Consider the following 57671-nt stretch of genomic DNA (forward strand, 5'->3'; position numbering starts at 1 on the left):
TTGTCTATTCTCTCCACAGTGCCACTTGCTGTTTTAGTTCTCTTATATCTAAATAATCGCTAGCAAAAGCTTTTCGTAAAAGTGGATGAGGAATAAATCGATCGTACTTTTGAATTTCTGGTGCTTCTGAAGTACTGAGTAAATCTTCTGGGGTAATTCTTTGTTCACACAATGAAGCAATTGCATGATAAAGAGATTTAGATTTACCTATACCTAATTTAATTGTGAAATAATAGGGATTTAATCCGCCAATACTGATAATTTCTAACGATTCTCGACAGTAGGAGTTGAGTAATCTTTCTAAAGTGCGATAAGCAACCGTACCCATCCAGGGAAAAATATAACATTTACCTTTTTCAAACTCTAAGATATTTTGTTTATCTAATCCAACTTTTTGCACTAATTGGCGAACTTGACGTAAACGTTGCAAAGCATTTTTTTGCAAATAACTATACTCGATATTTTCAAATAGAACCTGTTGCATTCGTTGTAAAACTTTGGTATGAATAGTGCCACCACTTCCACGCCAATAAATACTAGCTTTCCCCTCGGCTTGTTTAACAAAAATAGCCTTCTTTTTAAAGTCAACTTCTACAACTTCCCAACTTCTGCCAGCTAAAGCAAATTGATTGCCAACAGCAGGCGGCGTAACTATACTGCCAATTTCTGTTGTACCTTGCTTAACAATATATTCTTGCTGTTCAGCAAAGACAGCATAAAACTGAAACTTCCTCACAATCCTTTCTCCTGCCAAACCCAGGATTAATTTACCTTGTTCAGTATGCTGAATATGACCAATATCAATTAAATAACGGAGCAATAATTGGAAATCTTCTTTGGAAATAGCAGCAAAAGGCGGTAAGCTAAAAATTTGTTTAGCTAAGGCATTAGGCGAAAGTTCTCCTGTTGCTGTTAAAATACTCATTGTTTGGTGATAAAGCAAACTCAAAGGATATTTAATCGGTCTGATTGGTTCAATCCATTTCTCCTCTAAATAAAGTTGAATAATAGCGATGGACTGCAATAGTTGCCAGGGTATTTGTTCTGGTAGATAAGCTTCTGATAATGGTTTCTCTTCAGCACAGACAAAGCGCATATCGGCAGCTTCACCCCTTCTACCACTACGTCCTAAACGCTGTAAAAAGCTAGCTACAGACAAGGGTGATTCTAACTGAATAACTCGCTCTAGATGACCAATATCTATACCTAATTCTAAAGTTAGAGTGGCAGCAGTAACTGCTGGATTGTTGGGTTCACGCATGGCATTTTCAGCAGCTTGCCGCAAGCTAGCAGATATACTTCCATGATGCACATGATATATATCTGGTAGTCCTTGTTCTGTGGCAATTTGTCGCAAAGATGCTATTACAGATTCAGTCTGCGTGCGATTATTAGCAAATATTAAACATTTCCGAGATTTGCTGAGGTTGAAAATATGTTGTTCATAATCTGTCGCCTCTGATTCATCTATTTCGTCAGTAATATAAAAATGTTCTACAGCTAATTTTATTTGGCGTTTTATCCCATCGGTTTGTGGTGTAATCACTGGCTTATCTGTTCCTGAACGCAACCAGTCTTCAGCTATTGAGTAATCACCAAGAGTTGCCGATAAACCAATCCGGCGTGGTTGTTTTTGTGTCAACCTTGCTAAACGTTGTAATTGGCAAATAATTTGACAACCGCGTTCGGAACCCATAAAGGCGTGAATTTCATCAATAATGACAAATTTTAAGTCACCAAATAAGCGGAGGAGGTCGTTATTTTTGTTGATTAATAAACTTTCCAGAGATTCTGGTGTAATTTGGAGAATTCCTTGAGGATTCTTTAAAAGTTTGTTTTTTCGACTTTGAGAAACATCACCGTGCCAGTGCCATACTGGAATATCTGCTTCTTTGAGTAAGTCGTTGAGGCGCTCAAATTGATCGTTAATTAAAGCTTTGATTGGACTAATATATAATACGCCTATAGTTGTCGCAGGGTTGGCATGTAATAAAGTCAAAATTGGTAGGAAGGCTGCTTCTGTTTTACCCGCAGCAGTTGCAGCAGTAATTAATAAATGAGCATCGGTGTCAAATATAACTTCACAGGCGGCAATTTGGACTGGTCGTAATTCAGTCCACTGATGATGATAAATATATTCTTGGATAAAGGGTGCAAGTCGGCTAAAAGCATCGCTCATATTTTTTATGAATAATTCGTAACAGGTAATAAATTAATTACTGATAAAGTTGAAATAATATCATACTAAGTGAAGCGAACATTAAAGAACTGCTCATATAGCTGTAAAACGTGATTGGTAAAGAAATAAATCTCTTAGTATTTTGGAGAATTTTGTTGATTTTTACTCCTATTGACTCAAGGCAGATTAAAATCCGTCAGTCAAACTGAAGTAATAGGGGCAAGTATATAATGAGGCAACAATCATGAACAAGTATAAGGAAATATTACGTGTAGTTCTTGCTATATCCATCATTGTCGTTGGAGTGACACACTTTGTTATTCCAGAACCGTATGTCAAAATTATGCCACCGCAACTTCCTTATCCTTTAGGATTAGTTTATCTCAGTGGCTTTTATGAAATTTTAGGTGGTATCGGCTTATTAGTCCCGCCTGTAAGTCAAGCTGCGGCTTGGGGACTTATTGCTCTTTTTATTGCTGTTTACCCAGCCAATATCAATATGGCGGTTAATCATATTCAACTAGAACATATACCAAATTCACCTTGGGTACACGTAATCAGGCTTCCCTTTCAAGGAGTTTTAATTGCTTGGGCTTGGTGGTACACTAAATCTTCTGATTGGAAAAAACAAGCTTCTATCATTCCTAAGTCACTTATTCCCAAAGAATTAAAATTGAAATGAGTGCGTTTTTTATATTTGAATTATGCGTGTTGCAACTTTATTTGGAATAACACTCTCGTTAGCAATGGGTGTTGGGGGATTAACGCTTCCGGTGACTCAAGCGGTGCAGCTTAGAGATGGTACAGTCTACTTTGTCCAACCGCCGAAACTTGTGAATGCAACGACTACTTATAAAGATGTGAATATTTGGGGTGGAACTTACTATTTCACGATCAACCTGCCGGATAATGCTGGAGAATCTCTCCAGAAAGTGACGATCGCACAAAGGGAAGGAACAGAAAACATCCGCTACAATCTCAATGATACCCGCGCCTTTGTCGGAACACGCGATCGCAAAGAATCTCGCCTAACACTAGGCGCAGTCACAGACGAACGCGACACACGAACAGTTACTGTGAACTTTGATCCGCCTGTCACTCCGGGACAGACAGTGACAATCGCCTTGCGTCCTGTGAGTAATCCCAGCTTTTCTGGTGTCTACTTACTAGGTGTGACAGCGTTCCCGGTGGGTGAAAAATCTCACGGACAATTTCTTGGTTTTGGACGGTTTCAGTTTTATAGCAATAGAAGTAACTGGTGGTTTCCATAAGCACCAGCATGTCAATGCTAGGAACAACATAAATGGTAATGACAGCTTAATCTCATTGACAATCCGGTAAGTGAGCGATCGCTTGGTAATATTAACTCTAAAACAAAATCTGGAGCCTATTTAAGGGCAAAGCTGCAATGACTACCGATTACTTCAGATAAATTAGCAAATTTAATCCTGGAATTGTGCGAGAAAGTGTCCATAAAACTAATGTGATGTAAATTACGCCTAAACTCCATTGATACCAAGCAAGTGCAGAGATGATACCTGGTAAATGTTCGTCTCGCAGGCGAATGTCATTAAATCCTAATTTAACCAGGTTGTTGAGACTAAAATCATAATAGTTGAGCCAGTTCCAACGGCGATCGCTCAGTAGAGGCATATATCGTTCCCGAAATGTCTGATTTCTTGGTATAACTGGTAAACGCCCAATCAACAATCGTAACTGGCGAAATGTACCATCTTCGGTAAAGTAAGAAACGTCCATTAAGTCGTGATAACGACCTTGTTGATAAAGTCGCATCAATAAAGCTAGTGGTACGGGGACAAGAATTATGAAAAGACACCCCAATGTCAGCCAAGGTTGTTGAGTATTGCGAAATATGGCTAGTAAACTCAAGAATTCTAAAAGGCTAAAACTGACTAATATCGAAATGGTTTCGTAAGAGGTGGGAATAATTGGTATAGGATGCAGGCGGCGATAGCGATCTACTAGCCAAAATAGTAAGCCGAAATAAGCGATCGCAACTCCTCCCACGCCAAACACTAACCAAAAATTTGTCCCATAGCCACTCAACAGCAGTAGTACACTCAACCCCAACCAACTCCAAGCTTGCAATAACCACCCACCGATAGAAAGGGGTTCGCCAACAATTAAGCGATCGCTAAGTTGAGTATATTTTTCTAAATCGATGTCAGCTAAAGTTAGTAACTCATTACTATTACGAAAAGATTTTATCAGACGACGCTGGGCGATCGCTGCGGCTTGAGTTGCAGAAAAACCTAATTTAATCAAACTTGCAACACTTGCACTATTAATATTTGTAGCCGTCAAACGGCGACTCATTTCTACTAATCGCAGTTCTTGCTTTGTGTATTCCAGTTCATTAGCATCGGTAACTTGTTGTTGCTGACGGAAATTTTGCCCTAAATTCCGTAAGATGTTTTGATTACCTTGCAATGCCGGGGTACAGAACATCTTACCAATCTGACCGGGATTACCTAACATTTTTGCTTGGTTAGAGTTAAAAGTTAAACCAGGTACGCTTAAACAAGCTTCTGGAGAAAATCTAGCATCGCTAAAATCTGCTTGGTTGAGAATACTTGCACCTTGCAAATTCACCGATTGATTAAACTCCACTTCTCGAAATATGGCAGCTTGCTCAAAAATCGCTTCTATTAAAATAAATAACTGATTAAAATTTGCTTTAGTAAACTGTACTTGATTGGCAAAGCGGACATCAGAGAAATCAGCATTTTCTCGCCACTGCACACTATTAAATTTAGCCAACTCCTTAAAAGTTGCTTGGTTAAAATTGGCAGTATTTTCAAAGATACTACCTTGGAAATCAGCGAATTCCTGAAATTGGCTTTGTTTGAAATTAGCTTTTTCAAAAAAAATACTGCCTTGAAAATTGCTTGGTTGCTTGAATTTACCACCGCTAAAGCTGACAGGACGACCAAATCGGGTTTCAGTCCAATTAGTGGATTGAAGAAAAGTTGCACCTTGGGCATCCACAGACTGAAGAAAGAATGTATTAGAGAACTTTATTTCGCCATTGAAGCGAGTTTGCACAAGTTTCAAGACACCACGAAAAACAGCAATTTCACTGGATGGAGTTGATTTTGTTCCCAAAAGCGATCGACAATCTTTAGAATTCACTAATGATTCCAGACAAACAAAGCGCAAACGTTCTAGTTCTTGTTGTTCGGTAGGGGTGAAAATCGGAGCAATAGCTTTAGCATACAACGGTGTTCTTAAAACCAAATCGCTGCCCACAAAATCCCCTAAAATCAGGGCATAGCTGAGGTCTAAACCCAGAGGTTTTGCACCTAATTCTTTTCGCAGTAGTTGGTAAAAAGCATCGCGAAAGCTAGCGTTTTCTGGGCGCAAATCAATCACCATCTTCTGCAAATCTACCGTCAAATTGCCTTCGCGCAGTGTCGGTGTGCGTAGACGTTCTTGTAATAATTCTAGAGTTAAGGGTATACGTTCTGGTTGCGTTTGTGCTGCTGAACTAGGGAGGGGGAGGAAGAGGAGAATTGATAAAACACAAATGAACACCAAGGAAAACGCAGAGTAGCGCAGAGAAACGCCTTTGCGTACCTTTGCGTTTAATCTTTGCGTACCTTGGCGTTTAAAAAATAAATTATGCAAATTGTTCGATTATTCGTCGCTAATCAGTAGAACAATTTTACCCGTCACAGAACCGCTTTCAATTAGTTGGTGAGCCTTAGCCGCTTTTTTCAAAGGAAATTTGTGGCTAACATGGATTTTTAACTTGCCTTCATCGATCCAAGTGGCACATTGTTCAAGAATTTCTGCTTGGTGCTGGAGGCTTTCTTCCAATCCTAGCAACGCTGGTGCGAGCATTAATTCTAAACCAATGCGGAGATTGCGTAATCTAGCAGTTTTCCAAACAGTATTGGCATCTGGTTCGAGAATCGTCACAATATCACCATAAACTCGCACTGCGGGGAAGGTTTTGTGAAAGGTTTCGCCGCCTATGGTATCAAAAGCCAAGTCTACACCTTCGCCGCCAGTCCAATCTAATACCGCTTGCACAAAGTCTGTTTGTTTGTAAAAAATTACATGGTCTGCACCGAGTTCTTTGACGAAATTAGCCTTTTCTTCAGAACTGACTGTGGTAGCAACAGTAGCACCTTTGAGTTTCGCCAATTGAATTGCTACATGACCCACACCACCAGCACCCGCATGAATGAAAACTCGTTCCCCAGGTGACAATCGTCCCCGTTCGTATAAAGCTTCCCAGGCGGTAATTAATACTAAAGGTGCTGCGGCTGCTTCTGTAAAGGAGATAGACGCGGGTTTGCGTACCACAAACCGCTCATCCACAACGGTATATTCAGCATAATTACCTTGGTGTGCGCCCAATCCGCCGTAGCAAAAGTATACTTCATCGCCTGCGCTAAAACGCTGAACGCTAGCACCTACCGCTTCGACTATACCAGCACCATCACATCCTAAAATTGTCGGCGTGCGATCGGGGTAGAAAGTGCCTCGGCTACGAAGTTTAGTATCAATGGGGTTAATGCCAGCTGCCACCAAACGGACTAAAAGTTCAGTATTCCCTACAGGAACCGCAGGGTTTGCCACTTCTTGTACTTGCAGAACTTCGGGACTGCCAGCTGCTGTCATCAAGACTGCTTTCACGACTCTTTCCTCCTGGCTTTAGATGCACGTTTATTTGCAACTTTAGCGCAAGAGGGTGGATACAAAGTTATGTCTGAGGGGAAACTGCGTAGGCGTAGCCCGTCGTAGACATCACGTTGAGGTTATAATAAGTGTACACTTAAATGTACACTTATTTGTATGCCAAAGTACTTAACCATTACGAAAGCTCGACGACAACTATTAGATTTGCCGGATGAGTTGAAAGACGAACCAGTAATCATCACCAAGCATGGTAAGCCAGTAATGGCAGCACTTAGCTTTGAACAATTTGAATCTTTGTTAGAAACCCTGGCAATCTTATCTGATCGGCAATTTTCCCATCAGCTACAGGAAAGTATAAGCCAAGGGGAACGGGAAGAAACCATTAGCTGGAAGGAAGCAAAAGCCCAACTTGGACTCTGATATACCACAACCCATTAACACAGAGTATGAAATTGAACTTACACCGCTAGCTTTAGAAATGTTGACTAGTGTTAAGGATCAGCGTCATCAGAAATCTTTGAGCGACAGAATCGACAAACTCAAAACAGATCCAGGAAAGCAGGGAAAACCTCTAATTGACAAGCTGAAGGGATATCGTAGTGTCAGGGCTGTAGGTCAACGCTACAGAATTATTTATAAAGTAGAACTAGAGAAAGTTGTGGTTTTAGTGGTTGGGGTAGGACTACGGAAAGAGGATGACAAAGGAGACATTTATAAACTGTTGCAGAGATTATTACAGGAATGAGTAATGCTTGATCAAGGATCGGCTACATCTAATTTTTGAAAAGGAAAAAACCGCGAAACATAATGTTTCACGGCTTTCAGTGTGGTGTGAGGGGTTTAATTAAGTATCATCATAAAGTAACAGCCCAATAACAACGCACTGGTAACAATTTTGGTAACAGACTTTTTTTAACAACCTTAAAGCAAAGCACCACCACAACTAGAACCACATCCAGCAGTACAACCATAGCAATAAGCAGCCGTTTGGATCTCACTAATTAGGTCTAAACTGCCAGCTTCTAACAATTTGCTAACTGTTAAGGTTTCACCATTGCGAGTTTTTGCAGGCAAATTCATCATCTGGTTAAAGTCACAATCATACACATTTCCTAGATAATCAATTGAAAGTTCATCGCGGCACATTAAATGTTCAACTGTGTCAGGATTAAAATACAACTCTAAAAACTGCAAATAGCTGGTGTACAGTTTTCTGCGTTCTAAATACATTTTGGTTCTCCCAACTGGAAGGTTGGTAATGGTGAAGAGGTTGTTAAATACAATATTAAAATGTTCTTGTAAGAACATTTTATAATCTCGTTCTAGGTTAGCCTGTTCGGGAGCTAATGAAAATTTTTCACTAGTGGGTAACTGGGGATTAAATACCAAGTCCAAAATTAAATTTTGTTTTTTACCATAGCCAAGTTGGTTAAGCCATTGCAAAGCTTTGACTGAACTATCAAAAACACCAGATCCACGCATTTTATCAACATTATCTGCTAAATAGCAGGGTAGAGAAGCTACAACTCTTATTTGGTGTTGAGCAAAATATTCTGGTAAATCAGTAAATCCATCTTCAAAATAAATAGTCAAATTAGACCGGACAATTACCTGCTTTCCAGATGCTCTTGCTGCTTCTACTAATGGCTTAAATCCATAATTCATTTCTGGTGCGCCACCAGTTAAATCTACAATTTTAATTTCGGGAGATTTATGAATTAGCGAAATCAATTGTTCGCAAACTTCAGGAGAAAGTTCTTCTGTACGTTTTGGCCCAGCTTCAACATGACAGTGGGTACAGGCAAGATTACAGCGCTTACCTAGATTGATTTGTAAAACAGTGATTCCCTTTTTTTTTAAAGGAGACTTGAGGTTATTTTTAAATGATGTGACTGTTGAATCTAGCTTATTTTTTGATTGAGTTTGCATTAGTTACTACTATTTAAATAGGGTAAAATATATTCAAGTTTTCTAACCTTGCAATAATCTGTAGGTTATTGCACTAATAATTGTAGCAGTAGGTAAAGTTAAAATCCACGATAATAATATCTGATAAGAAACACGTAGGTTAACTTTTTTACCAGTTAATCCTACTCCAAAAATAGAACCAACTGAAATATAAGTGGTAGAAATAGGAAGACCAAATCGGCTAGCTAGAATGACCAGAATTGCAGTTACTATATTTGCTGATAAGCCTTGAATATGATTCAATGAAGTAATCTTTTCACTCATAGTAATAGCAACTTTTTGGGAGTTTAATAAACCACCAAGTGCCATTGCGATCGCAATCGTGATCATTCCCCCCTGAATCGAAAAATACTCAATAATTAGAACGATTGAGAAAATCTTAGGAGTATCATTTAATCCTCTCACAAAACTGACAATTCCAGCGCTGATAAAATGGCAAGCATCAATCCTTTTCTGATTGACTGGTAGGTTCCACTTGGAATTGATATAGCCAGACAAGCTGTAAATTCCTGCTCCCAAGAAAATAGCAATGATGGGACTGAGTAATAGAGGTAAAATAAAGGAATTTACCAAAACTGCAAAATTGACTTGGAGTCCAAAGGCTACTAATCCAGCACCAACAATAGCACCTGTTAAACTGTGAGTTGTGGAAACAGGAAACCCGATGAGGGTTGCGATCAGTACAGTTAAACCAGCAGCGATCGCAACTGCGATATGAAACTCTGGTGTATTAGCGATCGCATCAGGTACTAGTCCTTTCCCAGAGAAGTTTTTAATTAGCGTACCTGCCAAAAAAGTTGCAGTTACTGCACCACCTAAAGTCGTAAAAGTTGCCCACAAAATTGCTGTTTGATAGCTGGTAGTTCGGCTACCAAACAACGTTGCTACCCCTTTACAGTTGTCATTTGCACCATTGCAATAGGCTAAAAAAAGCGTAGCGATAAATAGACTAATTAACAACATTTTGGGGTTTATAAAGAAGAAGTCAGAATCTATAATTCAGAATGCAACTAGTGAAATGTTAAAATTGTGCATTCATTCCCTAGTAGCACAGAGTTAATCTGTTTGCGGAGCGTGCCAGAGGCATTATTCCGACTACTGACACCTGAATTCTTTCCTAAGAAATTAACAGCAACCACCACCGCTATAATGCCATGTTGAATTAGTAACAATTATTTCTGTTGGCTTAATAGCTGCAAGTTTAGCAGCAGTTTTATCACACACTGCTGCGGGAATACCTCGCTGGAGTATATGTCCTGCTGAGTCGTCAAAAAAGGGTTCCGAGCCAGCATAAATTGCAGTTTTTCCCGTAAAAATACAAGCGCCATCGTCGGGAATAGCAACTTTGAAGGAGACAGAATCTAGACTTTCTAAAAGTAGATGTTCGTCTAAATTATAAGTCTGGGAATCTAGTAAACGATAAGGACGACGGGCGCGAATTTCAACTTGACCAAAGCCAGCATTTGTAATCCGTTCAGTATACTCTTGATATGTGAGTGCGCCTGATAAACACATGGCTCTTAGTCGTTCATCTTCTTGAAGATGTGCCGGAATTTGAGTAATAGCAATGGGATCGCTCATCTGCAAACGTCCGCCTGATTTTAATACCCGATAGGCTTCTTTTAAAGCACGGGTTAAATCTTCTGGCTCAAAAATATTGAAAAGGCAATTCTGCGCCACAATATCAACGCGAAGATCCGCAACGGGTAGGTTAAAAGCATCGCCTTCGCGGATTTCCACAAAACTGGTGTCAAACCACGGGTTTTCTTGAGCAGCAATTTCCAGATTGCGTGTGGCTGCTTCCCGCATGGCTTCAACCGGTTCAACGGCAATTACAGCACCTGCATAACGGGAAAAATAAGCGAATTGCAAAGCTTCTAAGCCGCCACCAACGCCGACATAAAGCACAGTAGGTTGCTTTCCTAGTTCGGTAGGGTGAACAGTAGTGCCACAGCCATAGTTCATTTCCTGCATTGCCAACGGAATTTTTAATCCTGGTAGTTGCAGGGGTGTACTTTGCACACAACAAAGTCCAACTTGCGGGGTTTCGGCAACTTCGCGGTAGAATTGCGCTGCTGTTTCTAGATAGGTCATGCCACTTTAGATTATTAGATGATGACAGCTTTGTGCATCCTAGTATAATTAACCCTAAGTTAGATGAGTTTTTGCTGATATTGCCAAAAACCCCAAATCTTCATAAGATAAAAGCTTTTGGGCTTCTACGTTCATCGAAATTTAACATTGGGAAATGGAGAGAGAAAAGAAACAAGGGGGAATTTTTCCAATTTCCAATCCTCAATTCAATCATGCAATGTGTAGCCAATACCACTCACTGTTTGAATGAGCGACTTTTCGTTATTGGCTTCAAGTTTCAGACGCAGGTAGCGCATGTGAAGCTCGATGATGTTGGCATCGCCCATGAAGTCGTAAGCCCAGACTTCTTGTAAAATGCGATCGCAACTAATTACCTGTCGCGGATGGGCCAGAAAATATTCTAATAAATCAAATTCCTTAGCAGTTAACTCAATTAACCTCTGCTCTCGGTACACTTGGCGAGTGCGACGATTTAAACTCACACCTTCAAATTCCAAAACATCTGCAATGTCTACTTGCCGATTTCTTCGCAGATGAGCGCTAACTCTGGCTAATAATTCATCAACGCTGAAGGGTTTAACGAGGTAATCATCAGCACCAGCGTCTAAGCCTGCAATGCGATCGCTCTCTTCATCTTTGACGGTTAATAAGATTATCGGCACTTTATCGCCCATACTTCGCAGGCGGCGGCAAATTTCTAACCCTGACAAACCTGGCAACATCCAGTCTAAAATTACTAAATCTAGATGTAACTCACGCGCTGCGGTGAGTGCAGTTAATCCATCGTAGGCAATACTGACTTGATAGCCTTCATAATTCAATTCCAATTCGACAAATCGCGCCAGTTTGACTTCATCTTCAACCAGTAAGATGTGCGTCATGATGATGTTAATGATTTCAGCAGGGTACGGTAAGCAGAAATACTGTCTGGAAACACTTTAGTGAGGTGCTAGCTACTTACATAGCCAAACATCTAAAATTAGGTGTAAGTTAGCTTAGTATAAACCTGAGTAAGTAACAACCGTAAGTTTTCAAATACCGATGGCTGCTCGAGCGAAGAACGACTTGACTGGCTATTAGCAATAGATTGCAATATCTTCACCGCACTCATCGGCAAGATAACAGAGCGCTTTAAAACGCAAACCAACCACTTCTTCGTATAGGGGATTTAATTTACACATCGGAGGAATGTGAAATAGCTTCCGGCCAAGGAACGTAATATCTCGCTCAAAGGGACACTGAGCAGGGATCGCTTTGCACAGGAAATGAGCCAATTTGGAGTTATGAATTTCTATCGTTTCCAACCACTGGCGGACTGGATGCAGTAGGTCATTTTTTGACTGAATTTGGATAAAGCTTGTCATAATTTTTCACCTTAATAATTTCAAATTAGATTGAGTTTGTTGTATCTGAACCTATATAGATACATTCGGTTATGTTCTATAGTTTTATGCACTGATTCTTTCTTCTTTGGTTTTCTACAAAGATAAAATCAGTTTCCATCTACACTGTTGACTACACATTCAAGTGCGATAGTTCCCGATAATTTGTTAAGGCGAACATATCTTTTACACAAAATTGCATTTCCAATAGGAGAGCCAGTGCGTTGGCGTTGTTTTACGCCGTAGGCTAACGCACCGATCGTCTTAACTAACCCTATAAAAGTCTGGTATTACGACAAATTCCAAAAGGCTATAGTTAAGTGGACTTGATATTGTTTGCGGTAGCCTGCGGTAAAATTATGCACATCTCCGTTTTATCTTGGTCGTCCCAATGTAGTGATATATAGAGCAGCTTCATCAGCAGGAATACCCAAAACATCATTTACTTGGTCATCAAAAAATCCACCGATTCCACTAACGCCGATATTTAGGTGCATTGCGGCTAAATTCAGGCGTTGTCCCAAATGACCGGCATCCAGATGTAAGTAACGGTAAACGCGATCGCCATATTGAGCGATCGCAGCTTTCAAATCGGCTGTATGAAACAACACTGCTGCTGCATCCCGTCCTAATTCTTGTCCCAAACAGAGAAAATGTAACTCTCGCCGGAAATTTTTAAACCGAATTTGGCGTAATTCTTGGGCTTTGGGTGCGTAATAGTAACAACCTGCCTCCAGTCCTTTAACTCCACAAACAGCAATAAATGTTTCGATTAAATTCAAATCAAAGTAGTCTGGAGAAATATCTAAACTTTGATCGATATAATTTTGCGGTTGGTAAGTAAAGTCGAGTAAACTTTTTAAGTCATCGAAAGTTAAATCATCACCATTGTAAGCGCGGGTAGAGCGTCGCTTATACATAGTACTTTCTAGTTCTGACAGCTTTTTTCCCCAATCTATAGGTGCAGTTGTGGTGGGAATTTTCAAACAAAAAGGAAAGTTATATTTATCCTCTAAAGATTTTTCTTGTTTGATAACGGGTAGATTGAGATTCCCAGTTATACCTGATTGAATTTGGGTGTGTCGATGGAAATATGTCAGCAATTCACCATCGGGGATTTGAGGATAACTGGTTTCAGTGGCGGAAGGTAAAGCAGTACATCCCAATGGCAAATTTTGATTGACATCTAACAAGTCTGCCAGAGGTAAGACAGCGATCGCACCTTCTTGTTGCGGATCGATATAAAGCAGATCGTTTACCGATTCGTCCACAAAGCCGCCGATTAAGTGGGGGCGAAAGTCAGTAATCGCACCAGCCAATTCGATATTGCCTAACAGATGTCCCGTATCTAGAAAAATTCGGCGATAAGCCCGATCTTCATAGCGCCACGCAGAACGATAAAATACCGCAGTCACAATAATTGCCAGTTGGGTATTTTCTAGGGAAGGATGCCAGAAACAAGCTGCTTGGAGAGTTTGCCAAACATCACTTTCCCAATAATGCATCAGCGAATGAGTCCGACACTGGTAGTTATACAAACCAGGTGGCAATAACGACGTGCCACGGGAAACCACATAGACTTCAGCAGGGTATAATCCACCGGCACTGGGAGCAGCACGTAAATACACTGCACTACCCATAGAAGGCATTCTCGCTGTCAATCCATAGCTGCGAAACAACAACCGGGAAAGTCTTTGCCACCATTGAGCATCTGGGTTATTAGCAAATCCCTCTGCTTTTTCTTGAATATAGGGTTTGAGATCAAAAGTAGAGCCAATTTTGTACTCTTTAAAAGGCACTGGCTGTTTAGTCCAGTCTAACTGCTGACTTTTGGAGGCTAGAGTCTCAGGGTTGTATTTAGTCCGTTCGTGGTAATGCTGGGCAATTGATTGGTGTAATTCTGGCATAGTACTTTTAATATCCTTGGGGCATCCTTTTTTGATCTTGGCATTCATTAGCCCCATTGTTTCGTGTCAATTCGTACAATCCTCATAGTCACAAAGTGGTAATTGGTAACAACTGCATTGGGCATCAAGTCTAAAATAATTTAGAGATGTGGCACTGCTACATCTCTACAAGGGTTCTGGATAACGCATATTTAATTTTTGGGCATATCCAATATTTTTCACAACCGCCGAATTGCAATTTCTAAGCCTTCACAGACACCACTCAGAAAATCTAAATCTAAAGTAGCGATCGCATCACTAGGTTTGTGATAATGTGGGTTTCGCAAGAATGCCGTATCTGTCACCATCATTGCTGGATAACCCAAATCCCAGAAAGGCGCATGATCGCTAAGTCTGGTTTGGGGAACTATTAAACCTCGATTCGGCACAGGTAGCCATTGACTAGCCACGCCAGCTTTGCGAATATTACGGCTCATCCCAATTAAATCAGGCAATGTCCGCAAATTGCCAATTAAAGCAATAAAATCACCTGTATCTGGATAGAAGCGTTCCAAAGGAGGAGGATAACTTTGAGAACCAGGCGTAGAATCCTTATATCCCAGCATTTCTAGGGAGATCATTAAGCGTAGCTGTTGCTTTTGTTGGTGCAACAGGGCTGCATAGTCGGCACTACCCAGTAAGCCGTATTCTTCCATATCGAAAGCAACAAGCCTTAAGGGATATCTGACAGCTTGGGCAGCAAACTTTCTGGCTAATTCCAGCAACACCGCCACACCTGTGGCATTATCATCAGCCGCAGATGTTCCCGGAACGCCATCATAATGAGCGCCAATTAAAATCGGTGGCAAATCCTTTTTTTGTTGTCTAGCTTGGGGGGGTAAATTTAATATCAAGTTCTTACAAGCTTTACCCCTGACTTCAAAGGTGTGGATTTCCACACTCCCCAATTGAGAAAATTCTTGACGGATATATTCTTGGACGAAAAAATGTCCAGCCGTTGCCATGTAAGGATCGCGTTCTCGCGCGATCGCACCCAGGGAAGTTTGTAATCGCTCTGTTAAATTCAAATTTTTAAAATAGCGGTAATATTAAGGTTTTCAGGCACTCAAAGAAGCAGAAATTTCTGATCGAAGTACATTTAGTAAAGGACTTCCAAATAGAAAAATATCCCAAAACGGACGCAAAAATCCTCTCTATTTCTCCTCTTTTTGTGTTGCGCCAGGTGCTACAACAGGGGGAACCCCCGCAACGCACTGGCTTCTCTGCGCCTGGAGTGGTTTGTTTTTTAGATAATTTATTTATTAGAAATCTCTAACTTGCAAATCCAGTGCATAGAAACAACCGGATAACAAGAATTGAGGCTGCTTGGACACAGCAATCATCGTCAATGCTATCCTAGTCTTGCAACTATCTCCTCTAGCTGTACTTCTTAGCTCACTGCCTTAAGGATGACCATTATACCATTAAGGTGTTTTCATCCCATAGCATTCAAGCTAGAGGTAGTTTCGCCCAATCATAATAAATAATATATAAGACACTTTAGGAGAAGAGTAACGCATGGGCAAGGTAGTCGGCATCGACTTGGGTACAACCAACTCAGTAGTCGCCGTTATGGAGGGTGGCAAGCCGGTGGTGATTGCCAATGCAGAAGGAATGCGAACAACACCCTCCGTAGTTGGCTTCAGCAAAGAAGGTGAAAGGGTCGTTGGGCAAATGGCACGGCGGCAAACCGTCCTCAATCCCCAAAATACCTTTTTTGCAGTGAAACGCTTCATTGGGCGCAAATATGCCGAACTTAGTCCAGATTCCAAGCGTGTACCCTACACTATCCGCAAAGACGAAGTAGGTAATATTAAAATTGCCTGTCCCCGCCTCAATAAAGATTTCGCCCCAGAAGAAATTTCGGCAATGGTGCTGAAGAAATTAGCAGAGGATGCTAGTCAATATTTGGGTGAACCAGTGACAGGGGCAGTAATTACAGTCCCCGCTTATTTTAACGATTCTCAACGGCAAGCAACCCGTGATGCTGGCAGAATTGCCGGTTTGGAGGTGCTGCGGATTCTCAATGAACCGACTGCTGCATCTTTGGCTTACGGATTAGATCGGGGTGAGACAGAAACTATCTTAGTCTTTGACTTGGGTGGCGGTACTTTTGACGTATCGATTTTAGAAGTAGGCGATGGAATATTTGAAGTCAAAGCTACTAGTGGAGATACACAACTAGGTGGGAATGACTTTGATAAAAAAATAGTAGATTGGTTAGCAGAGCAATTTCTGGAAACTGAGGGAATAGATTTAAGACGTGAGAGACAATCTTTACAACGCTTGATGGAAGGGGCCGAAAAGGCAAAAATGGAACTTTCTTCTGTCAGCGTTACCGATATTAACTTACCTTTTATTGCTGCTGATCAAGAAGGTCCCAAACATCTAGAAACTCGTTTAACTCGTTCCCAGTTTGAAGGTTTGTGTGGTGATTTGGTGGGGCGATTGCGGACACCAGTGAAACGCGCCCTCAAAGATGCTGGACTTTCGCCTAGAGATATTGAAGAAGTGGTGTTAGTTGGTGGTTCTACCAGAATGCCAATGGTAAAGCAGCTAGTGCGGGACTTAATTGGCACAGAACCTAATGAAAACGTTAACCCCGATGAAGTGGTGGGAGTGGGTGCAGCAATTCAAGCCGGAATTCTCGCCGGGGAACTTAAAGATGTGCTGCTTTTGGATGTCACACCCCTTTCTATGGGATTGGAAACCATTGGAGGCGTGATGAAAAAACTGATTCCCCGCAATACCACCATTCCAGTCCGTCGTTCTGACATTTTTTCCACGTCTGAAAATAACCAAAATACTGTGGAAATCCATGTAGTTCAGGGCGAACGGGAAATGGCAGCAAATAACAAATCTTTAGGACGTTTCAAGCTGTATGGTATCCCGCCAGCACCACGAGGAATTCCCCAAGTTCAGGTGTCATTTGATATCGATGCTAATGGTATTTTACAGGTTACAGCCTTAGATAGAACCACTGGGCGAGAGCAGAGTATCACCATTCAAGGCGCTTCTACCTTGAACGAATCAGAAGTGAATCGAATGATTCAGGATGCTCAGAAATACGCCGATGTCGATCGCGAACGCAAAGAACGGGTAGAAAAGCGGACTCGTTCTGAGGCGCTGATTTTCCAAGCAGAACGGCAACTCAGAGAAGTAGCACTCGAATTTGGTATGCAATTTGCCCGCAACCGCCGCCAAAGAATTGATAATATTTGTCGAGATTTAAAAGAGAGTCTTAAGGAAAATAGCGATCGCGGTATCGATCAAGCCTACGCCGATTTACAAGATGCTCTCTACGAGCTAAATCGGGAAGTCCGCGAGACTTATGCTGAAGATGAAGATGACGACTTGTTAGGTACTATCCGTGACATCTTTACTGGCGGTGATAAGGATAAAGAACGCGAATTTCCCAAAGATACATACAGAGATTCGTATCGGGAACGCGACTCATACAGTAAGGACTATGGCAGAGATTACGGTAAAGATTATAACAGAGACTATGGTCGAGATAATAACCGAGACAGTCGTTCTTCCTCTTATGAAAACCGTCCTCCACGCAAAGCCCGTCCTAGCTATCAAGATAACTGGGATGAAGAAGAAGACAATGATTGGTTGTAGTACTTTTAATAAAAGTTAGGAGTGAGAAGTTAAAAATTAAATCTTTCAATTCCTAACTCCTGTACAGACGCGATTAATCGCGTCTGTACTCCTAATTAATCCAAAATCTAAAATCTAAAATTTAAATAACTATGCAAAATTTGCCGAATTTCCGCGATTATTACGAGATTTTAGGAGTATCTAAAGACGCTTCTGGGGAGGAAATTAAAAAAGTTTATCGGCGGTTAGCAAGACAATATCACCCCGATCTCAATCCGGGTAATAAAGAATCTGAGGAAAAATTTAAGGATATCGGCGAGGCTTATGAAGTCCTTTCCGACTCAGCCAAGCGATCGCAATACGACCAGTTTAGCCGCTACTGGAAGCAAAAAGGCTTTGCAGGCAATAAACAAACGCCAAAGGCTAAAACTTGGCAGAGTGGCCAAGGCGATCGCAACGGCAATCAAGACGTAGATCCAAGCCAATTCTCTGACTTTGAAAGCTTTATTAATCAAGTTATCGGTGTCAAAAATAAGAGTGGGACAACTAACTCCAGTAATGGCAATACTAGCGATCCGTTTCGTTCCCCCAGAACAAAAGTTGCCTACACAGTTAACACTCCACCTCGCACTACCCGTAGAGATATAGAAGCCAGATTAACCCTACCACTAGAAAAAGCTTATCAAGGGGGTAATGAACGCATTCGTTTAGAAGATGGGCGATCGCTAGAAGTTAATATGCCACTAGGGATGGTAACAGGTCAAACTATCCGCTTGCGAAACCAAGGCGTTGGTGGTGGCGACCTATATTTAAAAATTACCGTTGAACCTCATCCATTATTTAAGCTAGATGGTTTAAATATCCTTTGCCAAGTACCAGTTACTCCCAGCGAAGCAGTTTTAGGAGGACAGGTAGAAGCCCCAACTTTGGACGGGCCAGTGAAAATGACCATCCCCCCAGGAGTTAGATCTGGTCAAAAATTCCGACTAGGGAATAAAGGCTATCCCAGTGATGATGGTAAACGTGGCGATCAATTAGTAGAAATTCAAATAGTTACACCGAAAAATATTAGTCAAGAAGAACGGGAACTGTACGAAAAATTGCGGCAAATTGAAACCTTTAAACCCCGCGCTGATTTACTGGGTTAGGGATGGGTAATTATATCAAGCTATTGACCAAAATAATTACTAACTCAAAATTGCTGTGTCTTCTTCTGTGTTCCCCAATTCCCAAAGGATTTAAAATATAAAAAATATCTTTGAGCAAAGTGACTCAAACAGCCGTGAATCACAACGGGGCAATGCCACAAAGCAGTAAACCAACTTATTACTCCCTGCTAGGACTGCATCCCTCGGCATCAGTAATTGATATTCGTCGCGCTTATCGAGAACTGAGCAAACGCTATCATCCTGATACTACAGATTTGCCTACTGCGATCGCTACTCCCAAATTTCAGCAAGTCAACGAAGCCTACGCGACCCTTAGTCATCCAGAACGGCGCTTAAGCTACGATTTAAAAATTGGCTATTCCCGATTTGGAGTGATTCAACCACCCCCTGACTTAAATCATCCCGTCTCGCGTTCTCATGATTGGTCAAAATCAGCTTACCTTGACGCTAGCGATCGCCCTTTATCATCTGGCGAAATTTTTGCTTTATTTATGCTGGTGTTAACATTTGTAGGTTGTCTGTTATTAGCAGTTGCCATTGGCTTAACTCGTGGTGATGCTGCTTTTCAAACCCACTTACTACAGTCAACTCCATCTATACAACAGCAAATTAACCACATATCACAACTAATTACCCTTATGGTAATTAAAAATTAAAAAATTTCCTAATCCAAAATCTAAAATCCCAAATTCCCATGCCTCTTCTTCCCTCAGATACCCCTCTATATAATCATCCCCTGCCACAAATTGAACAGTGGCTAAAAGACCAAGGCTGTAAACAAGACGAAACCCAGAGGCATTGCTGGCATGTGCAACGGCCTAATTGGCAAGCTGAACTATGGCTCGATGTTGAGCAAATCGTAGTGCGATATGTCCAATCTGGGGAAAATGGACAAGATATTCAACGCTCATTTAAATATTCTCTTAGTCGGGATGATGTAGAACAAGCTGTATTTTCCGGGCCATAAATCAAGTGCTGAATACAGTTCACCGTAAGTTGAGACCAAAATCGATAGCGATCGCAGGAGTGGGTAAGCTGTCGCGCCTACAAGTTGCCTCATAATCTTTTAGGTAAAACCTATAAACCCTCTCCTCTGCCCCTCTGCCCCTCTGCTCCTCTGCTCCTCTGCTCCTCTGCCCCTCTGCTCCTCTGCTCCCCTGCTGTCTCAATGTGCAAATTAAAAACACAACAGCTTATTCCCAAAATTGAGTGCCCAGTTGTGAATTCTGAGTAGAAGAGTTAACAGAAAAGAACATCTTTTGTCTTCTTCCTGACTGAATTATCAGCACTATTTTAAACTTTCCCAAATCGCCGCTCCCTTTGCTGGTAAGCACACAAGGCGCGGTGAAACTCAGCCCGGTCAAAATCGGGCCAGAGAACATCGGTAATATAAATTTCTCCATAAGCCATTTGCCAGAGAAGGAAATTTGAGAGGCGCATTTCTCCACTGGTGCGAATTAATAAATCTGGGTCAGTAATTCCGGCAGTATACAAGTGGCTTTCAAATACCTGTTCATCAATTTCATCAGGTTGTAACAGACCTTGTTGAACTTGTTTTGCGATCGCCTGACAAGCTTGTATAATTTCTTGCCGTCCGCCATAATTAGTTGCCACTGAAAACCGGATACCGCGATTATCCTTGGTTTTTTCCATTGACCGGGATATTTCTTGCTGGAGCGATCGTGGCAGAGCTTGCAAATTTCCTACAAATTTAATTTGAACATTCTCTTCGACCATTTCCCGCAGTTCTTGGCGCAAAACTCTTTGAAACAGAGTCATCAAAAAATCTACTTCTTCCTGCGGTCTTTTCCAGTTCTCTGTGGAAAAAGCATACGCTGTCAACGCTTGAATTCCCCAATCCTGACAACAGCGAAGTAAATCCTTGAGAGCATCTACCCCTCGCTTATGACCCATAAATCTAGGTAGACCCTGACTTTTAGCCCATCGACCATTGCCATCCATAATCACCGCAACATGCTGCGGTAATAGTTCTCGTTTTAAGTCAGTAGGCAAATCTTGCAGTTTAGTTTGTTGTGCTGTCATTTTTTATCTCGAGAAGCGGTCGTTCGCGTAGCGCGTCGAAGACGTGGTAATCCGAGTAAACGTGAAACCAGTGCTAGTGTCTTCCCACCTATCCGACGAACAAAACTCAACAGACCAGGAGCAACAGCTTCCCTATCTACGGTTGGTGACAAAAGAGCCTCTAATGACTCTTTTAGTTTCTTAATCGTCAGTGGTCTATTTAGGGTTCCCCGTTCCGCTAAGGAAATGGAACCCGTTTCTTCAGATACAACGACACAAATGCAATTTTCGACCCGCTCAGTAATTCCCATTGCCGCCCGGTGACGTGTTCCCAACTGGCGCGAGGCTGTGCGTCCCGAAAGTGGTAAGATTATACCCGATGATATGATCCGTGAGCCACGAATTAATGTCGCTCCATCGTGTAACAAAGTTTTCGGCTGAAAAATTGTCTGAATTAGTTCTTTAGAAACCTCCGCATTTAGCTTTACTCCTGGCACAGAAAAATCTCGCTCATCAATTGGCCCTGTGGTTTCCACAATTAGTAAAGCTCCAATCCGGTTTTTTGACAATTCTTTAACAGCCTCAACAATTTCATCAATTACACTATCAGATTTGGGGATTGCTAACCGGTCGGGTTGAAACAACTGGCGGAATTCGCCACGTCCCAATTGCTCTAAAAACCGCCGAAACTCCGACTGTAGAGCAACTGCCATCGCCACAGCACAACCAATCACCAATTTTTCTAATACAAAACTTAGCAGAGGTAGTCCTAATCTGCCACTTAGTGCTGAGGCTAGCATTAAGATAATGAATCCTCGCACCATCCACAGTGTCCGGCGCTCACTAATAATGACTAGTATCATGTACGTCAGCGCCAGCACTAACACGATATCCAGAGTCCCAAGTAGCAAGGACTGTGACCACCCCAGGTTTATCAGCCATTGCTTCCACCAATCTCTCATGACATCTGGATTACACTTTTGCCTCTAATTACACTTAGTCATTGGTCATTAGTCATTTGTAATTATTTCCTGGCTAATGAACGCCACTTGCTTGAACGGGGCGAACCCCCTTCGGGTGAAGCTCCTACGTCACTACCGCTTCGCTAACGGCAGTTCCTGATGGGGAAACCCCCTTGGCGCTAGCCTCTCCCTTTGGGAGAAGGCCGGACTGCCTCACCCCAACGCAGTGGCTCCCAATGACCAAGGACAAATGACTAAATTTTCAGCCTTTCTGGTAGACTATCTTGTCGAATTAAATCTTGATAAGTTTCACGTTGCAAAATTAAATTTGCTTCGCCATTCGCCACAACAACTGCTGCCGGTCGGGGCAAGCGGTTGTAGTTAGATGCCATACTGTAATTGTACGCACCAGTTCCCATAACTACTAAAATATCTCCTGGTTCAGTCTTTGGGAGGAGAGCATTTTTAATCAGAATATCTCCTGATTCACAATGTTTACCAGCAATTGTGACTGTTTGGGTTAAAGGAGCAGACATTTTATTGGCAATTACTGCCCGATAAACTGATTGGTAAGTAATCGGGCGAGGATTATCGGACATTCCCCCATCGATCGCTACATAGGTACGAATTTCTGGAATAACTTTGGATGAACCAATAGTATAAGCAGTGACGCAAGCTGTGGCAATTAGCGATCGCCCTGGTTCACTCAATAATTTCGGTAAAGGCAGATTTTCGACCGCACAGGCTTCTTGGACAACTTCACAAATCGCCTTCACCCACTCTTCAATGCTCGGGGGATCGTCTGATTCTGTGTACTTAATCCCTAAACCGCCACCAACATTTAACTCTGTAATATTTAAACCATACTTCCCGGCATCCCGTAGCCATTGCACCATGACAGCAGCCAAATCTTGATGCGGTTGGCGCTCAAAAATTTGGGAACCAATATGAGCGTGTACCCCTACGCAATTAAGGGTTGTCTGTTGACTGACAAAGGTAAAAACTTCACCTAAATCGTTGGGATCAAAGCCGAATTTACTATCTAAGTGTCCCGTGCGAATATATTCGTGAGTGTGGCATTCAATACCGGGAGTTAGCCGCAGCATGATACGAATGGGGAGAGGCGATGGGGAATTTACTTCCCTTGCTTTGCCTGCTCCCCTGCTCCCCTGCTCCCCTGCTATTTCCACAAGGGTACGCAACTCATGCCAATTATCCGCCACAATGGTGACACCAGACTCGATCGCTAAAATTAATTCTTCACGAGATTTATTATTGCCGTGGAGGTAGATTTTATTGGGACTAACACCCGCTTGTAGGGCGGTGTAAAGTTCGCCCCCGGAGACTACATCAATTCCTAGTCCCTCAGACGCGGCGATCGCACAAACGGCTAAACAATTCCAAGCTTTTGAGGCGTACAATACTTGAGATTCGCCCTTGTAGTACTGCTTGAAAGCATCTCGGTATTGCTGACAAGCTGAACGCAGGGTTTCTTCATCTAAAATATATAAAGGTGAGCCAAATTGCTCAACTAGGTTTGTGACATCACATCCACCAATTTCTAGGGAGTCATGATTATGAACTCTAGCAGTTAAGGGTAAAAGTTCCTGATTAGGTGAGGGATTCGCGTTTATATCGCGCTTTTGAGGTAAATATTGACTTCCAGAATGTTGAACCCCACTGGGGTGAGTCGATACCATAAATATAAAAGTTGTCCTTGTTCAAATTACGGGCTTTGAGTTCGTCTCCCGATTCCCAGTTTACAAAGGGTTTGTAATCTTATTCAATAAATGTGATTTCATCAGACTTAGAAATTAAATTACTGACAACAGATAATCTCAGTGCAATTCTGGAACTAGATCGAGCCTGTTTTGGCGGACTTTGGACTATGGAGGGCTACAAACGAGAATTGGATAGTCCCAACAGCGATTTACTCGGTTTATTTTCCCCGTCCAATAGCATAAGTTTGCTAGGAATGGGTTGCTTTTGGTCAATTTTAGACGAAGCGCACATTACAATTTTGGCGGTTCATCCTGAATATCACCGTCAAGGCTTGGGACAGGCTCTATTATATTCACTTATCAAGACAGCTTGCGATCGCAAAATGGAGCGAGCTACCCTCGAAGTGCGAGCTTCAAATTTGGGGGCTATATCTTTATATCAAAAATTCGGCTTCAAAACAGCCGGACTGCGACGGCGTTACTACCAAGATAACGATGAGGACGCACTAATTCTCTGGCTCCCAGATTTACAACACTCCAAATTTAAAGCAATTTTAGACCAGTGGTATTCTATTGTCAGCGATCGCTTAGACAAATCCTCTTGGCACTTGCTTTTTAAGTAAGTACGTAGGCGAGAAAATTTATAACTATGTGATTGCAAACGGAGCTAAGAGAAGTGAAGCAATCGGAAGGGTTTTAAAATTTTGATATTTTGTTATATAGTTAATTTTATTTGTGCCTTACTTAGTTGGCATGATTAATTTTGAATTATTGGGGCTTGCGATCGCCTTCAGCAAAAAAATGTAACTTTGTTGCGCCTATTTGTATTTAAATATTTTATACAATATTAATTATTAATAAGTAAAATATATATTAATTATTTTTGCTTGATATTAAAAAATATATATGCTAGATATAAGTGTTTGGGATTAAATCGATAAACCCTTAATCTAAGCAGTCAGCTATTTATAATAAATCCCAAAAATGCTGGTGAACTAAAGCTCCTCAGTACACTAGCCAGATAAAAGTAGTCAAAAGTTAACAATTAGCCCATCAACTAAAGTCATAGCTTCAGGATGTCTATAATCTGTTATACAGGCATCCAAAAGCTTTGCCTGTGCTAAAATCAGCATACCGGCACGACCGCAGATGATGGGATAAAGCCATGTTTGAGCGCTTCACTGAAAAAGCCATTAAGGTAATCATGCTGGCCCAAGAAGAGGCCCGCCGTTTAGGTCACAACTTTGTCGGAACCGAGCAGATCCTCTTGGGTCTGATTGGCGAAGGCACTGGTGTGGCTGCTAAAGTGCTGAAATCAATGGGTGTCAATCTCAAAGATGCCCGAATTGAAGTTGAAAAAATTATAGGACGGGGATCGGGCTTTGTTGCCGTGGAAATTCCGTTTACGCCACGGGCAAAGCGAGTTCTAGAACTCTCCCTAGAAGAAGCACGCCAACTAGGGCATAACTACATTGGCACCGAGCATCTGCTGTTGGGCCTAATCCGCGAAGGGGAAGGTGTCGCAGCCAGGGTGCTAGAAAACCTCGGTGTGGATCTATCTAAGGTAAGAACCCAAGTTATCCGCATGTTGGGAGAAACTGCCGAAGTTTCACCAGGCGGATCATCCGGGCGCACAAAAACCCCAACTCTGGATGAATTTGGTTCAAACCTGACCCAAATGGCGATGGATAATAAGCTCGATCCAGTGGTGGGACGCGCCAAGGAAATTGAGCGCGTTATTCAGATATTGGGTCGCCGGACTAAAAATAACCCAGTGTTGATTGGGGAACCAGGGGTTGGTAAGACTGCGATCGCTGAAGGTTTAGCTTCACGCATTGCCGCTAAAGATATCCCTGACATCCTGGAAGATAAACGCGTCGTCACGCTGGATATTGGTTTGCTCGTAGCAGGAACCAAGTACCGGGGTGAATTTGAAGAACGCTTGAAAAAAATCATGGATGAAATCCGCTCGGCGGGTAATGTCATTCTCGTGATTGATGAGGTACATACCTTAATTGGTGCGGGTGCAGCAGAAGGTGCTATTGACGCAGCAAATATCCTCAAGCCAGCTTTGGCTAGAGGTGAGTTGCAGTGTATCGGCGCTACCACCTTGGATGAATACCGGAAGCACATCGAGCGAGATGCAGCACTAGAGCGGCGTTTCCAGCCAGTAATGGTTGGCGAACCTACAGTTGATGAAACAATTGAAATTTTATATGGTCTGCGCGAACGCTACGAGCAACACCATAAACTGAAAATCTCCGACGAAGCATTAGTGGCGGCGGCGAAGTTATCAGATCGTTACATTAGCGATCGCTTCCTCCCAGATAAAGCCATCGACTTAGTTGATGAAGCTGGTTCTAGAGTGCGCTTGATTAACTCCCAACTGCCACCCGCAGCCAAAGAGTTAGACAAAGAACTGCGTCAGATATTAAAAGAAAAAGATGACGCGGTGCGCTCTCAAGACTTTGACAAAGCTGGGGGATTGCGCGATCGGGAAATGGAAATCAAAGCCGAAATCCGGGCGATCGCTCAAAGCAAGACCAATGCAACAGGTACAGAAGGTGAAGAACCTGTAGTTACAGAAGAAGACATTGCCCACATTGTCGCTTCTTGGACTGGAGTACCGGTGAACAAACTCACCGAATCTGAATCTGAAAAGCTGCTGCACATGGAAGACACCTTGCATCAGCGTTTAATTGGTCAAGATGAAGCTGTGAAGGCTGTTTCACGGGCAATTCGCCGCGCTCGTGTTGGTTTGAAGAATCCCAACCGACCCATAGCTAGCTTTGTCTTCTCTGGGCCGACTGGTGTAGGTAAAACTGAGTTGGCGAAGTCATTGGCTGCTTACTTCTTCGGTTCCGAAGAAGCGATGATCCGCTTAGATATGTCCGAATACATGGAGCGTCACACCGTCAGCAAACTGATTGGTTCCCCTCCTGGTTATGTTGGTTATAACGAAGGTGGTCAGCTAACCGAAGCCGTGCGGCGGCGACCTTACACCGTGGTGTTATTCGACGAAATCGAAAAAGCCCACCCCGATGTATTCAACATGCTGCTGCAAATTTTGGAAGACGGTCGGTTAACTGATGCCAAAGGTCGCACGGTGGACTTCAAGAACACCTTGCTGATTCTAACTTCCAATATTGGTTCTAAGGTAATTGAAAAAGGCGGTAGCGGTATCGGCTTTGAATTCTCCGAAGATGCTAGCGAGTCAACTTACAACCGAATTCGCTCCTTGGTGAACGAAGAACTAAAGCAGTACTTCCGTCCAGAGTTCCTCAACCGACTCGATGAAATCATCGTCTTCCGTCAGTTGAACAAGCCGGAAGTGACCCAAATCGCCGAAATTATGCTCAAGGAAGTATTTGGTCGTCTAACTGAAAAGGGTATCACCTTAGAAGTCAGCGATCGCTTCAAGGATCGTTTGATCGAAGAAGGTTACAGTCCCAGCTACGGCGCAAGGCCATTACGTCGGGCAATTATGCGCCTGTTAGAAGATAGCCTAGCAGAAGAAATTCTGTCTGGTCGCATCAAAGATGGCGATACTGCCCTTGTTGATGTGGATGAAAATGGCGTTGTGCAAGTTAGTTCTCAACAACGTCGGGAATTATTACCCCAAGGTGTTGAGTAAAATTTAGGATTTGGGATTTAAGTCTCAAATAAAAAATTAGAAAACGGTAGAGTATTAATTGCTCTACCGTTTTTTTCACTAAATATTCATTAAGTGCTTAAAATTTAGATTTAGTACCATTTGGTCTACGGTAGTATATCTTTATTAAACTATTTTACTCTGTTGGGGTTCCCTTTTTTTCAACTGAAATTGTTGATTTTTTTTCAAATGATTGACCAAACTAGCAGCAAACTCCTGAGTATTTGACCAACTGGGGTGACGGATATTCAGTAATACATAATTAAAAGTATTTAAATTAGCAGGATCGTCGAGAATATGAAAACCGATGAAAGAACTAATAGGTGATTGCCCTTGACTAATTAAATAAACCGCTTGGTCAAAAATTCTTAGGTCAAAAGCATTTCATTGAAACAACTCATATCGTAAGCTGCTGCACCCAAACAAAATTAAGGCACTCACGCCAATTATCCAACCAAGATAACCAAACTAATTCATCTTTTTTCTCATACCATCAAAAAAATATCCATTGTGAGTATTTTAGATACATAATTAGCAATATTATTCACTACCCTAATCAGCCCTAAATGTATCGCACAAATATTGTAAAGCTATTTACAAAAAGAACGAGCGGATTCCGAGAAAAACAATGGTTATTTAGCTTACTGGTAATATCTCTAATTCTATGGCTGATATTTTTAGGAAACTCCCCTTTACGAGATTGGGATGAAGCTACTTATGCTATAGTTGCCAGAGAAATTTACCGGACTGGTAACTGGCTTTATCCTACCCTTCAGGGAGAACCATTTTTATTAAAACCGCCTTTGATGCAATGGTTAATTGCTTGGTGCTACCAACTAGGAGGAGTGCAAGAGTTGACTACACGTTTACCTGGCGCAGTTTTAACTGCCTTGGGAGTGCCTTTGCTTTACTTGGTAGGGCGTTTAGCTTTTAAGCAAAGTTTACCAGCTTTATTTGCTGCTTTAGTTTACTTGACAATGTTGCCTGTGGTGCGTCATGGACGACTAGCAATGTTAGATGGGATGACTATTTCTTTTTTCTTGCTGCTGTTGTTTTGTCTTTTAAAAGCACGTCAGAACCGAAAATATGCTCTAGGTGTGGGATTTTGTCTGGGGTTAATTATTTTGACTAAGGGGATGATAGTTTTGCTATTGGTAGCGATCGCAACTTTATTCCTGTTTGCAGATCGACAATTGGCTTTGTTGAAAAATCCCTATCTCTGGGTGGGAATTTTGTTAGGAAATGCTCCTGCGATCGCTTGGTATACTGCCCAATGGCAACATTATGGTAATACTTTCTTAGAAGTGCATTTTCAAGCACAAGCCTTTGACCGCCTTACACAAACTGTTGAAGGTAATAGCGGGCCTCCTTGGTACTATTTATTAGAATTACTCAAATATGGCTTTCCCTGGCTGTTATTTTTACCTGGAGGGCTTTATCTAGCTTGGAAAAAACGTCATAATACTTGGGGTTCTCTAGTTCTCTTAGGCATAGTTATTTACTTAGGAACTATTTCTTTTATGAGAACTAAACTTCCGTGGTATGTCATGCCTGTATATCCATTTTTAGCCTTGGCAATTGGTGCTAATTTGAGCGAAGTTTGGCAGAATCGTCATTTTAAATTGCGAAGTTGGACAATATTTTTGGCGATTATTTCTATTGCTGGTTTAGGAGGTTGTGTTTACTTTTTTATTAAGAAACAGCCTATTTTAATAGTTATGAGTATTGTTTTGGTAATAAGTATGGGAATTGCAGCATGGCTAGTTAAACAGCGCGATCGCAAATTCATTCCAGTTTTATTTACAGGGATGTATTTAGTTTTAATCCTGCTGGTAAGTTCGCAATCTTGGATTTGGGAATTAAAAGAAGCTTTTCCAGTCAAACCAGTTGCAGCATTAATTCGCCAACATGTATTACCAGGAACAACAATATATAGCTCATTTGCTTATAATCGTCCTAGTTTAGATTTCTATAGCGATTGCAAAGTAATTTCTGCTTCTGTTGCTGTCTTAAAAAAACAATTTGATAATAAATATTATTTATTATTAGATAATCCGACTTTACAACAGACAAATTTATCTGAATATCACATTTTAGGGATTGCTGATAATTTTACTCTGATTTCACAATCAATTAAGTAATACCTGATAGGCTTTTTTGCAAAAAAAATGTCAAATATCTTTGGATTTATCAATAGGATCTTAGCCAATTTTCTTTTCAAAAAGATATACATCATGTTGTTGATATTGTAATTTATATTTTGACTGATTTTTCAAAATATTTGCCAAGTTTGAAAGAGATTCTGAACTTGCAGCCCAACCGGGATGGCGGACATTGAGCAAGACATAATGAAACTTATTCAATTCAGTAATGTCTTGAGAAGGATTATATTTAAAACTAATCAAATCTCTATGGGTTAAATGTGGAGTAATTATATCTGTAGTCAGAACGCTATCTTTAGTTTTAACTAGAGCGATCGCCTCTTTTGTGGCTGACCAATTGTCCAGATGATGAAGATATTTGGAGCTAAAGAACCCAACTTTGCCTAAAGCGAAAAACCAAACTAAAGACCACAAAAAAATTACTCTTCTTTGTTTTAGCCATCCTTTCCCTGCTGCTAGGCTGGTAATTCCAACTAAAATGAGAAATGGAATTGCTGGTAAAGAATAATGCAAAACTAGATTTTTTTGGGAGGGATGATCTGCAAGCAAATTTAGTGCTATACAAGGAATTATACTAATCAAAGGGACAAGATATTGTGGTTTTAAAGCCCAAACAATAGGTAATAATAAGAAACATAGATATTCTAAATTTATGGCTGAAAAAATATTTTTTAAAATAATTTGCGGTTGGTAAAGTAATATTTGTACCATTTCGGAAAATGAGTTTCCTAAATAGCTATATCGATAAAGATGACGGGTAAGTAACGCTGCTTCGCTACCCAAGAAAGGGATGATAATCCAATTAGCAATCAAAAACCACATTGTCCCACCAATAATGGCGATCGCACCATATAAACGTCGCTTTTCAAACAAGAGTAACCAAATCCCCATAGCCACTACAGTCAGGGACAATACAGCTTTACAACCCAATATCAAAAGAATACTGACGCAAAACCAAACTATTTTTCTCGATCTAGCAGCGAAAACTGCCATCAAAAGTGCAGGGACAGCGATCGTATCTGGATGAAAATCGCATAAATTGCTATTGTAAATCACCGGATACATTAGATATACAGCTACCATTGCAATTGCTAAATTTTCTTTTAAACCTGCTTGTAGCGCCAGAAAATATGTAGGTAAAACACCTAAAGCTAAAGCAACAGACTGGACTGCAAATAGCCAATAAATACTCGGATAAATTTTGTACAGTAAAGCCAAAGGATATAAAATCCAAGCAGCATGATCGGCTAAAACATGAAAACCAAGTACAGAAGAAACTGGCGGTTTTCCCTGACTAATTAAGTAAATTCCTTGGTCAAAAAATGCTAAATCTCCAGATGAATTAAATAACTCATGTCGTAAGCTACTGGAGATAAATAAAATTAAGGTACTAATGCCGATAATTGCTCTGATATTATTCATTTTTGGCAGTCGTCCTATTACTTAAATCCTAGTTGCCTTTACTACAATTTCGTATCGATATTCGAGGAAAATTCAGCTTGTAATTTCGGATAAATTACATCACACTTTCGCACAACAAACCAGAGTGCAAAACCTAAAGGGATTGAAAAGAACTGGATAAATATGGGAGTTCCTAAATAGCCAAAAAATGATGCCATTTGCACAACTATAGCTACCCAAAAATATCGGGGAAAGTAAAAAGCAAAGATAATCGAAAGAATATCAGCAGGATAAAAATATCTTTCGTGCATTTTAGGTAGGATATATGGCATAAACAAAACTGATATGGTTGCTAAATGGATCAGTCTGTCTTGAGTGATTTTTAACCTACTTTTATAAACAATATATACCAATAAAAATATTGTAGATATAGTTAATGTTAAAGCTATAGGGACAACAATATTATAAAAATTGTTAGGAATCCATTGATAAAGATTAGGTGCGCCTTTAGCCAATTCTTTGTATTTATTAGCTTGGTTAAAGTATACCAAAAGCAATTCTAATATCGGTCTTCCCATTAACCAAGTTGGTAAAACTGTAACTACATATACTGCTGGAATTAATGGTAAATAATACCAATGGATTCTTTTTTTGAGCAAGAGAATCAATAACAAAGGTGCTAAAAACATAGCTTGCAATTTAAAGGAAAGTGCTACACCAAAACTAAGTAAGGCTGGAATTTCTTTTCGAATAGATAAGAAGTAAATACAGGCAATCAAACCCGTTGTATAGATAACATCACATTGACCCCAGAGGGCACTATTATATATAACAGTCGGACTCAATATAACTACCAAAAAGGCAAATATAGGTTTCCTGCCCTCTGGGTATTTTAGTCTGACAATTTTGTAAGTTAAAAAGGCACAAAGAAAATCAACAGTCATCGCAAAAAGCTTGATTGTGAAGATTTTCGGCAACCCAGATAACAGAGTGGCAGAAATTAAAATCCAGTATAGGTAGGAGGGTGTGTAATCAGCAAAACTATATTTGAGGGCGCTAAAGCCACCATGAGATGCTATAAAATCATACCAAGGTGCTAAAAAAAACTTATAATCTACCGATTTATTTGGAACACAAACTAATCGAATCAGCACTGCTAATATAATGCCAATAGCCAAGTATCCCGAAGCTAGGGATGGGAAAGAGTTTAACAGCCTATTGAAGTGGTGTTTCACTAATTTTAATAATGTATGAGCAGAAGTTTTCGTTATAAATTGTATCAGTATTGGCAGTGTCCACTAAATCAAGAGGAATAGAAGCAAGTACATATAAGAGGATTCTTGTAAAGTCTAATTTTTTACTCAGCTGAACTATTATAAGTCGCGGCGATATGAGACTTTACCCACCTCCATTGGTTGGTTTAAAAACTTGATTTTTCGTGCTTTCTGCGTAGATAGATTTTGTTTGCATAGTAGCTAATTATATTCGCCCAATACTACCTACGAGCTTTCGTTAGTAACTTGAACTGTAGATTGGCTAGATTGGGCTAGATAAATACCCACTAAAACTACGGCGAAAGTCGCCCAGTCAAACAAACCTACCTGTTCTGAAAAAATGAACCAAGCAAAAATCGAGGCTAGAACTGGTTCGAGGAGAAGTGTGACGGCGACGACGCTTGAAGAGATTCTGCTGAGGCTATAAGCTAAAAGTCCCTGACCTAACACTTGGCAAAAGAGGGCTTGGAAAATGATGAAAAACCAACCCATCCAGGAATAGGGTAACAGCCTATCTTCGAGGAATGCTACGACGGGTAGGAGAAACATTGTTGTTACTCCACAGCGCCACAGCATGATAGTTGCGGTGCTAAATCGGGTTCGGAGTCGTTCTATCAGCAGCATACACGTGGCCATGAAAACCGCAGTTAGCAATGCCAATGCATCACCCAGTATTTGATCGGTCGCAAATTGCACCTTATTGAGTTCAAATGCGATCGCTCCCCCCAAGGCTACGACCAGTCCCAGAACGAATCTGTTATCGAAGCGCCGACCAAATAACAGATACCCAGCCAAAGCCACAAACAAAGAGTTCAAATTAGATAGTAAAGCAACATTGGCAACACTAGTTTGACTCAGCGACCAAGCCCATAAAAGAAGGTAGGTTCCAGCAGCAGTTCCCATTGCCAACAATAACCAAACTTCTTGACTCGTAAAAGGCTTCTTTTCTATAGGTTCACAATCGGACTGTTTGGTGCGAAAAGCCTCAAGTCCATTCCATAATGCAAAGACGATTGTAGCGATCCAACTGCGATGAAATACTACAGCATTTGCACCAATTTCTTGTTGACATAATTTGGTCAGAGATGGTGCTAAAGATATGGGAATTAGGGCAAACAATAATGATGCAGTTCCTAATAAAGCTGGTGTTTCGGAGAATTGTTGCTTTAGTAATGACAGTTTGTTCGTCATACTTTTAACAAAAGTGTTAACTATAGTTGTGACTGATTCCTGGAACGGGAAATTAACGGCAGGTTGGCTAGATACGGCTAAGTATAAACCCATTAAAACTACAGCGAAACCTGCCCAATTTGAGAAAGTTAATTTTTCTGAAAATATTATCAGAGCGAAAATGCCACTAAATACTGGCTCTAAAAGATGCACTAATGAGACAACCACAGAGGAAAACTTGGCAAGGCTATAGGTCAAAAGCCCATGACCTAAAACTTGGCAGATCAGTGCTAGGGAAATTACCCAAAGCCACCCACTGACTGTAGAAGGGAAAAGTTGATCTTGAGTGAATAAAAGTATAGGGAAGATAATTAGGGCACTAATCGCACAGATCCACAACTGGATTGTGGTTGGAGTAAATTTAGTTCGTAATTTTTCTACCAATAGCAGGTATACACTTAAGAAAATAGCAGAAACGATCGCAGTAAAACCCCCTTGAACTTCATCTGTAGCGATTTGCAATTCCTCAAATTCTATAGCGATCGCTCCCCCAAGGGCGATGACCATCCCAATCAGGAATTGGCTCTCAAAACCCTTACTATATAACAGCCACACCCCTAAGCTAGTAAAGATAGGGGCGAGATTATGCAACACACTAGAAATCGCAACGCTAGTTTCAGTTAGCGACCAAGCCAAAAGGACTAAAGTGCCAGCCCAAAAGATCCCAGCACTTCCTAATAGCCAGAAATCCTGGCTGGTGTAGCATCGTTTTTCTAAAGGTTTGTCTAAGGAAAGTCGCTGACGTATTGCCTTGTATCCATTCCAGAGCAAGAAGAACACACTAGCTAGCCATAAGCGATTAAATACAGTAGCATTGGGGCTAAGTTGAGTTTCGCTCAATTTCACGAAAATAGAGCCAAAAGAGATGGCACCGACACCGACAAATAATGCCGCAAGGGCTATCTTCTTTTGATTGGATACATTCATTGGGAAATTTAAATTCAACTTCTCACTGATAAAGAATCAAACCTCTAACCAACCCAACGCTCTTGGGCAAATCCTACAGCTATTTTGGCTAGTAATGTCACGAAAACGCCCAAGATTAAATATCCCTGACGCGGATGGCGAGATAGCAGCACACCAATGGCTATATTCAAAGGCACAATACCATAAGCGAGACGGCTCAAGGAAATAGTACCTCCAGAGGCTAGCAGCAAACCAATACCGCAAAAGCCATACATAACGGTAACTGGGGTCAGTTGCGTGCGTAAGCGCCACAACACATAGCCACCACCCAAGACCATGAACAAGTTGAGCAAGTTATTGATCCACTGTGCGCTTGCTAGGAGCAACAAAAATAAGACTAAAGCATAAAAGCCATAAAATAATTTTACAGAACTAAAATGTTGACGGAAGCGCCATAAAGAATAGCCACTGGCAACAATCACGCTCAACAACAAGAGATACCAGGGGTCTTGAATCCCGCCAGAGGAGTTTTGAACCCAGCCATATTGCCAGTTTTTTGTGCCAACTGCAATTTGCATGAACATATTTAACCAACCCTGCCAATCAAATCCTAGAGTTGGTCGCCATCCTCGTTGTGCTTCGATAAAAGCTAAAGGGTTGTCAAAATAAATCGCACAATAAAAACTGAATAGAAGTATGCCAATGGCGGTAACGAAACCAGCGATATAGGCAATGGGTGGTCGGCGTTCTTTCCAGGCTGCGATCGCTAATGCTGGAATTAGTGCCATCCCTGTAGGACGTGTTGCTGTCGCCATCGCCCCCCAAAGCCCAGTCCAGCCATACTGCTTTTGATCGAAAGCCCGCAAAGCTGACGTACTCAAAAACAAATACAGCCCCTCTGTGTAAACTACCCCCGTAAACATGGAAGATGGATATAAAGAAACTACAGCAGTAGTCCACTGCGCTGCATTGATGCCATAATTATCCTTAACCCAAAAATATAAACAGTAAAGGGCTGCAAAAAATGCCAGGTTGTTGACTAATGTTCCTGCTAATTCAAACGGCAAGCCCAATTTCATCAAAACCCAGATACTTAAAGGAAACAGGGGAAAGAAGGCAAGATTATGTTGCTTGCCGTCATTTACAAATTCATATCCAGAAGTAGCGATCGCTCGATAGTGCATACTATCCCAGGCATCAAAAACTCCCCAGCCAAAATGAGGCAAAAATTCTTCTGCTGGTGATGGTAGTTTTGGCGCAACCAGCAACATAGCTATCCAAATGAATATTCGACTGGCAAGCCATAAGGCTGCTGGAAACAGGAAATCATTTTTCCATAAAACTTTTTTTACAACTATCTGAACTTTCACCATAAGGTTGAGTGCTTCAACAAACTCCTTTCTGCATTCTTTTACTTATGGCTGTAACACAGCAATTTATGAGTAATATTTTGCATATTAAATCCTCCATTAATTTAATTAATAAACTGGACAGATTAGCAATTAATTGAAATTATTTCTTATTTGGTTACTTTTGCCAATTCTCTCGGAGTTTATCTCTAAAAACATAGTATTTAGAAATACAATTTTTGTCTAGTTCTCTGCAAATTAAGCAACTTTATTACTTTATGGCTCGCAGTCTATGAGTTAAAATTAATGGATTTGGTCTAGCGCAGCAAGGAAAACATGGGTAATTTTCCCTTTGTATCCCTGCATCTCTCTCCCCATGTCTCTACTCGTCCGCGTCAGTGTATCGATTATAGTGATTGCTGTCATGAAAGAGTCCCCGGCAATTTATAGTGGGAGTTGTCTGTAAATCCTTAAGCAATTGTGAAAGCGATTACTCTTGTTGGTTCCACTGGTTCTATCGGTACTCAGACCTTAGATATTGTCACTCAGTACCCAGATCAGTTTCGGATTGTGGGATTGGCAGCTGGGAACAATGTAGAGATGTTGGCTGCTCAAATTCGGCAGTTTCGACCGAAAATAGCAGCAATTTGCTCAGAAGATAAATTACCAGCGCTCAAAGAAGCTATCATTGACCTCGATCCCCAACCGATTCTCCTGGCAGGTGATGCCGGAGTGATAGAAGTTGCTCGCTACGGCGATGCTCAAACTGTTGTGACTGGGATCGTTGGTTGTGCTGGTTTGCTACCCACGATCGCAGCTATTGAAGCTGGTAAAGATATTGCTTTAGCGAACAAAGAAACCCTGATTGCTGGGGCCCCTGTGGTTCTACCCCTAGTCGAAAAACACGGTGTAAAATTACTCCCAGCCGATTCCGAACATTCGGCAATCTTTCAATGTCTCCAAGGTGTGCCAAAATCTGGCTTGCGAAAAATCTTGCTCACTGCATCTGGTGGGGCTTTCCGAGACTGGGATGTAGAAAGGTTAGCAGATGTAACCGTTGCGGACGCTCTCAAGCATCCTAATTGGTCGATGGGGCGGAAAATCACAGTAGACTCTGCTACTTTGATGAATAAAGGACTGGAAGTAATTGAGGCTCACTTTCTGTTTGGGTTGGATTATGACAATATCGAAATTGTCATTCATCCCCAGAGCATTATTCACTCGCTAATTGAACTGCAAGATACTTCCGTTTTAGCCCAACTCGGTTGGCCGGATATGCGCTTACCTTTGCTGTATGCTCTATCTTGGCCCGATCGCATCTACACCAACTGGGAACGACTAAATTTAGTCAAAGCTGGAAATTTAACCTTCCGGGAACCAGATCACCAAAAGTATCCTTGTATGCAGTTGGCTTATGCTGTGGGTAAAGCTGGTGGTTCGATGCCAGCTGTGTTAAACGCTGCAAATGAGCAAGCTGTGGCTTTATTTTTAGATGAAAAAATTCACTTTTTAGATATTCCCCGGTGTATAGAAATGGTGTGCGATCGCCATCAAAATGAGAACCGGACAAATCCTTCTTTAGATGACATTTTGGCAGCAGATAAATGGGCAAGACAAGAAGTTTTAACAGCGACTGAAAAGTTAGAAACTCAATCGCAGATAATTTCTCTGCGATAAAAACCTTTACTCATACCCCTGAAAGGCAGATTTTCTGGCTATTGACCAATTCTTGTTTAGCCTTCAGCATTAGCTTGAAGGCTAACGGTTAAATTCACTTGTGCTAAGTAATTCTTAACTAAGCCTTAATACAGTATTTCATAAATTCATGACGAATTGAGTTACTTACTGACAAAGCTTTGCAAGACTCAATCACGCAACAAACTTGTGAAATCTTGTACTGAAAAATAACAGCATTTTATTTTTTTTTTGTTGGCTTGGCATACTCCAAATTTCCCGTAAAAATAATGTAGCTACAAACCAAGGCTCAAGTAAGTAACGTCTCCAAAGTCTTTTCGGTTCAGACAATAACCGATACAACCATTCCAAACCCACCTTCCCCATCCAGCGAGGAGGAGTGGGTAGTACTCCTGCGACATAATCCATACAGGCTCCACTAGTCAAAATACTATTGGCATGAATATATTCAAGATTTTCAGAAATCCAGTGCTCTTGGCGTGGCATACCCATCCCCACCATTAATACATGAGGTTTGTAAGCATTAATTGCAGCCAGAGTAGCAAGATTTTCTTGACTATCTTTATCCATATCAATGTAGCCATGAGCGCAAGCAATCTGTAAACTAGGAAATCTCTGGTGTAAAATACTTGCTCCTTGTTCGGCTACTCCTGGCTTTGAACCTAAATAGAATACACGCCAGCCTTTATTCGCTGCTTCTTCCATCAAAGGCCATACCCAATCAGCATATGTTACTCTTTGTTCTCGTTTCATCGGAAAACCTAACAATTTTCCAATCAACAATAGAGGCATACCATCAATATGGATATATTCAGCCTGGGCATAAAAAGATTGCATTTTTGGATCGTTATGAAAGAGATAAAGACTATGCAAGTTATGATTAGCAATAATCCATTTCTCATTTTTATCAATAGATTCTTCAATTAATAAGTTTAACTCGGGGATAGAGAGGGCATCAACTTTAACACCAAGAAGCTTATAAGAAAATCGATTTTTCATGACTTAAGATTTTTATTTTTAGAATTATGAGAGTTAGTGTCACAGGCAAGGTTATTATTTAAAAAGCAATTTGTAAGAATATTTAAATTATAAAATATTTAAATATTAAGTATTCTTCGCTTAAACTAAGAATGACTGATTTTCATAAGGATTTCCGCTATATTGTGCGCTCTTGCATTCCAGGAATATTTATCTGTAATTAAGGTATATGCTGTATCCACAAGCGATTGATATTTATCAAAGTTTGAAGCTGCATCTAGCACTGCGTTAGCAACTTCTTCAGTAGAGTATCCTGTTACTAAAAGATGTTCTAAATTTCGAAATTCTTCCAAACCTCGCAAGCCTTCTGGTGTTGATACAACTAGTTTTTTACTAGCGAAATAATCTAATGCTTTATTACGAGCGCCACCTGCTACTGCTTGTTTAGAGAATGGTAACAAAGCAATATCTGCATACTTAAGATGCTCAACAAAATCCTCTCTTTTAGGTAAAAACCCTAAAAAAGAAATATTAGAGGGTATTGGTTCTGAAATATCGCTACTATCTCTACCTATAATAACAAAATGTACTTTTTGCTGATAACTTTCTAGATGTTTCGCAACCTCAATAGTCATTGATACAGACATATCATTACTTGGAAATTGAAATGTTTTAGGAGCAATAAGAACCACTATTTTTGCCGGTCTAAATGCTTGATAGGGGTCTTTATCCAAAAACAATTCAGTATTTAGCAAGTCTTCGGTCACTCCATTCCCAATACTATAAATCTGCTGTGGAGTTTTACCATACCATTGAGAAATTAGTTTAGGAATCGAGTCACCGGCTGCAATAATTGGACTACCAGAGAATATCAAAATTCCCTGAGCAATATATGTCTTAATACATTGTACAAACTCTTTGAAAGGATTGGCAACTGAAAATAAGCGCATCCAGTATTCATACGCTGAAAATGTATGAAAATCTAAAACAAGAGAGGAACTGCTGTGCTTTCTAAGCTTTAGTGAAATTAAAGCAGCTAATCCAGGTAAAGTTTCTTGAGCATAAACAATGTCTGGGCAAAACTCATCAATGCACTTTTCTATGGTCTGAATATATGACTTCAGGCTTCTTGAGCCAATCGAAATCGAAGGTGCATATTTAACAGATGAGCAATCTAATCCTAGCTGAAAAACATCAAAATCTTTAGTAAGATATTGTCCAAGATAAAAAGGTCTAGTAAATGCACCAAATGGTTGGCTAGAATCAAGTGTTGAGACAATTAATAAGCGTTTACCCATAAAGGAATTATTTAAATTGATTTTTTAAGAAAAATTTTTCAGCTAAGATTAGATTCTTATTAATTGTCTAAATATTATTTTATACTAAGAGTCTAATCAAATTTTCGAGTTAGTTTGACTGATCTCATCAGAAAATGTAGGAGAAATTGCCAAATCTTTGTAACCAATAATTGCTCTAATATAGGGTAAAAACCAGTAAAATATCCATAATGGACCAGAGTGTCTGATACAAAATACAGTCCAGGGTTTTAATGGAAATCCTTTAATTTGCAGCGCCTTTTTCAAGCGTTGTAATATACTCAAATTAGTATCTACCCAACTATTGCGGATAGAATTTTTTGTACAACTACCAATGTACTCAGGAGCTACCCATATTTGACAACCTAATTTACGCGCTCTGAGCGCATAATCTAAGTCTCCTAAACTGTGAATAAAAGCTGTATCAATATTGCCAATTTTTGCAGCAACAGCTTTAGGAATTAGCACACAGTTACCATACATAGCATCGCATTTTTGAATAACCGAACTTGGTTCTAAAAATTCAAATTTATTGGAATACCACTTTTTAGATTTTACTGCTCCTCCATAGGTTGCTTTTCCTGTCATTGGGTCTTTAGTTGAACCAACTACAATTGAGTCTGGATAACCTTGTTCCGTCAAGTGTTGATGAATTTGTAATAATTTACTGACAGCATTAGCTTCTAGAAATGTGTCATCATTCAACCACAGATAATAGTCATATTGATTTTTTATCGCCTCACCAAAGGCGAGATGCATTCCTCCCACCCAAAATAAATTCCCATTACCCTGAAGAATGTGTACCTCTGGGTATTCTGCTTTGATAGCCTGTGCAGTTCCATCAAAGCTACCATCATCAGTTAAATAAACATCAAAATGATTTTTTTGCTCATATAAAGTATGTAGACAGGCAAGAGTAGTATTACGCCTGTTATGACAGGTCATAACTATAGCTAAATTTGCTTGTTTCATCCCATTTACCTCATGTCTTCCTATGAAAATGCTCAATCCAAATAATTAAGTTATACAGAACTATTTTGATTACGTTTAAAGTTTAGCCATTTTTTCTATCCAGCCACTCAAATTAATATCTAAGTTAAAGTTTCGTAATTTTTGTTCCATTCTTCTAACTACCAGCATATATCGATGCAAAACTGATACGCGAGGCATCTTGAGCTTGACAACCTCTTGACACAACCATCGATATTTTTCTGAATCAAGATTAAGTCTTTTCAGTCTTTTAATTTGTGCATTCCAATCGTTATAGAAGAATAGGTTGAAATAATGAATTGATGTAATATCATTCCAGTCTTTAATTTGTAGTTCTGTTGATAAACGGTTATGTAAAGGCAAAGGATAACTATAATTAGCAGGAAGATGTTCGACGTTTTCTTCTAAGGCACATAAAGTTACCGATAAAACAGACTGCTCAACAAAATAAAGACCTTGAGGAGGAGTGATATCAAGGCGCATTACTTTTTCAAAATTCTCTTTCCAAGCTGTAAATATACCTGCACTCCTTCTGACAACGACCAAACCAGAATTCCAGTAGGCTCTAATTTTTTTCTTACCAATTGGTGTTTCCACAAATACCTCGCGCTTTACCCCCAGCACTTCATATAACTTTTGCCAATACCATTCTTGAGAGTCTCGCAGACCTGTAGAACCAATTCCTTGACCATACTCAGGACGTAACCGAGCGTTACAATTCACGGGTAATAAAAACTTTTTTGGCTCAGAAAAAAAGCATTTGTCACTGTCTAGAAAAACTAATATTTCTGCGTCGATATGTTGTTCTGCATAAGCACAAGCCAGAGGTTTATTTGCTAAATAATATTCATGAAATTCTTGATTAATAGGGATTTGTTGATGATTTACCCGCAATGCTTCAAATGCTTTTTGTGTTTGCTTTGATATAGGTTCACCCACTCTAGGATGAAAACTAAATATAGGCGTATCTTTTAATTCTCCACAAAACTTACGAATACTTTCTGCAAGCATTAATGATTGAGTTTCCAAGCGACCAGGTTCTGTACAAATTATAAAAGCTATAGGTATTGACATATTATGAAGTATTGATTTACTAAGTTAGTTACTAAATGAAGATTCCTTTGCTATCATTAATATTTCCTGAAACAAAGCTGAATAACGACGCGCTTGAAGTTCTAGAGTAAATTCTTGTTCTGCTTTCTCGCGAGCATAGAATGACAGCTTTTCTAATCTCTGCTCATTTTCAAGTACCCAGGCAATTCCTTTGGCGAAATCCTCAATTTCATAAGGTTTAGCTAAGTAGCCGTTTTGTTGATGATCGACAATATCTTTTAAGCCAGTAGAATTAAATGCAACAACTGGAGTACCACAAGCAAGTGATTCAGAAGCTGTCTGTCCAAAAGATTCTTGCAGAGACGGCACAAGCATCACATCAGCTGCTGAGTAAACAGTTGCTAAAGATATATCGTCATATAAATGTCCCAAATAGTGAGTTTTGAAGCCCAAATCAGGTGGATTTTCAGGTTGAGATGCACCGAAAACAACGATCTCCAACTTATCTTTCCAGCCAGATTTGCTAAATTCTTGTAGTGCTGGTTGCAGGTAATGAAAACCTTTTCTAGAGTCATTAGTTGCATCTAATGCTCCAAATAAAATGAGTTGTTTATCCAGAGGTAAATTCAGTAGTTCTCGCGCTAAACCTTGATCGACGGGTTTATATTTTTGAGTATCCAACCCATTGGGAATTACTTCAATTCGTAAATTTTTAAACAAAGAACTAGATTTGGCGCATTCGGCTAACCAAGAACCTGGCGAAACAATGGTCAGATTTAAATTTTTCAAAGCTTTGATTTTACGTTGCCATACCCAATGGGATAAATCGCAATCCTTCTTGCTGTTCAGTTGAGGACAGGCTCCACAGGAGATTTGGTAACGATCGCAATCCCCAGTGTAGCTACATCCTCCAGTAAATGCCCACATATCATGAATTGTCCAGACCAAAGGGCGCTTTAGTTTAGCAATAGTTTCTATTTGCATAAAAGCTGCGCTAATCCAATGCAAATTAATTATATCTGGATTAATCTGAGCAACTTGAGAACTAACTCTATCTGGCAACCATTGAATAAAAAATGGAGTATTTTGCTTTTGAGAATAAAGTTTTAAAGGTAAAGTTTCCAATGTCAACTTTGCCTTAGCGATGCCTTGCAATAATCTGATTTTAGGTGCAATTACTGTTTTGTCATCAGTATATTTTTCTTGCACCAGCATTTGTGATTGTAAATTAATATTTTGTAACCCTTTGTGCAACCGATATGCAGCACGAGCCGCACCACCCGCCACATCCTGGGTACTAAGGAGCAAAACCTTCATATTAGTATTATTGAACTTGAAAAAATATTCTTGATAAGACTAATTATCTATCACAGAGAATCAATATTATTTGTTTGGCTTTATGCCCTCACAATATAGAGAGCCTGGTAGATATACTGTCCGATCAGCATTAATATCCAAGACTTCATTACTAAAGTTTGGAATATCACTTGTATGGGCATCCATAAATTTAATATCTGAAAAGCCAACTCTTTCAAAGAGCGTTTTCATACTATAGCTATCATACATCCACTTATGTTTTTCACCCAGGGATGTTTCATCTATCATAGACTTGCGTACATAGCGTGGGATCAACTTCTTTACCATGTCAATATAGAAATATTTAAATTTGTTTCTGAGTTTATTTTGATTGATATTAAATACCTTTTCTAACAAAGAAGAAGTATTATTGTTTGCTATCTCTTCTTCGATTTTAACACCTGTTCTTTCTTCTACATAGGTTATGGATCGCTCATCATTTTTTTCAAGCACTTCCCGCCAATAAGTTTTCATCAATCCGCCTTGTTCTGTTCTCACTAATTGATCGATTAACTCAATAATAGCCCATTCATATTGTTTCCTTGCTTCCTCATTTTCAATATTGTCGATAATTCTTAAGTATTCACGGCATGTTCGTTCTAAGTCAGGAACAACGATGCGTAAAATGCCTTGAGGTTTGAGAACTCTATAGCATTCTTTCACGAGCATTTCTCCTGTGCCTTTAGAGAAATGCTCTAGGACATGACTGCTATAAATTACATCGAAATAATCTTTAGGATATGGAAGTGGTTGCAGTAAATTATGAGCAATTACTTCAGGATGCTCAGAATTAAAATCTATATTTATCCATCCAGAAGAAAATCTGTGTCCACATCCAAAATTTAACTTTTTCATGTTTTCTCTCCTTTCAATTATGGAAGTATGTAAACTATTGACTTATTTATATATTGGTGTACGCTGAAAACTAAGAGTCAGAGATAAAGAAGTTGTGACATACATTAACCAATTCCAACTGGGAGTTAATAATCTTGCTTCTGAAAAATTCACGATGACGATGATAACTAGCATCTGCATTGGCCAATAATCTTCAGGTTTTTCTGCCACCGAAACAATTCGAGTCAGTGCCATTACAAAGAACCGGATAAATCCTGCTGCAAAAGTCAAGAAACCCAAAAATCCTAATTCTAACAATAGTTCTAAAAAACCATTGTGAGCATTACTTGCCCAATCATAAGTGGCTCTCAGATTAGATGCAGCATTACTAGTCCAAAATCCAGAAAATCCATAACCTAACCAAGGTCTTTCCAAAACCTTAGATATCACTAGTTCCCAGAGATCAGAGCGTCCATTGAAGGTAAGGTCTTTACCAGAAGTACCAACTACAGTTTCGGCATTATTGATCAGTAATATTGAAAAAATAATGAGTAGCATTAGAGCTGAAGTAATCATAATAACTTGTAATTTATAATTAGTTTTTTGAAAGGATCGATAAAAAGGCAAAAGTAATATCATTGTAAATAGGATCGCCAAAGATGTTGTTGAACGTGTGAGGATAATTAAACATATAGATAACCCACATAGTGCCCACATTAACCAGCGATATCGATAACTACTAAGGGCAAGATGTAAAAAAACTCCTGCACTCCAGTTCATCATGTAACCTAATTCATTTTTATGACCATAAATTCCGCTCCACATATCTACTAATTCCGGGGATTTGTGAATATAACCTGGTATGAATGCAGAGAATATCATAGACAATAATGCAGCTGCACCAAGCGCCCAAGCTATTAGCCTCATTTGTTCTCTAAGGGGATAACGTACTGCTAAATAGATTGCAAGAAAATATATTCGAATTAGACCTTTTATATCTTTTAGAGTAGAACTTAGGTCTTCTGACCACAATATCGAAAATATAACTATTGCTAGTAAAAAAAACTGTAATGGACTTCTTGTAATTACATAAATAAAACCTTTCCAGTACGAAATTAGAAAATAAAATAATATTAAATATGAAATTATATTGAATAAAGTATCTACCTTATCGCCTCCAAGGGTAGACATAGAAACTTCTTGTGCAGGGTGTATTGTTAATACCCCTGCTGCGATGAGTAGTAGTAAGATAGTTAATATTTTTTCTGTTAACTTTACGTTCATTGTTGACATTTAATTAATTAACTAAAGATATCACTATTTTTTTATCGTTGAATAATTCAATCTTTTCTTCACTTCCTCTTTAAAAATGTTCAATATAGTTGCTTTATATACTGTTTTTTGAGTAAAATTATCTGCCTCTACATTTCTCACAATATACGGTGGATGTTTTAAAGAAAATTCCATTGCTTGCATCGACATATTGATGAACGAAAATTCCTGGTTGGAAGTGAAGTGAGTCGCGTCCGCACCAACGCCAACATTAGAAATCAAATTTACATTGGGAATAATGCTTAAGCTACCCTGTATCCAGCAGGCAAATGTCCATTGGTAATCCCAGGTTATACCTGTAGGATTGTTATAAACAGACTGAAATATTCGTCGCCAATAACTTACTGCTTTCGGATCGAGAAGAATGTCATGTAAGAGGTTTTCTGATTGCACTTCTTGCCAGAGTTTGATAGTCAGATCATAATGCTGCCAAGCACGTCTCCAACTTGCCCAACCCCAGCAGTGGTTATAGCGAGAAAAATAGTAACTGTAATTGGTGCGTTTTCGTCCAAATTGAAGATTTTGAGCAGAGATTGTGGCAATTCTGGTATCGTCTCTATATTTTTCTAGTAGTTCTTCGCTAAATCGGAAAAATGTCGGATGAGGGATACAGTCATCTTCTAAAATAATTGTCTCTTCAACATTATTAAATACCCAATCTAAGCCACTAGATACTCGTTTTGCACAACCTAAGTTAATATCAGAATAATTCTTAATAACCTCGCATTCCCAATCAACTCTTTCAATAATTGCGCGAGTTGCTTCACACTTTTCTGCCTCATCATCGCGATCGGTGCGGGGCCCATCTGCAATTACAAAAAGTTTTGTTGGTTTGGCTTGGCGAATAGCTTCAAAAACTTTCTCTGTTGTTTGTGGGCGCTTGAAAATAATAAAAGTTACTGGTGTTTCCATTTTGGATTAATTTTGCTCAATAGACTTGATACTGCAAAAGTTAGATAATAACGATCAATAATTATAAAAAGGAAGAAGCGATCGCACCTGAATCTTAAAAATCTTTTGTGTTCTTGAATCAAATGCGTTGCATATAAAAGTAGCAGCAGCCTGTGAAATTATTGTTGCACTCGCAGCCCCAAGTCCACCATATTTAGGAATAAGGAATAAATTGAGAATAATGTTTAGTATGGCCCCAAATAAAGTTTTACCTAAAGAAACATGGTTCAAACCCTCAGCAATAAACCAAGGTGATGTGGCAAGACCCATAAATACAAACAAAGAAGTCCAAATATGAACTGATAATATTGGTCCCGCTTCCGCATATCCACTTCCAAACATCACTATAATTATCTTTTCGGATAGAAATGTCATTGGCAGAGCAATTCCTAAAGATATACATGTCATTAGACTGAGTAATTGTCCTATTCGCTTATAATAAAGACTTTCTGATTTTTCCTTAGCTGCATAAATTGAAGGAGCAACAGAAGAAACAATAGCCCCCGGAATGAAATACCAAATTTCAGATACACGGACAGCAGCAGAATAAATTCCAACCTCGCTATTTCCGATCATTTGACCTAACATCACCTGATCGATTCTCATAAAAATCATGATAGCGAACCCCGAAAAAATTAGAGGTAAACTCTCTTTCAGAAGGGTTTTTGCAGCAGACAAACTCCAACGCCATAACCACAAGGAATACCCTTTAGCTTGGTAAACAATCAGTAAGCCAATTGCACTCATTGCAAATTCTGCTAATGTTACCCAAGCAAAAGCTAACAATGATGCTTTTGTTAAAATTAGTACGATTTTAATAACAGTATTTAGCAGAAATGCTATGTTTCTAGCGATCACACTGTATTTTGACTGCACCTGTGATTGAAACCACAAATCAATGGTATCAGTCGCCCTGAAAATTCCTGCCATTCCTAAAATTGCAACTAGCGATATTTTCAGTGTTTCATGTTCACCCAAGAAAAACATAGTGCTAACTGCCAATAAGACAGAAGCAATTCCACCAAGCAATTTTAGCCAAAAAGTTGTTCCTAAAATTTCCTCTCTATTTGATGATTGACGGATAATATGGCGAATTACTACATCATCCAACCCCAGAGTGAAAATTGGGCTAAATAAGCTAACAAAAGCTAAAGAATAGTTAAAAAGACCATACTGCTGTACTCCTAAGTAGCGTGCTACCCATACTCCTACAACCAAGCTTGCACCCATACGGAGAATACGGTCAGCAAACAACCAACCTGTATTGGCAATAATTGCACGCAGCCCAGAACGAGATGTAAATTTTGATAAACTGGGAATTTTTAATTTACTTAGCATTATCTTGAGGAGTTAATTTTGTGACATTTTCTCGTGTACTATCTTTGTTTTTTAAGGTGAAATATTATGTTAATTTATCTAGGCTTTATTTATTACAACATTTTGAATTTACCAGCCATTAGAGTTTTCAAAAAATAGCTAAATAATAAAATTATGCCCTTCGTTTTCCAAAATAAATTATGCTCAAACAAAAATATTATTTTCATGTATGAAATAAAATCTTCATATTTTGGACATGGTATTGTTTTTAACTCATTGAGAGAGGTAAAAGCCAATAATAACGGTAAACTTAAATTATTTTTTTGCAAAATGTAATTAAATAGAGAATTACGTTTCCAGAATCTCTTATATTCATAGTTATTATCTATATCTAAGAATTTCTTGTTATAATACTGGTTATTTTGATGTATTCTATACATCACTAAAGGTTTAGACATGTAAAACTTTTTAGCCCCTACCAAAGAAGCCCCCCATATCAGACAGTCATCAGCCCTTACACGCCAATCTTCTATATTGGGAATAGGTAAAAACTTTCTAATTATTTCTCTACGTATTGATAATGTTGAAGTTATGGAGCCGATCCATTCACCACTATATAAAGTTCTGATGACTGAATAACCTAAATCCAAATCAACGGTATTAACTTGAAATGTTTCTTCCACTGCCCCAAATTTCTTATAAGCACAAAATATAAAATCACATTCATTACGTCTCTTATAAAAATTTAGGGTGGTTTCTAAATATTGAGGTTCATAAAGATCATCGGCATCTAGAAAAAATATAATGTCCCCAGTCGCAGCTAAAAACCCTTCATTAAAGGATGATAATTGCCCTTGATTTTTTTCTTTTAAAATAGATTTAACATTAGCTAATTGAGTAAATTTAGTGATGACTTCCACAGAATTATCTGTGGAAGCGTCATCAACGATAATAATTTCATCAAATTTGATAGTTTGATTTAAAGCGCTATCAATAGCCTCTGAGAGAAACTCAGCGTAATTATAATTATTAATTAAACAAGATGTTTTTATTTTATTTATACCCATACAAAAATGTATCTCCAATAGAAAAATAAAATGTAGTTCTCCAATTGACAACTACCAATAGGCTGGATATTTTGAAGGATTTGTTGGTATATCGTCAGGTCTACATCTCACCCAGTATTCATTATAAAGAGACTGAAAAAATGGAATCTTATCCCAACGATTGCCTTTAATTCCAAAAAGAATTTGAGTTGCTCCTCCAAGATGTATAGCCTGTTTCCCTAGAGATTTAACGTAAGCAGCTAATGGAAGTCCATAAGCACCGCATCCTATAATAGCTATGTCAAAATCTTGATCTTTGATGTTGTTACACATCCAATCATAAGCATCAAACCAAGTATTAAACTGAGTTTGAGTTCCAGCCAGAGACTGAACTGCTTTGAAGGTAATTAACTCAAATTCAGGTAGAATATTTGGATTTTTGAAAAGTAACTTTCTATAATTTTTATATTGTGATAGGATAGTTTCTGCAAAAGGATGAATGACTAAAACTTTTTTACCTTCAAGACTCTGGCTCCAAGGGTTGTTGTGATAATAAGGCTCAAGTGTATTTAATTCAACAAAAGAAGCTTGTGGACAAGAATTTCTGATGATTTCTGGCTCTCCAATTTGAAACCATACTCCCAAAGCATCTATAGATTTCGACGATTCTAGAAAAAGTTGGCTAAATTGATTTAGATGTTTTTCATCTACTGGGAAAAACCCAGAGTCGTTAGACATCGATTCAAATATAGATCCCTTGTAACCTCCTTTTAGGTATTCATGTACACAATAAGCTTCTGTGCTACCAAAGCGACTAATCATAAAAGGTTTACTATCTGTAATTAGATTGGTAAGTAATTCATTAGTTTCTTGAGTAGATAAAATTTGCTTATATATATCATAATTTTTTACATGATTTTTGATAATTATTGTCTTTGTATAAACAGAGCCTTTCCATTTAGCTAATGGAGTATTTGATTTTAGGAATTGCTTGAGATTTTTGCTTAATGTCATTAATTTAATCCTCTAGTCAAAAACTTTGGTTTAGATTTTTGTAGTAAGGCTCTACATACGAAAATTTAACGCTCTTTGGTAAATTTGGTTAAACTGCTAGATACTAAATCTTGTTCAATTTGTCGTTTTTTGCTTTCAGGTAAATAATTATTAGACTCGTTTTTTATATTCACACCATTAATGACTATCCCTAACACCTTCTGACCTGACTGATTTAAAAACTCTTTAGCTGCATTAGCACTGTTCAAGTCAACTACCCCAGGACGAACGACTAATAGAATACCGTCAGTCAGGGTGCTTAAAACAGCAGCATCTGCTATTCCTGAGAGAGGTGGCGTATCAAAAATAACGAGATCGTAATCTCTACCAAAGTTACTTATCAGTGTTGCCATTCGTTGAGAATCTAGCAGCGCTACCGGATTGGGAGGCAAAACTCCAGAAGTAAGAACCTCTAGATTAGGCATAACTTCTTGAACAACTGCATCTAAAGAAACTTGACCTACAATGACATTACTTAGTCCAACTGTATTGTTTAGCCCCCAGATATGATGCTGTATGGGATGACGCATATCTGCATCCACCAACAATACTCGACGGCCTGCTTGAGCCATAGTCACAGCTAAATTTGCAGACACGTCAGACTTTCCTTCTTTGGCAACGGAACTTGTGATTACAATGCTTTTTAGCGGTTTATCAGAACAGAGAAACTTCAAGTTTACTTGGAGTATTTGATATGCGTTACCAAGAGGGAAATAAGGAATATCTCTACCAATAATTTTAGGGATAGGTCTATCAATTCCTCCTATAGAAGAATGAGTTTTACCATTTTTGCCTTGTGCTGGAATTACTCCTAAAACAGTGTATTTCAAGACTTCTTTAGCTTCTTTAACTGTCTTCACTGAGCGGTCTATCAAGTCTAAACTAAAGGCGACAATGACACCTAAGAAAAGACCAACCGCTCCTCCACCAACAATAAATAGCGTTTTGCGAGGCCCTTCTGCTTTTTCAGGGACTAAAGCTAAGGAAATTACACGAGCATTAGGAATCTTTTGGTTCTCTGCAATATCAATTTCTTGGCGTTTCTTTAATAGTGTTTCGTAAGTTGTTTGAGCCGCTTGTAGTTTTCGTTCTAACTCTCGTTGCTTCTGTTCTAGCTTTGGCAAATTATTTGCTCGTTTGATGTAAGCAGCTTGCTGTTGGGAAAGTGTGTCAATTTGTCTTTTTAGACCGATACGATCTGCCTGAGCACGAGTAATATCTGCAATTAAGCTTTGGCGCAGTTGTCCAACCTGTAAACTTCCCTGTGTTACCTGTGCTGTACCAGCGACTTGTCCTGTCCGCTGTTTTAACAAGCTCTGAAGAGCTACAACTTTTGCTTGTAAGTCAATAATTGTAGGGTGTTCAGGTGAAAAACGGGTACGTTCTACTGCCAGCTTACTTTCTGTTTCTTGGAGTTGGGTAAGCACTGTTTGAACTCCAGGTGCTTGACTCAATTCAGATGCGATTACACCCTGTTGTGGATTTACCTGAGCTTCCTTGCTTAACTGTTCTAAACGACCTGTGACATTATTTAGTTGAGCTTGAGCTTCAGAAAGTTGGTTTCCTAACTTAGAAATCGTATCGACTGCTGCGGTTGCTTCTTGTTCCAGAACAACAATTTTATTCTGTTCTTTAAATACCCGCAGTTTTGATTCAGCTCTTGTAACAATGTCCTCAGCTTTGGGTACTTCCGTTACAAGAACCTCTTTGGCTGTTCGTGCTTCCTCCTGATTAGCCTTGATATTTAGGTCAATATAACTTTTGATAACTTCATTTACAATTTTGGCAGCCAGTCCAGGATCGTTACCTTTATAAGAAACTTGTACAACATCGGTGCCTTTGATCCCTTCTATTTTTAGTTGCGTTGCCAAGTCAGGAATCGACAGTAATTTGCCTTTACTATCTTTGAGTTGAAGTGAATTAATTGTTTTGCCAATCACTGGATTTGAGCCAATAACTCTCACCTGAGTTTCCAAGGGATTGTCGTTTAAGTTCAAAGCTTCCAATCTTCCTATATCTTCTGATACCCCTGTGAGTGAGGAAGAACGATTTGTTTTAATCATCAAACTCCCTTCTGCCTTGTATGAGGGTTTCAGTGAAAACGCATACAAGCATCCAAGGGTAATAGCTATGCTAAAAATTCCAACTAGAGGTAGCCAACGCCGTTGAATAACTTCTAAGTATTTCTGAATATTTACTTCTTCAAACTGTGGTAAAGATTCCATCGCCATAATAAGAAAAATTTAAAACTCAAAGACTATTTGCCGTAGATTTTCTTAGTAATATTTGCGTTGGTTATGAGTTAACGCTTTGTACTTTAGTTTGCTTAAGAGTTGAAGTAACCTAACAGATACTTTGAATTCATACTAACTGATTTCCAATGATAGATGGAACATAAACAGTACGTAATTTAAATATTTGCATTCCAAATCTATTCTTGCTAACTAAAATAAAACCTCATTAATGGCAAGATAAAGCGATTTTAGAAAAGTCAAAATTCTATCAAAGCCAGACTCAAAGAGACTCAACCTTTTTTTTAGTTTTAATGAAACTATTGTAGTATTAATTTATCAAAGTTTGCTAATGCATACTCTGATAGCTACATATAGAATCTTGACGATTTTATTAACTGATTTTAAATTGTTTCAAACCCAAAGCATTACCAAACATCTTAACTCACAGAATATATTCGACTAAACTGCATCAAACATATTTTCTGTATATATTACCCACCTTCACAGGGTTTTATATCTTGCTGAGAGAAACAACAGGATAACTCATATTTTTAGTACTTTATTAGCACTCCTTTTTTTGTTAATTCAGTTTTACGTTAATGCTGATGTAATTATTGATTAGTAATCCAACATTCAATATCATATTATGTAAGAACACTTAATTGGAGAACTTTACAAAAAATTCATATAATATACCAGTATATTAGCTGCCGATTCGCCAATTTTGAAAAGATAAGAGTAATTAATACCTTAATGGTAAGAGATATAGCAATTTTGCCAGCCCCAAGTAATGTAAGCACTTCAGAGATAGACTCTGTGTAGGGAGAAGAGATAATTGGAAAGATTGTATGGATATTTACGTAAGCTTATTAGAAGCTTTCAGCAACAACTAATTCTTACTCTGAAATAATACTGAATAATGCCAAATTTGGAGAATTATATGGAACTGACAATACTTAAATTACATAATCCGAGTATCTAAATTGTAATAACTCGTACTCAGTTTAATTTGCCTAGACTGGTGAAAGGTTTGTTGGTGTGCCTTGAGATGTGAAAATTACAACACAGTTCCCGTCCTTGGGTTTATATCCCAGTATTTTAGGTTCAACTGTAAACTTACAATCATCTTGTAAGATGTATTCTGCAATAGACGCAAAATACATCTTACAAGATTTGGCTAAACAATATTGATGTTGTGTTATCTGTGTAACCGTATGGTAACACGTAGAAAAGATAAACGGCTAGTAGTACGGGTAACAAAATATGAATTAGCACAGTTACGAAGGGAGGCAGATAACAGGGGAGTGTCAAATTTGGATGTGTTAGAGGGTGGATTCCTCAACGATCTCCTCCTACACAAAAATCTACCTCTGATTAGACTTCACTAGATTTTTAATGAAGTTTAGCTATACTTCTTAGTACCTGTGTTAGTCTGAAGTACTAAAACTAGACTGCTATTGTTTGGTGTCTGTATTTAGCAAATTGTAATTATTAAACTGACATTAAGAGATTGAATTATGAAATCCTCTTTTATCTCTTTAGTGGTTGTGATTGGTATACTTGTTCTTCCTCAGAGTGTCTATGCTAACCAAGATAATGTTCCGATCGCAACAGGCGATGCTCTGAAGGAGCAATTTCACGATCGCAATCAGGCTGGAGTTTTATTGACACAACCAGCGACGATTACCACTACATGGAGTAATTTTACGGGACAGACTAATAATCCGAAACAAACTGCTGAATCAATTTCGCTAGTGCAGGAACGAGGATGCCAAAATATTAACCCCCTTGAATTCATCAATAACCCTGGTGCTTTCTTTAAGGAATGTCAAAAACCAACAAATATCCAAAGCTCTCAAAGTACTGAGCCAATTGAGTATTTTAAGGTTCCTAAGCTCGATTCTGGTATTAGTGTAACAGTTACTAAATTTTGATATAGGGATTTTTTTACTAAAGATAGCTAATTTTTGGTAGTGGAATTTATCTAGATAATTTACGCTAAAACATGGAGCAAATGTTTATGCTGGCTGCTTTAGCTCAAAGCAGAAAAGCTTTGCCGGAATATTTGCCTAATCCAGCAGTAGGCTGTGTAATCGTAGATACCCAAAAGATAGTAGCTCAAGGATACACGCAAGTACCAGGAAAACATCATGCTGAGGCTGACGCACTTAAACAGATTCAAGGTAAAGCTTTCAACTTCTTGAAAATGGATGTAACTCTTGAACCGTGTTCTTTTTATGGACGCACACCTGCATGTGCTTTAGCGATCGCACAGGATTGTCGTATATATGAAATATATGTATCTCTAGTCGATCCACAACCCCGCAATAATGGTAAATACAGAATTGTATGATTATGTCAATCTAGAGTGGAAATCAGGAAGTGACGAAGCTTCAAGATGTCTTCTAGCTAAGAGTCTCAGATAATTTCCGACTGATTGCAGAAGTGGGGAATTTTATTGTTTAAGTATGCTACATAAGAATCAACTACCCACCTTTAAACGTAAATCTTTTCGCTTCAATAAGATATTAGTAGCGATCGCCGGTCTTCATGTCTTGCCAAGTACTATCCTTGGTGCTAATGTGACCACTGTTACTACTTTTTTCTAAAAATGTCTCCAAAAGCAATTAGATTGATAGTATGGCATTCAATACAGATATCTGCGTTCAGTATGACATAAGTGCAATTGTCAAACATACCTGCGTCTTCGTCATTCTAAATCCTTAACTACAAGTATTTAGCTGGACTTAGCAAGAAAGCTGTTCTTGAGCAGGAGAGTACTTTTGTTAATATTTAGCGATCGCCTCTTATGTATCCAGCTTGAGATGATTTAATTATCTAGCAACAAATAAAAGTAAAAAATGAATATTTTATATGTAATTAATTCCACTTAATTACAATTACATAGAAGTATAATCAACCTGTTAAAAAATTAAAAGCTCCGTTCTTTAATAATTCGGAGTTATGTTGAGATTTGCTGTTATTAAATTCTCTTTTGGGAATGAAATTGTTGCTTAATCAAGTTTTCATTTTTCCCATCAACTACATTGAAGAATTAAACTACATATAATTGTGTTTGAAAATATGCAATTCTCCATAAGAAACAAGTGTAATTATTTCAAAAGATATAGTGATAATACTTTAGGGTAATTGATTTGTGACTGATGATAATGTTAGTATTATGAGGTGGGTTGATTTTGGGTTTATTATCTCCAACAATTAACTTGTAATGTATCATAGACCAAAATTCATCAGTATTGCCAATTAATATGATTAGCAGTGTGGAATGGCTATGGGTCTGAATATATAGACTTGATACCAATAAATTGAAGAGGTTACAGAGGAGCAAATAACCATGAGTAACTTAACATCTCCACCTACCGAAGTTCAAAAAACGAAGAAAAAAAGTTTAGCAGCAGATAAAAAACCTCGAGCTACAGATGATATTGTGCGTAGTTATCTGCAAGAGATCGGGCGTGTAGATTTGTTGACTCGCGAACAAGAGGTTATTTTTGCCCAACAAGTGCAGCTGATGATGAATTTATTAGCTGCTAAGGAAGAATTGGCTGTGAAATTAGACCACGAACCCACGCTAGAAGAATGGGCAGATCGGGTGGAGTTAGATATTGAGGTACTAGAGCAACAGTTAAGTCAAGGACACCAAGCCAAGAAAAAAATGATTCAGGCTAATCTCCGGTTGGTGGTAGCAGTGGCGAAGAAATACCAGCACCGCAATCTGGAATTTATGGATCTAATTCAAGAAGGGACTTTGGGTTTAGAAAGAGGAGTGGATAAATTTGATCCTGCTCTTGGCTATAAGTTTTCTACCTACGCTTACTGGTGGATTCGTCAAGGAATCACACGAGCGATCGCTCAACAAGGACGGACAATTCGCTTACCGATCCACGTTTTTGAGAAACTAAACAAAATTAAACGGGTACAGCGAGAATTATCTCAACAGCTAGGTCGCGTTCCCACAACTGCTGAAATTGCGAATGCATTATCTTTGACACCTAGCCAAGTTAGAGAGTGTTTGTACTTGGCTCGTCAACCTTTCTCGCTAGAAGCGCGAGTTGGCGAACAACAAGATACAGAATTACAGGACATACTGGAAGATGATGGCCCTTCTCCTGAAGACTATGCTGTTGAAGAATCTCTCCACCAAGATTTACATGACTTGTTGGCAAAGTTGTCTCCGCAACAGCGAGAAATATTAACTCTGCGTTTTGGTCTGACTGATGGCTACGAACTTTCTCTAGCACAAATTGGCGATCGCATGGGTATTAGTCGAGAACGGGTACGTCAGATTGAGCAAAAAGCTCTTAGTCTCCTGCGACGACAAAAGGAACAAGTAAGGAGTTATCTAGCTAGTTAAGGTTATTTTTTCCCAATTCACCATAATGGCTGTATGTATAAAATTCGGTCATTTTGGGGGAAAATAAACCTAAGTAATCTCTATCAAAGATTTGATATGGGCACATCAAAGATAGTGCAACAATTGCAAGCGCAATGGGTAAATTCTGAAAATTTTCAGCGTTTTGGACAGGTAATTTTTACAAGTGTTGATGGCAAAGGTTACGATGTGGAAGATGCCCAGTTAAACCTGCAAAATGGGATTCCACGATTTTATATTATGCGGTTGGAGAAAAGAGGGCGAAAGTTTCATAAAATTACTCGCCATCAGCAATGCACTCAATGTTTAGGTTCTTTGGAAGGGAAGGATTGGTTAATTGCTGTTTGTCCTCCTTGTAATGATGTGAATGAACCAGCATTAGAAGAGATTGCTGCTTTTCGGATTCCGGGGAATTGTTTTATCAAGCTGCATGAGGGGACTTGGCACGCTGGTCCCCATTTTGACTATGAAGCTGTGGATTTTTATAATTTGGAATTAGCTGATACGAATGTGGTGGATCATTTTACTCATGATTTTTTTAAAAGTCATCAATTAGAGTTTGAGATGGTTTAAGGAAATCAATGAACCACAGAGGCGCAGAGAAGCCAGTGCGTTGCGGGGGTTCCCCCCGTTGTAGCACCTGGCGCAACACAGAGAGAAGAGAAATAGAGAGAATTTTTACGTCGTTTTGGAATGTTCAGGACTTACGCAGAAAGGCAGTGAAAGCCTTGATTTTTCGTAGGGGCAATTCATGAATTGCCCCTAATAGTCTGTCAAATTGATTTTGACGGTTAGAGAGACGCGATAAATCGCCGTCTCTATAGGGAATTTAATCCATCAATTATTTATTGATAGACTACTAGGACAGATGCTGTAACAAAGAGTTTTAACCCAATGCCGATTTTAAATCACTTTCCGCTTGTGCCAACGCATCTGGTAATTTACTCGCATCGCGTCCGCCAGCTTGGGCTAAGTTTGGTCTTCCGCCGCCACCACCACCGCAGATTTTAGCGATCGCACCAACAAATTTACCAGCTTGCAAACCTTTTTTGTTAACTTCTTGACTAAAAGCTGCAACTATGCTTACTTTGTCGGCTTCGGGAACAGAACCCAGTACTACTGCACCGTTACCGATTTTTTGAAGTAGGCGTTCGGCTGCGGTTTTCAATGATTCTGGATCGACATCTTCTAATTGGGCGACGATAATTTTATGATCGCCTACAGTTTCGGCTGTTTGCAGCAAGCTGTCAGATTTAGCGATCGCTAATTGTACCTTCAAGGTTTCCAATTCCTTTTGGCTAGTTCTGAGTTCGCTTTGCAGACTTGTAATTCTGTCTGGTAATTCTTCGGGTTTAACTTTAAAGCGATCGCTCAAATCTTTAACTACTTTATCCCGAAGATCGAGATAATCTAAGATTGCTGGCCCCGAAACAGC

The 57671-nt window shown here is 39.4% G+C and carries 48 protein-coding genes (1 of these 48 running past the window's edge); 18 read left to right on the plus strand and 30 right to left on the minus strand.

All coding sequences use genetic code 11. The annotated features are described in order from the left end of the window. Nucleotides 1–4: 4 nt before the first annotated feature. Nucleotides 5–2179 carry a DEAD/DEAH box helicase gene (locus V7K42_RS28505; protein ID WP_334921036.1) on the minus strand — a complete coding sequence of 725 codons (2175 nt, stop codon included), beginning with the start codon at nucleotides 2177–2179 and terminating at the stop codon, nucleotides 5–7. 244 nt (nucleotides 2180–2423) lie between these two features. Between V7K42_RS28505 and V7K42_RS28510 the strand changes: the two genes are divergently transcribed. Continuing rightward, nucleotides 2424–2861 (plus strand): DoxX family protein, encoded by a 438-nt coding sequence (locus V7K42_RS28510; protein WP_094330124.1) that lies wholly within the window; start codon nucleotides 2424–2426, stop codon nucleotides 2859–2861. A gap of 22 nt (nucleotides 2862–2883) precedes the next feature. Next, nucleotides 2884–3450, plus strand: coding sequence for a DUF2808 domain-containing protein (locus V7K42_RS28515; RefSeq protein WP_334921038.1), 567 nt, complete (start codon nucleotides 2884–2886; stop codon nucleotides 3448–3450). A 148-nt stretch (nucleotides 3451–3598) separates the two neighbouring features. Here the strand turns inward: V7K42_RS28515 and V7K42_RS28520 are convergent, their stop codons facing one another. Then, a complete protein-coding gene (locus V7K42_RS28520) occupies nucleotides 3599–5827 on the minus strand; it encodes a pentapeptide repeat-containing protein (protein WP_334921039.1) in 2229 nt (742 codons plus the stop codon). Nucleotides 5828–5836: 9 nt separating this feature from the next. Next, nucleotides 5837–6844 (minus strand): zinc-dependent alcohol dehydrogenase family protein, encoded by a 1008-nt coding sequence (locus tag V7K42_RS28525; protein ID WP_334921041.1) that lies wholly within the window; start codon nucleotides 6842–6844, stop codon nucleotides 5837–5839. Nucleotides 6845–7003: 159 nt separating this feature from the next. Between V7K42_RS28525 and V7K42_RS28530 the strand changes: the two genes are divergently transcribed. Together V7K42_RS28530 and V7K42_RS28535 are read left to right on the plus strand one after the other, a co-directional pair. Then, nucleotides 7004–7267, plus strand: a complete 264-nt coding sequence (locus tag V7K42_RS28530) for a type II toxin-antitoxin system Phd/YefM family antitoxin (RefSeq protein WP_334921043.1) — start codon at nucleotides 7004–7006, stop codon at nucleotides 7265–7267. Beyond that, complete coding sequence (locus V7K42_RS28535; RefSeq protein WP_334921045.1) at nucleotides 7257–7592, plus strand: type II toxin-antitoxin system RelE family toxin; 336 nt, start codon at nucleotides 7257–7259, stop codon at nucleotides 7590–7592. The genes V7K42_RS28530 and V7K42_RS28535 overlap by 11 nt, the downstream gene beginning before the upstream one ends. A 176-nt stretch (nucleotides 7593–7768) precedes the next feature. Here V7K42_RS28535 and arsS read toward each other — a convergent pair whose 3' ends face one another. The 7 genes from arsS to V7K42_RS28570 all read right to left on the minus strand — a co-directional run bounded on the left by arsS (nucleotide 7769) and on the right by V7K42_RS28570 (nucleotide 15265). Further along, nucleotides 7769–8776: an arsenosugar biosynthesis radical SAM (seleno)protein ArsS gene (gene arsS, locus V7K42_RS28540; RefSeq protein WP_334921047.1), complete on the minus strand. Its 1008-nt coding sequence runs from the start codon at nucleotides 8774–8776 to the stop codon at nucleotides 7769–7771. Between the two features lie 42 nt (nucleotides 8777–8818). Beyond that, entirely contained in the window at nucleotides 8819–9778 is a 960-nt protein-coding gene (locus V7K42_RS28545; protein WP_334921049.1) for an inorganic phosphate transporter, read from the minus strand. 162 nt (nucleotides 9779–9940) lie between these two features. After that, complete coding sequence (arsM, locus tag V7K42_RS28550; RefSeq protein ID WP_334921051.1) at nucleotides 9941–10909, minus strand: arsenosugar biosynthesis arsenite methyltransferase ArsM; 969 nt, start codon at nucleotides 10907–10909, stop codon at nucleotides 9941–9943. A 206-nt stretch (nucleotides 10910–11115) separates the two neighbouring features. Further along, nucleotides 11116–11790: a response regulator transcription factor gene (locus tag V7K42_RS28555; RefSeq protein WP_334921053.1), complete on the minus strand. Its 675-nt coding sequence runs from the start codon at nucleotides 11788–11790 to the stop codon at nucleotides 11116–11118. Between the two features lie 195 nt (nucleotides 11791–11985). Then, nucleotides 11986–12273, minus strand: coding sequence for a Mo-dependent nitrogenase C-terminal domain-containing protein (locus tag V7K42_RS28560; RefSeq protein WP_334921055.1), 288 nt, complete (start codon nucleotides 12271–12273; stop codon nucleotides 11986–11988). Nucleotides 12274–12665: 392 nt separating this feature from the next. Further along, on the minus strand, nucleotides 12666–14198 hold the full coding sequence (locus V7K42_RS28565; protein ID WP_334921119.1) for a SagB/ThcOx family dehydrogenase: 1533 nt from the start codon (nucleotides 14196–14198) through the stop codon (nucleotides 12666–12668). Nucleotides 14199–14416: 218 nt separating this feature from the next. After that, complete coding sequence (locus V7K42_RS28570; RefSeq protein ID WP_334921057.1) at nucleotides 14417–15265, minus strand: M28 family peptidase; 849 nt, start codon at nucleotides 15263–15265, stop codon at nucleotides 14417–14419. A gap of 490 nt (nucleotides 15266–15755) precedes the next feature. Here V7K42_RS28570 and dnaK point away from each other — a divergent pair, with 490 nt between their 5' ends. The 4 genes from dnaK (at nucleotide 15756) to V7K42_RS28590 (ending at nucleotide 19976) form a co-directional block, all read left to right on the plus strand. Next, on the plus strand, nucleotides 15756–17861 hold the full coding sequence (gene dnaK / locus V7K42_RS28575; protein WP_334921059.1) for a molecular chaperone DnaK: 2106 nt from the start codon (nucleotides 15756–15758) through the stop codon (nucleotides 17859–17861). Between the two features lie 131 nt (nucleotides 17862–17992). Next, nucleotides 17993–18988 carry a J domain-containing protein gene (locus tag V7K42_RS28580; protein WP_334921061.1) on the plus strand — a complete coding sequence of 332 codons (996 nt, stop codon included), beginning with the start codon at nucleotides 17993–17995 and terminating at the stop codon, nucleotides 18986–18988. Between the two features lie 152 nt (nucleotides 18989–19140). Continuing rightward, nucleotides 19141–19665, plus strand: coding sequence for a J domain-containing protein (locus V7K42_RS28585; protein ID WP_334921121.1), 525 nt, complete (start codon nucleotides 19141–19143; stop codon nucleotides 19663–19665). 38 nt (nucleotides 19666–19703) lie between these two features. Further along, nucleotides 19704–19976 (plus strand): DUF3143 domain-containing protein, encoded by a 273-nt coding sequence (locus tag V7K42_RS28590; protein ID WP_334921062.1) that lies wholly within the window; start codon nucleotides 19704–19706, stop codon nucleotides 19974–19976. A 326-nt stretch (nucleotides 19977–20302) separates the two neighbouring features. Here V7K42_RS28590 and V7K42_RS28595 read toward each other — a convergent pair whose 3' ends face one another. From V7K42_RS28595 to lysA, 3 genes are all read right to left on the minus strand, one after another. Further along, entirely contained in the window at nucleotides 20303–21052 is a 750-nt protein-coding gene (locus V7K42_RS28595) for an isoprenyl transferase (RefSeq protein WP_334921064.1), read from the minus strand. Further along, on the minus strand, nucleotides 21049–21993 hold the full coding sequence (gene cdaA / locus V7K42_RS28600) for a diadenylate cyclase CdaA (RefSeq protein ID WP_334921066.1): 945 nt from the start codon (nucleotides 21991–21993) through the stop codon (nucleotides 21049–21051). Before cdaA ends, V7K42_RS28595 begins: the two co-directional genes overlap by 4 nt. A gap of 254 nt (nucleotides 21994–22247) precedes the next feature. Beyond that, on the minus strand, nucleotides 22248–23693 hold the full coding sequence (gene lysA, locus V7K42_RS28605) for a diaminopimelate decarboxylase (RefSeq protein ID WP_334921068.1): 1446 nt from the start codon (nucleotides 23691–23693) through the stop codon (nucleotides 22248–22250). Nucleotides 23694–23785: 92 nt separating this feature from the next. On the opposite strand from lysA, the gene rimI reads away from it, so the two are divergent. The 3 genes from rimI (at nucleotide 23786) to V7K42_RS28620 (ending at nucleotide 29507) form a co-directional block, all read left to right on the plus strand. Then, on the plus strand, nucleotides 23786–24337 hold the full coding sequence (rimI, locus tag V7K42_RS28610; protein ID WP_334921070.1) for a ribosomal protein S18-alanine N-acetyltransferase: 552 nt from the start codon (nucleotides 23786–23788) through the stop codon (nucleotides 24335–24337). A gap of 542 nt (nucleotides 24338–24879) precedes the next feature. Next, nucleotides 24880–27348 (plus strand): ATP-dependent Clp protease ATP-binding subunit, encoded by a 2469-nt coding sequence (locus V7K42_RS28615; protein WP_334921072.1) that lies wholly within the window; start codon nucleotides 24880–24882, stop codon nucleotides 27346–27348. Between the two features lie 584 nt (nucleotides 27349–27932). Further along, nucleotides 27933–29507 carry an ArnT family glycosyltransferase gene (locus V7K42_RS28620; protein ID WP_334921074.1) on the plus strand — a complete coding sequence of 525 codons (1575 nt, stop codon included), beginning with the start codon at nucleotides 27933–27935 and terminating at the stop codon, nucleotides 29505–29507. 60 nt (nucleotides 29508–29567) lie between these two features. Here the strand turns inward: V7K42_RS28620 and V7K42_RS28625 are convergent, their stop codons facing one another. The 4 genes from V7K42_RS28625 to V7K42_RS28640 form a co-directional block, all read right to left on the minus strand. After that, on the minus strand, nucleotides 29568–30950 hold the full coding sequence (locus tag V7K42_RS28625; protein WP_334921076.1) for a DUF2079 domain-containing protein: 1383 nt from the start codon (nucleotides 30948–30950) through the stop codon (nucleotides 29568–29570). A gap of 41 nt (nucleotides 30951–30991) precedes the next feature. Beyond that, complete coding sequence (locus V7K42_RS28630) at nucleotides 30992–32107, minus strand: hypothetical protein (protein ID WP_334921078.1); 1116 nt, start codon at nucleotides 32105–32107, stop codon at nucleotides 30992–30994. Nucleotides 32108–32428: 321 nt separating this feature from the next. Beyond that, nucleotides 32429–34360: a DMT family transporter gene (locus tag V7K42_RS28635; RefSeq protein WP_334921080.1), complete on the minus strand. Its 1932-nt coding sequence runs from the start codon at nucleotides 34358–34360 to the stop codon at nucleotides 32429–32431. A gap of 44 nt (nucleotides 34361–34404) precedes the next feature. Beyond that, on the minus strand, nucleotides 34405–35712 hold the full coding sequence (locus tag V7K42_RS28640; protein WP_334921082.1) for a mannosyltransferase family protein: 1308 nt from the start codon (nucleotides 35710–35712) through the stop codon (nucleotides 34405–34407). A 456-nt stretch (nucleotides 35713–36168) separates the two neighbouring features. Here V7K42_RS28640 and V7K42_RS28645 point away from each other — a divergent pair, with 456 nt between their 5' ends. Continuing rightward, complete coding sequence (locus tag V7K42_RS28645) at nucleotides 36169–37365, plus strand: 1-deoxy-D-xylulose-5-phosphate reductoisomerase (RefSeq protein WP_334921084.1); 1197 nt, start codon at nucleotides 36169–36171, stop codon at nucleotides 37363–37365. A 192-nt stretch (nucleotides 37366–37557) separates the two neighbouring features. Here V7K42_RS28645 and V7K42_RS28650 read toward each other — a convergent pair whose 3' ends face one another. The 12 genes from V7K42_RS28650 to V7K42_RS28705 all read right to left on the minus strand — a co-directional run bounded on the left by V7K42_RS28650 (nucleotide 37558) and on the right by V7K42_RS28705 (nucleotide 51840). Next, a complete protein-coding gene (locus V7K42_RS28650) occupies nucleotides 37558–38382 on the minus strand; it encodes a WecB/TagA/CpsF family glycosyltransferase (protein ID WP_334921086.1) in 825 nt (274 codons plus the stop codon). Between the two features lie 125 nt (nucleotides 38383–38507). Then, nucleotides 38508–39659: a glycosyltransferase family 4 protein gene (locus V7K42_RS28655; protein ID WP_334921087.1), complete on the minus strand. Its 1152-nt coding sequence runs from the start codon at nucleotides 39657–39659 to the stop codon at nucleotides 38508–38510. A gap of 96 nt (nucleotides 39660–39755) precedes the next feature. Beyond that, complete coding sequence (locus V7K42_RS28660) at nucleotides 39756–40649, minus strand: glycosyltransferase family 2 protein (RefSeq protein WP_334921089.1); 894 nt, start codon at nucleotides 40647–40649, stop codon at nucleotides 39756–39758. A gap of 75 nt (nucleotides 40650–40724) precedes the next feature. After that, complete coding sequence (locus V7K42_RS28665) at nucleotides 40725–41741, minus strand: hypothetical protein (RefSeq protein WP_334921091.1); 1017 nt, start codon at nucleotides 41739–41741, stop codon at nucleotides 40725–40727. Between the two features lie 24 nt (nucleotides 41742–41765). Then, nucleotides 41766–43037, minus strand: a complete 1272-nt coding sequence (locus tag V7K42_RS28670; protein WP_334921093.1) for a glycosyltransferase family 4 protein — start codon at nucleotides 43035–43037, stop codon at nucleotides 41766–41768. Between the two features lie 66 nt (nucleotides 43038–43103). Beyond that, nucleotides 43104–43931, minus strand: a complete 828-nt coding sequence (locus V7K42_RS28675; protein ID WP_334921095.1) for a class I SAM-dependent methyltransferase — start codon at nucleotides 43929–43931, stop codon at nucleotides 43104–43106. 42 nt (nucleotides 43932–43973) lie between these two features. Further along, nucleotides 43974–45203, minus strand: coding sequence for an O-antigen ligase family protein (locus V7K42_RS28680; protein WP_334921097.1), 1230 nt, complete (start codon nucleotides 45201–45203; stop codon nucleotides 43974–43976). 24 nt (nucleotides 45204–45227) lie between these two features. Next, entirely contained in the window at nucleotides 45228–46154 is a 927-nt protein-coding gene (locus tag V7K42_RS28685; protein ID WP_334921098.1) for a glycosyltransferase family 2 protein, read from the minus strand. Between the two features lie 54 nt (nucleotides 46155–46208). Then, a complete protein-coding gene (locus tag V7K42_RS28690) occupies nucleotides 46209–47531 on the minus strand; it encodes a flippase (RefSeq protein ID WP_334921100.1) in 1323 nt (440 codons plus the stop codon). 92 nt (nucleotides 47532–47623) lie between these two features. Further along, the gene (locus V7K42_RS28695) at nucleotides 47624–48577 is read right to left on the minus strand and encodes a glycosyltransferase family 2 protein (RefSeq protein WP_334921102.1); all 954 of its coding nucleotides are present in this window, start codon (nucleotides 48575–48577) and stop codon (nucleotides 47624–47626) included. A gap of 51 nt (nucleotides 48578–48628) precedes the next feature. Next, nucleotides 48629–49570 (minus strand): hypothetical protein, encoded by a 942-nt coding sequence (locus V7K42_RS28700; protein WP_334921104.1) that lies wholly within the window; start codon nucleotides 49568–49570, stop codon nucleotides 48629–48631. A gap of 65 nt (nucleotides 49571–49635) precedes the next feature. Further along, nucleotides 49636–51840, minus strand: a complete 2205-nt coding sequence (locus V7K42_RS28705; protein ID WP_334921106.1) for a GumC family protein — start codon at nucleotides 51838–51840, stop codon at nucleotides 49636–49638. 1520 nt (nucleotides 51841–53360) lie between these two features. Between V7K42_RS28705 and V7K42_RS28710 the strand changes: the two genes are divergently transcribed. The 6 genes from V7K42_RS28710 (at nucleotide 53361) to V7K42_RS28735 (ending at nucleotide 56809) form a co-directional block, all read left to right on the plus strand. Beyond that, on the plus strand, nucleotides 53361–53777 hold the full coding sequence (locus V7K42_RS28710) for a hypothetical protein (RefSeq protein WP_334921108.1): 417 nt from the start codon (nucleotides 53361–53363) through the stop codon (nucleotides 53775–53777). Between the two features lie 86 nt (nucleotides 53778–53863). Then, nucleotides 53864–54196: a riboflavin-specific deaminase gene (locus tag V7K42_RS28715; protein WP_334921110.1), complete on the plus strand. Its 333-nt coding sequence runs from the start codon at nucleotides 53864–53866 to the stop codon at nucleotides 54194–54196. A 115-nt stretch (nucleotides 54197–54311) separates the two neighbouring features. Then, the gene (locus V7K42_RS28720) at nucleotides 54312–54452 is read left to right on the plus strand and encodes a hypothetical protein (RefSeq protein WP_334921112.1); all 141 of its coding nucleotides are present in this window, start codon (nucleotides 54312–54314) and stop codon (nucleotides 54450–54452) included. A 31-nt stretch (nucleotides 54453–54483) separates the two neighbouring features. Beyond that, the gene (locus V7K42_RS28725; protein WP_334921122.1) at nucleotides 54484–54570 is read left to right on the plus strand and encodes a hypothetical protein; all 87 of its coding nucleotides are present in this window, start codon (nucleotides 54484–54486) and stop codon (nucleotides 54568–54570) included. Nucleotides 54571–55198: 628 nt separating this feature from the next. After that, nucleotides 55199–56218, plus strand: a complete 1020-nt coding sequence (locus V7K42_RS28730) for an RNA polymerase sigma factor, RpoD/SigA family (RefSeq protein ID WP_334921113.1) — start codon at nucleotides 55199–55201, stop codon at nucleotides 56216–56218. Nucleotides 56219–56314: 96 nt separating this feature from the next. Continuing rightward, the gene (locus V7K42_RS28735) at nucleotides 56315–56809 is read left to right on the plus strand and encodes an ureidoglycolate lyase (protein ID WP_334921115.1); all 495 of its coding nucleotides are present in this window, start codon (nucleotides 56315–56317) and stop codon (nucleotides 56807–56809) included. Between the two features lie 313 nt (nucleotides 56810–57122). Here the strand turns inward: V7K42_RS28735 and alaS are convergent, their stop codons facing one another. Then, nucleotides 57123–57671, minus strand: partial view of an alanine--tRNA ligase gene (gene alaS, locus V7K42_RS28740; RefSeq protein ID WP_334921117.1) — the end only. It continues 2094 nt past the right edge of the window; only the last 549 of its 2643 coding nucleotides appear in the window; its start codon lies off the right edge, out of view; the stop codon is at nucleotides 57123–57125.

Origin of the sequence: Nostoc sp. (assembly GCF_036917455.1) — a bacterium.
Classification (GTDB): Bacteria; Cyanobacteriota; Cyanobacteriia; order Cyanobacteriales; family Nostocaceae; genus Nostoc.

Excerpts from the sequence above, each read along its gene's own strand:
- V7K42_RS28505 (WP_334921036.1), bottom strand. The coding sequence starts at position 2,179 with ATGAGCGATGCTTTTAGCCGACTTGCACCCTTTATCCAAGAATATATT.
- V7K42_RS28510 (WP_094330124.1), top strand. The coding sequence starts at position 2,424 with ATGAACAAGTATAAGGAAATATTACGTGTAGTTCTTGCTATATCCATC.
- V7K42_RS28515 (WP_334921038.1), top strand. The coding sequence starts at position 2,884 with ATGCGTGTTGCAACTTTATTTGGAATAACACTCTCGTTAGCAATGGGT.
- V7K42_RS28530 (WP_334921043.1), top strand. The coding sequence starts at position 7,004 with ATGCCAAAGTACTTAACCATTACGAAAGCTCGACGACAACTATTAGAT.
- arsS (WP_334921047.1), bottom strand. The coding sequence starts at position 8,776 with ATGCAAACTCAATCAAAAAATAAGCTAGATTCAACAGTCACATCATTT.
- V7K42_RS28545 (WP_334921049.1), bottom strand. The coding sequence starts at position 9,778 with ATGTTGTTAATTAGTCTATTTATCGCTACGCTTTTTTTAGCCTATTGC.
- arsM (WP_334921051.1), bottom strand. The coding sequence starts at position 10,909 with ATGACCTATCTAGAAACAGCAGCGCAATTCTACCGCGAAGTTGCCGAA.
- V7K42_RS28555 (WP_334921053.1), bottom strand. The coding sequence starts at position 11,790 with ATGACGCACATCTTACTGGTTGAAGATGAAGTCAAACTGGCGCGATTT.
- V7K42_RS28560 (WP_334921055.1), bottom strand. The coding sequence starts at position 12,273 with ATGACAAGCTTTATCCAAATTCAGTCAAAAAATGACCTACTGCATCCA.
- V7K42_RS28565 (WP_334921119.1), bottom strand. The coding sequence starts at position 14,198 with ATGCCAGAATTACACCAATCAATTGCCCAGCATTACCACGAACGGACT.
- dnaK (WP_334921059.1), top strand. The coding sequence starts at position 15,756 with ATGGGCAAGGTAGTCGGCATCGACTTGGGTACAACCAACTCAGTAGTC.
- V7K42_RS28580 (WP_334921061.1), top strand. The coding sequence starts at position 17,993 with ATGCAAAATTTGCCGAATTTCCGCGATTATTACGAGATTTTAGGAGTA.
- V7K42_RS28585 (WP_334921121.1), top strand. The coding sequence starts at position 19,141 with ATGCCACAAAGCAGTAAACCAACTTATTACTCCCTGCTAGGACTGCAT.
- V7K42_RS28590 (WP_334921062.1), top strand. The coding sequence starts at position 19,704 with ATGCCTCTTCTTCCCTCAGATACCCCTCTATATAATCATCCCCTGCCA.
- V7K42_RS28595 (WP_334921064.1), bottom strand. The coding sequence starts at position 21,052 with ATGACAGCACAACAAACTAAACTGCAAGATTTGCCTACTGACTTAAAA.
- cdaA (WP_334921066.1), bottom strand. The coding sequence starts at position 21,993 with ATGAGAGATTGGTGGAAGCAATGGCTGATAAACCTGGGGTGGTCACAG.
- lysA (WP_334921068.1), bottom strand. The coding sequence starts at position 23,693 with ATGGTATCGACTCACCCCAGTGGGGTTCAACATTCTGGAAGTCAATAT.
- V7K42_RS28615 (WP_334921072.1), top strand. The coding sequence starts at position 24,880 with ATGTTTGAGCGCTTCACTGAAAAAGCCATTAAGGTAATCATGCTGGCC.
- V7K42_RS28620 (WP_334921074.1), top strand. The coding sequence starts at position 27,933 with ATGTATCGCACAAATATTGTAAAGCTATTTACAAAAAGAACGAGCGGA.
- V7K42_RS28625 (WP_334921076.1), bottom strand. The coding sequence starts at position 30,950 with ATGAATAATATCAGAGCAATTATCGGCATTAGTACCTTAATTTTATTT.
- V7K42_RS28635 (WP_334921080.1), bottom strand. The coding sequence starts at position 34,360 with ATGAATGTATCCAATCAAAAGAAGATAGCCCTTGCGGCATTATTTGTC.
- V7K42_RS28640 (WP_334921082.1), bottom strand. The coding sequence starts at position 35,712 with ATGGTGAAAGTTCAGATAGTTGTAAAAAAAGTTTTATGGAAAAATGAT.
- V7K42_RS28650 (WP_334921086.1), bottom strand. The coding sequence starts at position 38,382 with ATGAAAAATCGATTTTCTTATAAGCTTCTTGGTGTTAAAGTTGATGCC.
- V7K42_RS28655 (WP_334921087.1), bottom strand. The coding sequence starts at position 39,659 with ATGGGTAAACGCTTATTAATTGTCTCAACACTTGATTCTAGCCAACCA.
- V7K42_RS28660 (WP_334921089.1), bottom strand. The coding sequence starts at position 40,649 with ATGAAACAAGCAAATTTAGCTATAGTTATGACCTGTCATAACAGGCGT.
- V7K42_RS28665 (WP_334921091.1), bottom strand. The coding sequence starts at position 41,741 with ATGTCAATACCTATAGCTTTTATAATTTGTACAGAACCTGGTCGCTTG.
- V7K42_RS28670 (WP_334921093.1), bottom strand. The coding sequence starts at position 43,037 with ATGAAGGTTTTGCTCCTTAGTACCCAGGATGTGGCGGGTGGTGCGGCT.
- V7K42_RS28675 (WP_334921095.1), bottom strand. The coding sequence starts at position 43,931 with ATGAAAAAGTTAAATTTTGGATGTGGACACAGATTTTCTTCTGGATGG.
- V7K42_RS28680 (WP_334921097.1), bottom strand. The coding sequence starts at position 45,203 with ATGTCAACAATGAACGTAAAGTTAACAGAAAAAATATTAACTATCTTA.
- V7K42_RS28685 (WP_334921098.1), bottom strand. The coding sequence starts at position 46,154 with ATGGAAACACCAGTAACTTTTATTATTTTCAAGCGCCCACAAACAACA.
- V7K42_RS28690 (WP_334921100.1), bottom strand. The coding sequence starts at position 47,531 with ATGCTAAGTAAATTAAAAATTCCCAGTTTATCAAAATTTACATCTCGT.
- V7K42_RS28695 (WP_334921102.1), bottom strand. The coding sequence starts at position 48,577 with ATGGGTATAAATAAAATAAAAACATCTTGTTTAATTAATAATTATAAT.
- V7K42_RS28700 (WP_334921104.1), bottom strand. The coding sequence starts at position 49,570 with ATGACATTAAGCAAAAATCTCAAGCAATTCCTAAAATCAAATACTCCA.
- V7K42_RS28705 (WP_334921106.1), bottom strand. The coding sequence starts at position 51,840 with ATGGCGATGGAATCTTTACCACAGTTTGAAGAAGTAAATATTCAGAAA.
- V7K42_RS28710 (WP_334921108.1), top strand. The coding sequence starts at position 53,361 with ATGAAATCCTCTTTTATCTCTTTAGTGGTTGTGATTGGTATACTTGTT.
- V7K42_RS28715 (WP_334921110.1), top strand. The coding sequence starts at position 53,864 with ATGCTGGCTGCTTTAGCTCAAAGCAGAAAAGCTTTGCCGGAATATTTG.
- V7K42_RS28720 (WP_334921112.1), top strand. The coding sequence starts at position 54,312 with ATGCTACATAAGAATCAACTACCCACCTTTAAACGTAAATCTTTTCGC.
- V7K42_RS28725 (WP_334921122.1), top strand. The coding sequence starts at position 54,484 with ATGGCATTCAATACAGATATCTGCGTTCAGTATGACATAAGTGCAATT.
- V7K42_RS28730 (WP_334921113.1), top strand. The coding sequence starts at position 55,199 with ATGAGTAACTTAACATCTCCACCTACCGAAGTTCAAAAAACGAAGAAA.
- V7K42_RS28735 (WP_334921115.1), top strand. The coding sequence starts at position 56,315 with ATGGGCACATCAAAGATAGTGCAACAATTGCAAGCGCAATGGGTAAAT.